At 55.0% G+C, this 51,150-nt stretch carries 42 protein-coding genes and 2 pseudogenes (1 of these 44 cut by a window edge); 2 read left to right on the top strand and 42 right to left on the bottom strand.

The window, feature by feature from the left end; translation table 11 throughout:
• Positions 1–487: 487 nt before the first annotated feature.
• The 3 genes from hfq to Q0757_RS02760 are packed head-to-tail and all read right to left on the bottom strand — an operon-like array spanning position 488 to position 2,274.
• Positions 488–727, bottom strand: a complete 240-nt coding sequence (gene hfq / locus Q0757_RS02770) for an RNA chaperone Hfq (protein ID WP_022792841.1) — start codon at positions 725–727, stop codon at positions 488–490.
• A 45-nt stretch (positions 728–772) separates the two neighbouring features.
• Positions 773–1,711 (bottom strand): tRNA (adenosine(37)-N6)-dimethylallyltransferase MiaA, encoded by a 939-nt coding sequence (miaA, locus tag Q0757_RS02765; protein WP_298784467.1) that lies wholly within the window; start codon positions 1,709–1,711, stop codon positions 773–775.
• Positions 1,708–2,274, bottom strand: a complete 567-nt coding sequence (locus tag Q0757_RS02760) for a class I SAM-dependent methyltransferase (RefSeq protein WP_298784519.1) — start codon at positions 2,272–2,274, stop codon at positions 1,708–1,710. Before Q0757_RS02760 ends, miaA begins: the two co-directional genes overlap by 4 nt.
• Before the next feature lie 6 nt (positions 2,275–2,280).
• Between Q0757_RS02760 and Q0757_RS02755 the strand changes: the two genes are divergently transcribed.
• Positions 2,281–2,520 (top strand): hypothetical protein, encoded by a 240-nt coding sequence (locus Q0757_RS02755; protein ID WP_298784521.1) that lies wholly within the window; start codon positions 2,281–2,283, stop codon positions 2,518–2,520.
• Here Q0757_RS02755 and mutL read toward each other — a convergent pair.
• From mutL to rny, 8 genes are all read right to left on the bottom strand, one after another.
• Positions 2,513–4,387, bottom strand: coding sequence for a DNA mismatch repair endonuclease MutL (mutL, locus tag Q0757_RS02750; RefSeq protein WP_298784465.1), 1,875 nt, complete (start codon positions 4,385–4,387; stop codon positions 2,513–2,515). The two genes, Q0757_RS02755 and mutL, sit on opposite strands and share 8 nt — an antisense overlap.
• A gap of 3 nt (positions 4,388–4,390) precedes the next feature.
• A complete protein-coding gene (gene mutS, locus Q0757_RS02745; protein WP_298784463.1) occupies positions 4,391–6,976 on the bottom strand; it encodes a DNA mismatch repair protein MutS in 2,586 nt (861 codons plus the stop codon).
• 195 nt (positions 6,977–7,171) lie between these two features.
• Complete coding sequence (locus tag Q0757_RS02740; RefSeq protein WP_298784461.1) at positions 7,172–7,543, bottom strand: RicAFT regulatory complex protein RicA family protein; 372 nt, start codon at positions 7,541–7,543, stop codon at positions 7,172–7,174.
• A 4-nt stretch (positions 7,544–7,547) separates the two neighbouring features.
• Positions 7,548–9,131, bottom strand: a complete 1,584-nt coding sequence (gene miaB / locus Q0757_RS02735) for a tRNA (N6-isopentenyl adenosine(37)-C2)-methylthiotransferase MiaB (protein ID WP_298784459.1) — start codon at positions 9,129–9,131, stop codon at positions 7,548–7,550.
• A gap of 96 nt (positions 9,132–9,227) precedes the next feature.
• The gene (locus Q0757_RS02730) at positions 9,228–10,907 is read right to left on the bottom strand and encodes an ABC-ATPase domain-containing protein (protein WP_298784457.1); all 1,680 of its coding nucleotides are present in this window, start codon (positions 10,905–10,907) and stop codon (positions 9,228–9,230) included.
• Between the two features lie 131 nt (positions 10,908–11,038).
• Positions 11,039–11,299, bottom strand: coding sequence for a stage V sporulation protein S (locus Q0757_RS02725; protein ID WP_022792833.1), 261 nt, complete (start codon positions 11,297–11,299; stop codon positions 11,039–11,041).
• A 100-nt stretch (positions 11,300–11,399) separates the two neighbouring features.
• Entirely contained in the window at positions 11,400–12,197 is a 798-nt protein-coding gene (locus Q0757_RS02720) for a TIGR00282 family metallophosphoesterase (protein WP_298784453.1), read from the bottom strand.
• Between the two features lie 63 nt (positions 12,198–12,260).
• Positions 12,261–13,823, bottom strand: a complete 1,563-nt coding sequence (gene rny, locus Q0757_RS02715; protein ID WP_298784450.1) for a ribonuclease Y — start codon at positions 13,821–13,823, stop codon at positions 12,261–12,263.
• A 205-nt stretch (positions 13,824–14,028) separates the two neighbouring features.
• Here rny and Q0757_RS02710 point away from each other — a divergent pair, with 205 nt between their 5' ends.
• Entirely contained in the window at positions 14,029–14,172 is a 144-nt protein-coding gene (locus Q0757_RS02710; RefSeq protein WP_298784448.1) for a hypothetical protein, read from the top strand.
• Here Q0757_RS02710 and recA read toward each other — a convergent pair.
• From recA to Q0757_RS02555, 31 genes and pseudogenes are all read right to left on the bottom strand, one after another.
• Positions 14,169–15,254 (bottom strand): recombinase RecA, encoded by a 1,086-nt coding sequence (recA, locus tag Q0757_RS02705; protein ID WP_298784446.1) that lies wholly within the window; start codon positions 15,252–15,254, stop codon positions 14,169–14,171. The two genes, Q0757_RS02710 and recA, sit on opposite strands and share 4 nt — an antisense overlap.
• Positions 15,255–15,514: 260 nt before the next feature.
• Positions 15,515–17,122: a DEAD/DEAH box helicase gene (locus Q0757_RS02700; RefSeq protein ID WP_298784445.1), complete on the bottom strand. Its 1,608-nt coding sequence runs from the start codon at positions 17,120–17,122 to the stop codon at positions 15,515–15,517.
• On the bottom strand, positions 17,106–18,359 hold the full coding sequence (locus tag Q0757_RS02695; RefSeq protein WP_298784443.1) for a competence/damage-inducible protein A: 1,254 nt from the start codon (positions 18,357–18,359) through the stop codon (positions 17,106–17,108). Before Q0757_RS02695 ends, Q0757_RS02700 begins: the two co-directional genes overlap by 17 nt.
• Positions 18,360–18,380: 21 nt before the next feature.
• The gene (pgsA, locus tag Q0757_RS02690) at positions 18,381–18,959 is read right to left on the bottom strand and encodes a CDP-diacylglycerol--glycerol-3-phosphate 3-phosphatidyltransferase (RefSeq protein ID WP_298784441.1); all 579 of its coding nucleotides are present in this window, start codon (positions 18,957–18,959) and stop codon (positions 18,381–18,383) included.
• A 155-nt stretch (positions 18,960–19,114) separates the two neighbouring features.
• Complete coding sequence (locus Q0757_RS02685; protein WP_298784439.1) at positions 19,115–20,026, bottom strand: RodZ domain-containing protein; 912 nt, start codon at positions 20,024–20,026, stop codon at positions 19,115–19,117.
• Positions 20,027–20,050: 24 nt separating this feature from the next.
• The gene (locus Q0757_RS02680; protein WP_298784437.1) at positions 20,051–20,824 is read right to left on the bottom strand and encodes a DUF3388 domain-containing protein; all 774 of its coding nucleotides are present in this window, start codon (positions 20,822–20,824) and stop codon (positions 20,051–20,053) included.
• A 77-nt stretch (positions 20,825–20,901) separates the two neighbouring features.
• Complete coding sequence (locus Q0757_RS02675) at positions 20,902–21,627, bottom strand: elongation factor P 5-aminopentanone reductase (RefSeq protein ID WP_298784435.1); 726 nt, start codon at positions 21,625–21,627, stop codon at positions 20,902–20,904.
• Positions 21,620–22,915, bottom strand: a complete 1,296-nt coding sequence (locus tag Q0757_RS02670) for an EF-P 5-aminopentanol modification-associated protein YfmH (protein WP_298784433.1) — start codon at positions 22,913–22,915, stop codon at positions 21,620–21,622. Before Q0757_RS02670 ends, Q0757_RS02675 begins: the two co-directional genes overlap by 8 nt.
• A complete protein-coding gene (locus Q0757_RS02665; RefSeq protein WP_298784431.1) occupies positions 22,896–24,170 on the bottom strand; it encodes an EF-P 5-aminopentanol modification-associated protein YfmF in 1,275 nt (424 codons plus the stop codon). Before Q0757_RS02665 ends, Q0757_RS02670 begins: the two co-directional genes overlap by 20 nt.
• An 11-nt stretch (positions 24,171–24,181) precedes the next feature.
• Positions 24,182–26,563 carry a DNA translocase FtsK gene (locus Q0757_RS02660; RefSeq protein ID WP_298784430.1) on the bottom strand — a complete coding sequence of 794 codons (2,382 nt, stop codon included), beginning with the start codon at positions 26,561–26,563 and terminating at the stop codon, positions 24,182–24,184.
• 104 nt (positions 26,564–26,667) lie between these two features.
• Complete coding sequence (locus Q0757_RS02655; RefSeq protein ID WP_298784427.1) at positions 26,668–28,332, bottom strand: ribonuclease J; 1,665 nt, start codon at positions 28,330–28,332, stop codon at positions 26,668–26,670.
• An 18-nt stretch (positions 28,333–28,350) separates the two neighbouring features.
• Positions 28,351–28,626, bottom strand: coding sequence for a hypothetical protein (locus Q0757_RS02650; RefSeq protein WP_298784425.1), 276 nt, complete (start codon positions 28,624–28,626; stop codon positions 28,351–28,353).
• Positions 28,598–29,470, bottom strand: a complete 873-nt coding sequence (gene dapA / locus Q0757_RS02645) for a 4-hydroxy-tetrahydrodipicolinate synthase (RefSeq protein ID WP_298784423.1) — start codon at positions 29,468–29,470, stop codon at positions 28,598–28,600. Before dapA ends, Q0757_RS02650 begins: the two co-directional genes overlap by 29 nt.
• A 64-nt stretch (positions 29,471–29,534) precedes the next feature.
• Positions 29,535–30,779 (bottom strand): aspartate kinase, encoded by a 1,245-nt coding sequence (gene dapG / locus Q0757_RS02640; RefSeq protein ID WP_298784421.1) that lies wholly within the window; start codon positions 30,777–30,779, stop codon positions 29,535–29,537.
• A 20-nt stretch (positions 30,780–30,799) separates the two neighbouring features.
• A complete protein-coding gene (gene asd, locus Q0757_RS02635) occupies positions 30,800–31,846 on the bottom strand; it encodes an aspartate-semialdehyde dehydrogenase (protein ID WP_298784419.1) in 1,047 nt (348 codons plus the stop codon).
• A 98-nt stretch (positions 31,847–31,944) separates the two neighbouring features.
• Positions 31,945–33,222 (bottom strand): pitrilysin family protein, encoded by a 1,278-nt coding sequence (locus Q0757_RS02630; protein ID WP_298784417.1) that lies wholly within the window; start codon positions 33,220–33,222, stop codon positions 31,945–31,947.
• A gap of 85 nt (positions 33,223–33,307) precedes the next feature.
• Entirely contained in the window at positions 33,308–35,410 is a 2,103-nt protein-coding gene (locus tag Q0757_RS02625; RefSeq protein ID WP_298784415.1) for a polyribonucleotide nucleotidyltransferase, read from the bottom strand.
• Between the two features lie 258 nt (positions 35,411–35,668).
• A complete protein-coding gene (gene rpsO / locus Q0757_RS02620; protein ID WP_298784413.1) occupies positions 35,669–35,938 on the bottom strand; it encodes a 30S ribosomal protein S15 in 270 nt (89 codons plus the stop codon).
• 136 nt (positions 35,939–36,074) lie between these two features.
• Positions 36,075–37,031: a bifunctional riboflavin kinase/FAD synthetase gene (locus Q0757_RS02615; RefSeq protein ID WP_298784411.1), complete on the bottom strand. Its 957-nt coding sequence runs from the start codon at positions 37,029–37,031 to the stop codon at positions 36,075–36,077.
• Between the two features lie 35 nt (positions 37,032–37,066).
• On the bottom strand, positions 37,067–37,969 hold the full coding sequence (gene truB / locus Q0757_RS02610) for a tRNA pseudouridine(55) synthase TruB (RefSeq protein ID WP_366139508.1): 903 nt from the start codon (positions 37,967–37,969) through the stop codon (positions 37,067–37,069).
• A 101-nt stretch (positions 37,970–38,070) separates the two neighbouring features.
• Complete coding sequence (gene rbfA, locus Q0757_RS02605; RefSeq protein WP_022792811.1) at positions 38,071–38,421, bottom strand: 30S ribosome-binding factor RbfA; 351 nt, start codon at positions 38,419–38,421, stop codon at positions 38,071–38,073.
• 11 nt (positions 38,422–38,432) lie between these two features.
• A complete protein-coding gene (locus Q0757_RS02600) occupies positions 38,433–38,708 on the bottom strand; it encodes a DUF503 domain-containing protein (RefSeq protein ID WP_298784408.1) in 276 nt (91 codons plus the stop codon).
• A pseudogene (gene infB / locus Q0757_RS02595) lies at positions 38,705–40,666 on the bottom strand (translation initiation factor IF-2); the annotation flags it as partial. The pseudogene infB and the gene Q0757_RS02600, both read right to left, overlap by 4 nt.
• A gap of 18 nt (positions 40,667–40,684) precedes the next feature.
• A pseudogene (locus Q0757_RS02590) lies at positions 40,685–40,954 on the bottom strand (ribosomal L7Ae/L30e/S12e/Gadd45 family protein); the annotation flags it as partial.
• Positions 40,944–41,219, bottom strand: coding sequence for an RNase P modulator RnpM (locus Q0757_RS02585; RefSeq protein WP_298784402.1), 276 nt, complete (start codon positions 41,217–41,219; stop codon positions 40,944–40,946). The gene Q0757_RS02585 and the pseudogene Q0757_RS02590, both read right to left, overlap by 11 nt.
• An 18-nt stretch (positions 41,220–41,237) precedes the next feature.
• A complete protein-coding gene (gene nusA, locus Q0757_RS02580; protein WP_298784400.1) occupies positions 41,238–42,353 on the bottom strand; it encodes a transcription termination factor NusA in 1,116 nt (371 codons plus the stop codon).
• Positions 42,354–42,393: 40 nt separating this feature from the next.
• Entirely contained in the window at positions 42,394–42,864 is a 471-nt protein-coding gene (gene rimP, locus Q0757_RS02575; RefSeq protein ID WP_022792805.1) for a ribosome maturation factor RimP, read from the bottom strand.
• 189 nt (positions 42,865–43,053) lie between these two features.
• Complete coding sequence (locus tag Q0757_RS02570; protein WP_298784397.1) at positions 43,054–47,382, bottom strand: PolC-type DNA polymerase III; 4,329 nt, start codon at positions 47,380–47,382, stop codon at positions 43,054–43,056.
• A 74-nt stretch (positions 47,383–47,456) separates the two neighbouring features.
• Positions 47,457–49,169: a proline--tRNA ligase gene (locus Q0757_RS02565; RefSeq protein ID WP_298784395.1), complete on the bottom strand. Its 1,713-nt coding sequence runs from the start codon at positions 49,167–49,169 to the stop codon at positions 47,457–47,459.
• A 102-nt stretch (positions 49,170–49,271) separates the two neighbouring features.
• Positions 49,272–50,540 (bottom strand): RIP metalloprotease RseP, encoded by a 1,269-nt coding sequence (gene rseP, locus Q0757_RS02560; protein WP_298784393.1) that lies wholly within the window; start codon positions 50,538–50,540, stop codon positions 49,272–49,274.
• A gap of 60 nt (positions 50,541–50,600) precedes the next feature.
• Positions 50,601–51,150: the end of a 1-deoxy-D-xylulose-5-phosphate reductoisomerase gene (locus Q0757_RS02555; RefSeq protein WP_298784391.1), read on the bottom strand. 596 nt of this gene lie beyond the right edge of the window; 550 of the gene's 1,146 nt are visible here — the last part of the coding sequence; the start codon falls outside the window, past its right edge; its stop codon occupies positions 50,601–50,603.

The raw sequence follows: 51,150 nt of genomic DNA, 5'->3' as shown, positions 1-51,150 counted from the left end.
CCTGGGCTTCGCCCAGGCCCAACATCAATTGGAAGATATGTTTCAACGGCAGGGTTAACTTCAAGGCTGGAAGAGGAGAGCCGTTTACACAAAATTATTGACGGTCCCCGCAAATTATATGAACTTGTGTGTAGGTTTAATTAAAACTTATTTAGAAATCCTATTTCTTTATATGCAATGCTGATCCAAGATTTATTCAGCAGCGGAATATACTTATGAAGATATAAATCCGGTTCATGTTCATTGGTTCCAATACTTTCTTTTAAACATTGTTCTATAATAAATATTTTTTATACTTAGAAGCCATTTTCTCTGCGCAAATTATGTGTACATTTTTCTCCACGACCAGTCCTCTTTTCTTTATTTTTCAAAAGTACGATTACACTTATTCATTGATTTAACATACTATAAACTAATAAAAAAAGCCCGCCCCTGTCTCCACAGGAACGGGCGGTCTCGGGAGCTTTCTTTTGAGGGAAGCTCTTTTTTATTCCTCGCTCTCGCTTTCGGTCTGCAGGGAGACGGTCCGCTGCGGGACGAAGGTGCTGATGGCGTGCTTGTAGACGAGCTGCTGCTTGCCGTCGCTGTCAAGGACGACGGTGAAGTTGTCAAAGGCTTTGATCAGGCCGCGCAGCTGAAAGCCGTTCGTCAGAAAGACGGTCACCTGAATTTTTTCCTTGCGTACGACGTTCAAAAACTGATCCTGGATATTGACTGATTGTTTCATGATTGAATCTCCTTCCACTGCGGGGCTTAGTAAGTGATTTATGTATTAGCGATGCTCGCGCTCGAACTGCCGCAGAATCGAAGCAAACGCTTCGTCGGCGAACGGCCGGGAGCGATCGGTAATATCATACCAGTGTGCGTCCTCTTTGTTGCGGAACCAGGTGAGCTGCCGCTTGGCGTATCTCCTCGAGTTGCGCTTCATCCGCTCGGCGACCCAGTCGGCGCTTTCATCCCCGCGGAAATACGGGAACCATTCCTTGTAGCCGATCGCCTGGGCGGCCTGTACTTCCTCGCCGAAGCGTTCGTACAGCCAGCGCGCTTCGTGTTCGAGGCCGCCTTCCATCATGCGGTCGACCCGGCGCTCGATCCGCTCATACAAATACGGACGGTTCATTGTTAATCCTATCATGAATGAGGCGTAGGGCGAATGCTTTTTTTGCATTTTTTTGGATAAAGTTGGTCCTTCTTCCGAGGTTTCAAGAATTTCTAGCGCCCGCACGACCTTGCGTACGTTGTTCGGGTGAATCGCGGCCGCTCGCTCCGGGTCCCGGCGCTCCAGGTTCGCATGCAGCGCCTCGCTTCCGTACTGGTGCGCGTACAGCTCCCACTTCTCGCGCACGTCCTCCTGCTTCTTCGCATCATAAAACGAATAGTCGTGCAGCAGTGCCCGGATGTACATGCCAGTGCCGCCGACAATAATCGGAAGCTTGCCTTCCCCGTGCAGCCGCTCGATGATCGGCTCGGCCTTTGCCTTAAAGTCCGCCGCTGAATACGGCATGTCCGGCGACAGCATGTCCACAAGGTGGTGCGGGGCCTCGCGACGTTCCCCCGGCGTCGGCTTGGCCGTGCCAATGGTGAGCCCTTCATACACCTGCATTGAGTCGCCGCTGATGATTTCGCCGTTGTATTTATGGGCCAGCTCAATTCCGAGCCTTGTTTTGCCGACCGCTGTCGGGCCGACGACGGCGAGTACCGGTTGCTTCACGTGTGTGCCTCCTTCCATCCGTACCGGACCACGGCACTCCGCCGCCCGGCCGGGATTAACTGATACTGCTTAAAATGCGGGCTGTGCGCATGGTCCTTGACGACTATCCGGCGCCGGGCCACCCGCAGCGCCTCCCCGATCCACATGTCCGAAAGCGGGTCGGTCGCCGCCACCGGACGGAGCCGGTCAATCGCCGGGCTTGTGTCCACCGCTTCGGCAAACATCGGATCCAGGTACACGACATCCACGGAGCTGTCCGGCAGCATGCGCATCAACTGGAAGCTGTCGCCCCGGACAACGGTGATCCGCTGCATTGCGTCCGTAAACCAGCCGGGATAGTCCCCCGGAAGCCGGAGCCCTTTGCGGACGAGCGACGCCACCACCAGCTGTTTTTCGATGCCGAGCACTGTGCCGGTTTTCCCCGTGCCGAGGGCAAGCATGATGCTGTCGGCGCCGAAGCCGAGCGTCGCATCGAGCACGGTATCGCCCTCCCGAACGTCGGCCGCCTCCAGCAGCGGGTCGCTCCCGCCGCGGTGAACCTGCAGGCCGCGCAGCCACGCCATCGACGGATGGAACGCAAGCGGCTCGGCGGCTTCCGTCTCTGGATGGTATGTATCGCCGCCTGCGGCCACAATGTAGATGTCCTCCTGCGTCTCCCGCTGCCAGCGCTGGATCGACCGCTTCTCCCGCGGCACGTACGGCGCGTTCCACGCCCGCGCCTTTGCTTCGGCTTCCGCAAGGACAGCCGGGTCCGGCTTTTTGGCGGTGGTAATAATCACGGCGCTCTCCCCTTCTATACAGCTACATGATACGCTTGAACATTTTTTCCATGTCATAGTCGGAAAAGTGAATGATGATCGGGCGGCCGTGCGGGCACGTGTACGGGCTCTCGCACGTGCGCAGCCGGTCGACGAGCGCCTGGATTTCATCCTTCGTCAGGTAGCGGTTCGCCTTGATGGCCGCCTTGCACGACATCAGAATCGCCGCCTCCTCGCGGAGCTCATGCACGCTGATGCGTTTGTTGTTTTTCACTTCTTCGATGCATTCGCGGATGACGCTTTCTTCGTCGCCGGCCGGAAACCAGGTCGGATGCGCGTGCACCCGGAACGTCTGGCCGCCGAACGGCTCGAGGAAAATCCCGATGTTCTCAAAATCGCTCTGACGGTCGTTGATGAGGATTTCTTCTTCTTTGGTCACCTCGAGCAGAATCGGCACGAGCAGCTGCTGCACGTTCTTGTCCACGTCGCCAATTTTGACGCGGAAGTATTCGTAAAAAATACGCTCCTGCGCGGCGTGCTGGTCGATCATGTAGAGCGCGTCCTCGTTTTCCGCGAGAATATACGTGCCGTGAAACTGGCCGATCGGGCGCAGCTCCGGCAGCTCCGGGCCGGTGCTTTCCGTCGCCGGCGTTTCAGGCTCGTGCTGCGGCGTCTCCTGCTCTTCGGGCCACGTTTCCGTATGCTCAAACACCGTTTCAGCTTCCGGCTCCCTGGCCGGGGCGTCGTCGCTGAACGACGCCTCGTGGGCAGAGGCGTGCGACGCTGGGGACGGTTCCGGCTCACTCGGAGTAGGCGGTTCCTCCCGCCGGGGCTCGGCCGCCGGCTTTGGCGCCGGTTCGGTAAAGGCCAGGTTCATCTGTTCGGACGCGGGCGCCGATTTGGCCCGTTTCTGGTCGCCGGCCGGAATGAGCCGCTCCTGCTGGAGCCGCTCCCGCACCGCCTGTTCGACGAGATGCAGCAGCTCCTCCTCCTTGCTTACGCGCACGTCGAGCTTGGACGGGTGCACGTTCACGTCAATCAGCCCGACATTCATTTCAACATGAAGCGCCGCGATCGGGTGCTTGCCGATCGGAAGCAGCGTATGGTAGCCCGCTTCGATTGCTTTTGTGAGCGGGTAGTGCCGGATGTAGCGGTGGTTTACAAACGTCGACATGTACTGGCGCGAGGCGCGGTACGTCTCGGGCTTCGCGATCCAGCCGCTCACCCGGTAGTCGTCGGTCTCCGCCTCGATGTACAGCATGTCGCGCGCCGTCTGCCGGCCGTAAATGGCCGCGAGCACCGGCTGCAGGCTGCCGTTCCCGTTCGTGAGCAGCAGTTGCTTGCCGTGATGGTAAAGCCGGAAGCTGACGTCCGGGTGCGCGAGCGCCTGCCGGTTCATCACGTCTGCGACGTTTGCCACCTCGGTGTTCATCGTGCGCACGTATTTAAGCCGGGCGGGCGTGTTAAAAAACAGGTCGCGCACCTCCACCTGGGTGCCCTGCCGGCTTTTGGAAGGCGTACAGGCGATGCGTTTGCCGCCCTGATAGCGGATCAGCACTCCGGCCTCACGTCCGTCCCCGGTTTCCATCGTGACGTTCGAGACGGCCGCGATGCTCGGGAGCGCTTCGCCCCGGAAGCCGAGCGTTTCAATCTGGAACAGGTCCTTTTCCCGGGACAGCTTGCTGGTGGCGTGGCGTTCAAAGGCAAGCTCCGCGTCCTCCTGGTCCATGCCGCGGCCGTTGTCGGTCACCCGGATGAGCGACAGCCCGCCCTCCTCGACGTCCACCTGGATGGTCGTGGCGCTGGCGTCAATCGCATTTTCCACCAGCTCCTTCACGACCGACGCGGGGCGTTCCACGACTTCCCCGGCCGCAATTTTATTGGCGAGGCCGTCCGGGAGTTTTTTTACATACGTCACCGCTTATTCCTCCTCCTGGTTCGCGTACTGCTGAAGCTGGTACAGCTTTTCAATCGCATCCATCGGGCTCATGCGGAGCACGTCGGTCCGCTTCAGCTCGCTCATGATTTCCTTGGCCCGGGCGCTGCCGTCATCGATCGAAAAGAGCGCGAGCTGCTCGGGCTCTTCCGCCTCCCGGACCGTCGTTTCCGGTGCGGGTTCTTCGGGTGCTGCGTAGGCAGCGGTTTTCTGCTGCTCAAAGCTTTTTAGAATCGTTTCGGAGCGCTCAATCACCTGCGGCGGCAGCCCGGCGAGCTTGGCCACGTATATGCCGTAGCTGCGGTCGGCTTTGCCCGGCTCCACCTTGTGCAGGAAGATGATTTCCCCGTCCTCCTCCACCGCCCGCACATGCACGTTCCGAAGCGCCGGCAGGTGGTCCTCCATCACGGTCAGCTCGTGGTAGTGCGTGGAGAAAAGCGTTTTGGCCCCGATATTGGCATGAATGTATTCCATGATCGCCTGCGCGAGCGCCATGCCATCGTACGTGGACGTGCCGCGCCCGATTTCGTCAAGCAGGATCAGGCTGTCGGCGCTCGCATTCAGGAGCGCCTGCTGGGTTTCCTTCATTTCGACCATGAACGTGCTCTGGCCGCTCGTTAAGTCGTCGGCCGCCCCGATGCGGGTGAAAATCCGGTCAAACAGCGGCAGCTCCGCCTCCTCGGCGGGCACGAAGCAGCCAATCTGCGCCATAATCGCAATCAGCGCCACCTGGCGCATCACCGTGCTTTTTCCGGCCATGTTCGGTCCCGTAATCAACAGCATCCCGTGCTCATCCATATGGGTGTCGTTGGCCACAAATTCGCCGGCAGTGAGCATCGTCTCCACCACCGGATGACGGCCGCCGCGGACGGCAAGCGTTTTATCCGTGCTGAAGGCCGGGCGCACGTAGCCGAGCCGTTCGCTCACATGGGCAAAGTTCTGAAGCACGTCCATCTCACTCAAAAGATCCGCAAGCTCCTGGAGCGGACGCACGTAGCCCGCGACGCGTTCGCGCAGGTCGAGAAACAGCTCGTACTCGAGCTGGACGGCGCGGTCCGCCGAGCCGAGAATCAGATCCTCCTTTTCCTTCAGCTCCGGCGTGATGTAGCGCTCGGCGTTTGTGAGCGTCTGCTTGCGCTCGTAGCGGCCGTCCGGAATCAGGTGGGTGTTGGCGCGTGTAATTTCAATATAGTAGCCGAACACCCGGTTGTAGCCGACCTTGAGCGACTTGATGCCGGTCTCGGCCCGTTCCTTCTGTTCAAGCTCCGCGATCCACTGCTTGCCGTTCTGGCCCGCTTCGCGGTACTGGTCAAGCTCCTCGTGAAAGCCGGAGCGGAACATGCCGCCCTCCTGAATGCCAAACGGCGGGTCCTCCACCAGGCTCCGATCGAGCAGCTCCTCAAGCTCCTGAAAGGCGGATACGTCCACGAGGCGCTCGTTGATGGCCGGATTGTTCATCCCTTCGAGCAGGTCGGCAATTGCCGGCACCGCCTGCAGCGTCCGCCGCAGCTGCACAAGCTCACGGGCGTTAATGTTGCCGTAGACGGCTTTGCCGGCGAGCCGTTCAATGTCGTACACGTCGCGCAGATGCTCGCGCAGGTCCTCGCGGGCAAAGAAGTTTTCCGCAAACGAAGCCACCATGCCGTAGCGCTCTTCGATCGCCGGTCGGGAAAGCAGCGGCTCCTCGATCCAGCGACGCAGCTTGCGACCCCCCATCGCGGTCACCGTCTGGTCGAGCACGCCGAGAAGCGAGCCGTCCTTCGTTTTGCCCATCATCGTCTCCGTCAGCTCCAGGTTGCGCCGTGAATGAATGTCGAGCTGCATCGTCCGGTTCGGCTCGTACACCGTAAACGGCTGCAGGTGGCCGAGCGAGCGCTGCTGGGTACGTTCCACGTAGCTCAAAAGAAGCGCCGCCCCGTCCCGGAGCGTGCCGCTTTCAAGGGCGCCGGTGAGCTCCTCCCATTCCGGCTTCAGCTCCGGCACCGGTCCGGTCGAAATCATGCCGCGGTAAATGTCGGCCATCACGCCCTCCTGCTCCTCGGGCACGACGATTTCCTTCGGGTGCGCGGTTGTCATTTCACGCTGCCATTCGCCGACGTCATCGGACAGAAGCGCCGCAGCCGTCTCCCCGGTGGTGAGATCCGCTTTGACAAACGCCGTTTCCGTTCCGTTTGGCATCATTGCCACAAGGAAGTTGTTTTCCGTCTCATCCAGGGCACGCCCTTCCATGATCGTCCCCGGGGTGATCATGCGCACCACCTCGCGCTTTACGACCCCCTTCGCCTTGGCCGGGTCCTCCACCTGCTCGCAGATGGCAATCTTGTACCCTTTTTCGATCAGCGTTGCAATATACCCTTCGGCGGAGTGATACGGCACCCCGCACATCGGGATATCGTTTTCGTTTTTCTGGCCGCGTTTGGTGAGCGTAATTTCGAGCTCGCGGGCGGCAAGCTCCGCATCGTCAAAGAACATTTCGTAAAAGTCGCCGAGCCGGTAAAACAAAAAGGCGTCCGTGTAGGCCGCTTTAATGTCCTTATACTGCTTCATCATCGGTGTATCTGTCTCTGGCATCAAAAAGCCTCCGTTATGTTTGTTTCACTGCGTTATTATTGTACATCGTTCCGTCTGCTTCTCCAACGGGAAGCGTTCTGCGGTAGTCCCTCATATTATATCACTGTTTAAAGAGAAACTAAATTACAGTATGTGAAATTTATAATAGCCCAAAAAGCAGAAAACCGCCTCCCGTTATACGGAAAGCGGTTCTTTTTATGAGCTGCTGTTGTCCTTGTCTTCCGTCTCCCAGATCGAGGCAGTGATCTGGTCGCTGATCAGCTGCAGAATGTAGTTGACCTCGGTCTGGCTCTGGCGGAACTGCCCGACGATCGGAATGTTTTCAATCTCTTCGTGCAGGTCGTTGATCTGTGCTTCCACCTGGCGTTTGGCTTCCGTTTTTTCGTAGTGCTGGAAGTTGACCGCCTGCTTCTGCTTGTCCTTGATTTCCTGGATGAGGTTCTGGATCCGCACGTTGTCGTTAATCTGCGTCTCCGCGCGGATGAAAAAGTCCACTTCCTCGGTTTCCTTCAGCCGTTCGGCGAGGCGCCCGGCTTCCTGCATTACTTCTTCCTTCGTGTAGGCCATCTGCTTACACCTCCGCGAATTCCACAACATGGCCGTCGAGTGACCACGTTTTGGCTTCGTCAATTTGGACGTAGATGACTTCGCCGATAACGTCCTTCGGCGCCCGGAAGTTCACGAGCTTGTTTGTGCGCGTCCGTCCGGAGAGCACGTCGGCGTTTTTGCGGCTCTCGCCCTCGACGAGCACCTCAAGCACCTGGCCTTCGAGCTCTTTGTTGCGGCGGTTCGAAATGTCGCCCATGAGCGCATTCAGGCGGGCAAGCCGCTCTTTTTTCACGTCCATCGGCACGTTGTCCTCCATCTTTGCCGCCGGCGTATGCTCGCGCGGGGAGTAGATGTAGGTGAACGCGCTGTCGTAGTCCATCTCACGCATCAGGGACATCGTGTCTTCAAACTGCTCCTCCGTTTCGTTCGGGAAGCCGACGATAATGTCAGTCGTAAACGACGCGTGCGGAATCGCTGTCTTGATTTTACCGGCAAGCTCGACGTATTCCTCGCGCGTGTATTTCCGCCCCATCAGCTTGAGCATGTCGCTGTTGCCGGACTGCACCGGCAGGTGGATATGCTCGACGAGGTTGCCGCCCTGCGCGAGCACCTCAATCAGGTAGTCGTCAAAGTCGCGCGGGTGGCTTGTGGTAAAGCGGATGCGCGGAATGTCGATTTTATGCAGCTCGTTCATGAGCTCGCCGAGCCCGTAGTCGAGCCCGAGGTCCTTGCCGTAGGCGTTCACGTTCTGCCCGAGCAGCGTGATTTCCTTATAGCCCTGGCGCGCAATGTCTCGTACCTCGGCGATAATGTCCTCTGGCAGGCGGCTCCGCTCCTTGCCGCGCGTGTACGGCACGATGCAGTACGTGCAGAACTTGTCACAGCCGTACATGATGTTGACCCACGCCTGCGTGCCGCCGGCGCGTTTTTTCGGCATGTTTTCGATCACATCGCCTTCCTTCGACCAGACCTCAATCACCATTTCCTTGCCCTGGATGGCGTCGCGGAGAAGCTCCGGCAGGCGGTGGATGTTGTGCGTGCCGAAAATCATGTCGATGTGATGGTGCTTTTGCATGATGCGGTTCACAACGTTTTCCTCCTGCGACATACAGCCGCATACGCCGAGCATCAGCTCCGGCTTTTCGCGCTTGAGCGCCTTCAGGTGACCGATCTCACCGAACACTTTGTTTTCCGCGTTTTCGCGGATGGCACACGTGTTCAAAAAGATGAGGTCCGCCTCTTCGGTGTCCTTCGTTTCGGCAAAGCCCATCTCCTCGAGGATGCCGGCCATATTTTCGGTATCGTGGTAGTTCATCTGGCAGCCGTACGTGCGGATCAGGTACTTTTTGCCGTAGCCGATGCCGCGCATGTCCTCGGGTATGTCAAAGTCATAGTGCACCGACGCGTCCTGCTTCGTCCGCTTGCGCCCTGCTTTATGGTCGGGCTGGTCGTTGATGACGATCGACCGGCCGCCGATTTTCATGTATTGTTTGCCGTCCTCGTTGCTTTCTACTTCGGCTTTGGAAAAATCAAAGTATTTTTCGTATGCCGGATCGACCGCCGGAGTCGTTTGTTCAGACGTATCCGTTTGCTTTTTATCAGTCACGGTGGTCTCTCCCTTCTCTATAGGTACGGGCGGACGTGCCGCCCGCGATTTTTATCGTCGCTTCATATTATAAGCCGAAAGCCGGCAAAACTCAAATCACCGTTCGACGCGGAGCGGACGGTAGCGGTTGATGGCCGCTGCGATTTCAAACCGGCGCGGACGCGCAAAATCCCCCGGGTGCTGGTTTTTAAACGGCGACAGGCCGTCGAGCGACTGCTTCTCGATCGTCTGCTCGATATAATCAAGCACCTCCGGAAGCGGCGCCGGCTGCTGAAACTGCCTGCTCGCGTGCCGGATCGCTTCGGCAATCGCGTTCGTCTGGCTGCCGGTAATCAGCTGCTCGACCGCGCTCAGGTCGATGGTTTCCGTTCCGTACATCACCGTATCGCGGCCCTTGCCGCTCACCTTTTCCTTTTTGCCTTTACGGGCGTCAAAGCGGTGGACCGCAATGCTCCGGCCCGTTAAGGCCCCGAACGCTTCCCCGGCTTCCTTTGCCCGGTTCGTTGGATGCTCGCCGGCAATACGGCGCGCTTCTCCGGTCACATCATACGGAACGTACTCTTCAAGCATGATAACATAATCCGCCACGTCAAAATAATCTCCTGCTCCGCCGACGACGAGAATCGTGGAAATGCCTTCGTCATCATAGAGGGCGCGCACTTTATCAATAAACGGCGTGATCGGCTCCTTGCGCTTGGCCACAAGCGCCTGCATGCGGGCGTCACGGATCATAAAATTGGTCGCACTCGTGTCTTCATCGATCAACAGCGTCCCGGCGCCCGCCTCGAGACCCTCCATAATGTTCGCCGCCTGCGACGTGCTGCCGCTCGCGTTTTCGGTCGTAAAAAAGGAGGTGTCCTTGTCGGCCGGCAGGTTCGCGATAAACGGGCTGATGTTGACCCCGGTGACCGAGCGGCCGTCCTCGGCACGGACCTTCACAGCACTCGGATCGGCAATCACGAATTCACGGCCGTCGCCGGCGCGGTGGTTGTATACGCCGCGCTCAATGGCTTCAAGCAGCGTGCTTTTGCCGTGGTAGCCGCCGCCGACAATGATCGTCACGCCCTTTGGCACCGCCATGCCGGTAACCGGTCCGCCGTGCGGAAGCTCAATCGTCACTTCGCGCTCCTTCGGCGACTGAAACGAAATGACCTCCTTGCCGCTCATCGGGCGGTTGCTGACGCCGCTTGCGCGCGGGAGCACCGAGCCATTGGCCACAAACGCGATGCAGCCGTTGTCCTGCAGGTAGCGGCGCACCGCCTGCTGCTGGTCGGCAAGCTCGAGCTGGTCGGTCAGCTTCTGCCTGGAGTACTGCTGCACGGCGTGCTGAATCGCCTCCGGCAGCTGTTTGGTGAGCCGCTCAATCGCCTCCTGGCCCTGGATCGTACGGCCTCTCGCCGGCAGGTGAATCGACAGCCGGACCTCAAGGTGATTCTTCGAAAGCTTCACCGCCGTCCGGTCAATCATTTCCTGGCCGGGTCCGTCGATAATAATACCGGGCTTTCCCTTCTGCTTATTCAGCTCCTGCTGCACGGCAAGCGCGAAAAAGTCGATGGCCGCCACCCGGCGCGCGTCGCTTTCCTCGACCTCCGGGCCAAGCTCAAGCGCCTTTCTCGAAAGCGTCACCCGCGCACGGGACGGACTTGCGAACGGGTCGGCCTGCACGTGGTCCATGTGCAGCTGAAAATCCGAAAACTCGTGCGTGCCCTTAATATCGTTGTAGGCTTTGTAGCCTTTTCGGTCGATGCGTTTTAGCGTTTGAATCAGTTGTTTCATTGGTATGCTCCTTTCAATTGTCTGCCGGCATACAAAAAGACGCCGCATGGACGCCTTGCTGTACCACCGGCCGGTGATATGTATAGAATTGCCGGCAGCGCCTGGGCGCCGCCGGATGCGGCGGAAGACGTTTACCTCGGCTCAATAATCAATTTTATCGCCGTTCGTTCTTCGCCGTCAATTTCAATATCGGTAAAAGCGGGAATGCAGACCAGGTCGATGCCGCTCGGCGCCACAAATCCCCTGGCAATGGCTATTGCCTTGATGGACTGATTGATCGCGCCGGCCCCGATCGCCTGGATTTCTGCGGCTCCTTTTTCACGAATAACTCCGGCTAAGGCACCTGCGACAGAATTTGGAGTAGATTTAGCGGATACTTTTAATACTTCCATTTCTAGTACCTCCCTGCGTAGGATCAATGGTAACGCCATTGTATTAGGCATAATTCATGAAAGAAGGGACATATTCCTGCTTTTTGCTCAATATTCTTTTTTATTCGAAGAATGGGTGGGCTTCGTCAATGCGGATACGTTCAATCGTTGTCGCTTTTCCGGTTTTCGGATCCGCTTTCACAACAACTCCATTTAACTGTTCCCGCCCCTCGGCCACTTCAAACTTGGTGGGCAGATTCGTCTGAAACTTTCGTATGATCGCTTCGCGCTCCATGCCGAGAATACCGTCGCTCGGGCCGGTCATGCCCGCGTCGCATAAAAAGGCGGTCCCGCCGTCGAGGATCCGGTCGTCGGCAGTCTGCACATGGGTGTGGGTACCGACAACGGCGCTCACCCGGCCGCTTAAAAACCAGCCCATCGCCTGTTTTTCGCTTGTCGTTTCCGCGTGAAAGTCCACGAAAATAAAGTTTGTGCGTGCCGAAGCCTCCGTGACAAGCTCATCGGCCTTCTGGAACGGATCGTCGTTCGGATTGCCCATAAACGTCCGCCCGATCAGGTTAATGACTGCCACCTCCTGGTCATTGATGCGCAGGTATTTGATCCCTTCCCCGGGCACGCCCGCCGGATAGTTGGCCGGCCGGATCATCATTTTGGCCTCGTCAATGAATTCGAAAATATTTTTGTTATCCCACGTATGGTTGCCCATCGTAATCACCTGCGCTCCTGCCTGGAGCAGCTGCTTGTAAATCTTTTCGGTGATGCCTTTACCGTGGGCGGCGTTTTCGCCGTTCATGATCGTGACCGTCGGCTGGTACCTGCGCTTCAGGCGCGGCAGGTACTCCTCCACCATGTTCCGTCCCGGGGATCCGACGATGTCGCCGATAAATAAAAATTTCATGTCTGTGACTTCCTTTCTTCGCGTGTGGGCGCATAAAAAAATAAAGCGGTGGCGTTCACCGCTTTATTTCGCATAATCTACTGCCCGGGTCTCCCGTATCACCGTTACGCGGATATGGCCCGGATAATCCAATTCACTTTCAATCCGTTTTGTGATGTCCCTTGCCAGCTGCGGTGCCAGCTGATCGTCCACCACATCCGGCTTCACCATAATCCGCACCTCGCGTCCGGCCTGAATGGCGAAGGTTTTTTCGACCCCTTTGAAGGATTCCGAAATTTCTTCGAGCCGTTCCAGGCGGCGGATGTACGTTTCAAGCGTTTCCCTGCGTGCTCCCGGCCGTGCCGCGGACAGCGCGTCTGCGGCAGCGACGAGGGAAGCAATCACGGAGGTTGCTTCGGTATCCCCGTGGTGGGAAGCAATACTGTTGACGACGACCTCGTGCTCTTTGTATTTCCTGCCAAGCTCGACGCCGATTTCCACGTGGCTTCCTTCGACTTCATGGTCGATGGCCTTCCCGAGGTCATGAAGCAGTCCGGCGCGGCGGGCCAGCTGTTCGTCTTCCCCGAGTTCGGCAGCCATCAGCGCGGTCAAATGCGCTACTTCCATCGAGTGCTTCAGCACGTTCTGGCCGTAGCTTGTCCGGAAGTGAAGGCGTCCGAGAATCTTCATGAGATCCGGATGCAGCCCGTGGATGCCCATTTCAAACGTGGCTTCTTCGCCGTATTCGCGGATGAACTCATCCACTTCCCGGCGTGCTTTTTCGACCATTTCCTCGATACGTGCCGGATGAATGCGGCCGTCCTGCACGAGGCGTTCAAGCGCAATGCGCGCCACCTCGCGGCGGATCGGATCGAAGCCGGAGAGAATGACGGCTTCCGGGGTATCATCGATGATAAGATCAATACCGGTTAACGTTTCAAGCGCCCGGATGTTGCGTCCTTCACGGCCGATGATCCGCCCCTTCATTTCATCGTTTGGCAGGTTCACCACAGACACCGTCGTTTCGGCGACATGGTCGGCAGCGCAGCGCTGCAGGGCCAGGGATAAAATATTCTTCGCTTTTTTGTTGGCTTCTTGTTTGGCCTCTTCTGTGCGTTCCTTGATCAGAAGCGCCGTTTCGTGTTCCATTTCCTGTTCGGTTTCGCGGCGGATCAGCTCTCTTGCATCCTCCCGCGACATGCCGGAAACACGTTCAAGTTCCTCCTGTTGTCTGGCGAGAATCTCCTCCACTTTGCTGTTATTTTCCTCAACCTGTTGTTGTTTTTCGTAGAGAGACTCCTCTCTGCGCTCCAAGGATTCTTCCTTTTTGTCCAACGTCTCACTTTTACGGTCAAGGGTCTCTTCCTTCTGCATCAAGCGGTTTTCTTGTTTTTGAACTTCATTTCTTCGTTCATTCAGAGTATTCTCTGCTTCTGCCCGAATTTGATGTGCTTCGTCTTTAGCTTCCAACCGCGATTCTTTTAAGATTGTCTCTGCCTGCCGCTCAGCTTCTTTCACAATCTGGCCGGCTTCGTGCTCGGCGCTTTTGAATTTCGCTTCGGCAATCGCTTTTCGGACAAAATATCCAATCAAACCAACTATCAATGCACCGATAACAAGCAAAATGGAGATGATTGCAGTGTTCATACATGTCACCTCCTCTTGCTATCTGATTGTTCACTTTCGGTTGTTGCGAAAGTTGCATTGATGATTCTTTTTCGTGTCCGCATTGTTCTGCTTGCGAATTAATACGCTCATCGAAGTGCGGAACAAAACAAACGTTCCACTTCTTTATTGTATCTTTACCGCCGGGCGCTGTCAAGAAAGCTCACCGGCAGGAATCCCTGTTTTTATGGGGATTGACACCGTTTTCTTTTCTCCCGGGTCCCGGCGTTCTCTGCCCGCCCGGCAGGAGTTCCGTGCCCTGCTGCTTTCCCCGGACCTATTTCTGCACGAAAAAAGGCGCCGGAATTCCGGCGCCTCGGCAGTGCTTTAACGATTCGTATCTGCTGTTTCTTCCTCTTCGGCAAGCAGCCCGGATTCCGCCGGAGCTTCCGGCTCCTCCTCCGGCTCTTCCGGTTCGGACTGGATGTCGTCGAGCTTGTAGTGGTCGCGGATTTTCCGTTCAATGGCCGCGGCCGTTGCTTCATTTTCCTTCAGGAACTGCTTCGAGTTTTCCCGTCCCTGTCCAAGACGTTCGCCTTCGTAGGAGTACCATGCGCCGCTTTTAAGCACGATATCGAGTTCTGCGCCGATATCAAGAATGGAGCCCTCGCGCGAAATGCCTTCCCCGTACATGATATCCACTTCCGCCTGACGGAACGGCGGTGCTACTTTGTTTTTCACTACTTTGATTCTCGTTTTGTTACCGACCATTTCGTTGCCCTGTTTGAGTGTTTCCGCCCGGCGCACTTCAAGACGCACCGAGGAGTAGAATTTCAGCGCACGGCCGCCGGGAGTCGTTTCCGGGCTGCCAAACATGACGCCGACCTTCTCACGGATCTGGTTGATGAACATGGCGATCGAGTTCGATTTGCTGATCGCCCCGGACAGCTTCCGCAGGGCCTGGGACATCAGGCGAGCCTGCAGGCCGACGTGGCTGTCGCCCATTTCGCCTTCAATCTCCGCCTTCGGCACGAGAGCTGCCACGGAGTCAATGACAAGAATATCGATCGCACCGCTTCGTACAAGCGCTTCGGCGATTTCAAGCGCCTGTTCGCCCGTGTCCGGCTGGGAAAGAATCAGGTCATCAATGTTGACGCCAAGCGCCCGGGCATAGCTTGGATCCAGCGCGTGCTCCGCGTCGATAAAGGCTGCCGTGCCCCCGTCGCGCTGGGCCGCGGCAATGGCGTGCAGGGCCACGGTCGTTTTACCGGAGGATTCCGGACCGTAAATTTCCACAACACGTCCGCGCGGATAGCCGCCGACCCCGAGGGCAATATCTACGGCCAGGGCGCCGGTGGAAATGGTGGAAATGCGGCGGTCAGTCTGATCGCCTAGCTTCATGATCGATCCTTTGCCAAACTGTTTTTCGATGCGGCTCAGTGCTTGATCCAATGCGGCTTTTCTTTCGTTCATCTTATCTCTCCTTCAAGGATATATACTATTAAACAGATACTCTCTTCCCCACGAAGAGCGTATCCATACATGCCTGCTGTTATTCAGGAAGCGTTCCCGCTGTTTTCCTGCTTTCTACATTATATCTTTTTTTGTTCGATTTGCCAACAGATATGCGAACATTTATTCGTGTTTTTTCCATACCCCCGAAACCTCCTGCCGCTGACAGGCTGACGGTAAAAAAACTCTTCAGCGGCGGCTGCCGCTGAAGAGCGAACGGATTACTGGGACTGGCGCTGCGTGTTCCGGTTCGGACGGGCCGGACGGGGCTTCGCCGGCTCGAGGTTCACGCGCGTGCCGTTAATGCGTGCGTGCCGGAGGGCTTCGTACACAAACGGCGCGCTGTCCTGCGGTACTTCCACAAAGGTAAATTTATCAAAAATATCAATCTTGCCGATCGACTTGCCGGGAATGCCGACAGCGTTTGAAATTTCCTCGATCAGTATTTTCGGCGTCATGTTCACATTGCGGCCGACATTGATAAAGAATCTAGTCATACCGCGGGCGCCGCCGGTTTCGCCGAAGCTGTAGCTTTCGTCCGATTCGCCGACCGTAGAGGCGAAGTTCAGCTTCATCAGCGCACGGACCACATCCTTCGGATCGTACTCAGTGAGAAGCTCATCGGTGATGTCATTAAACAGCCCGAGCTCGGACTCCTCTTCCATCTGCGAGGCGATCTGGCGCTTCCACGCCTCCTGCTGCTTTTCCACTACTTCTTCAATGGTTGGCACCCGGTGCGACGGGATGTACATTTTGATTTCCGACTCGATCGAACGAAGGTGCTTCATTTCGCGAGGCGTGACAAGCGTCAATGCTTCGCCCTTGCGTCCGGCCCTGCCTGTCCGGCCGATACGGTGCACGTAGCTTTCCGGATCCTGAGGAATGTCGTAGTTAATCACGTGGGTGACGTTCTGGACGTCAATGCCGCGGGCGGCAACGTCTGTCGCCACGAGAAATTCAATCGATGCGTCCCGGAATTTTTTCATGACGGCGTCGCGGTGCTGCTGGGTCAGATCCCCGTGCAGCCCGTCTGCGAGGTAGCCCCGCGCCTGCAGAATTTCCGTCAGATCTGCCACGCCTTTTTTCGTCCGGCAGAAAATAATACCGAGGTCCGGGTCACGCGCGTCCAGAATCCGGCAGAGCGAATCCTGCTTGTTGCGCTCGAGCACCTTAAAGTAGGACTGCTCAATGTTTGGTGCCGTCACTTCACTTTTGTTGATGGATACTGTGACTGGATCCACCATGTATTTTTTCGACAGCTTGCGGATGGCCGGCGGCATTGTCGCCGAGAACAGCAGCGTCTGCCGGTCGACGTTCACCTGTTTTAAAATCGCTTCAATATCTTCCACAAAGCCCATGTCGAGCATTTCGTCCGCTTCGTCGAGCACGACGGTATTTACCTTGTCGAGCTGCAGCGTTTTACGGCGCAGGTGATCCTGCACCCGTCCTGGCGTACCGATGACAATCTGCACGCCCTGCTTGAGCGCTTTAATCTGATGGCCGATCGACTGGCCGCCGTAAATTGGCAGCGAACGGATGTTTAAATGCTTGGAGAGCTTCTGGATTTCCGCTGATACCTGAATCGCAAGCTCACGGGTCGGAGTAATGATAATCGACTGCACGTGCGGCTCCTCGGTTACTTTATTTAAAATCGGAATGCCAAACGCCGCCGTTTTACCGGTACCGGTCTGTGCCTGTCCGATCAGATCCTTCTGTTCAAGGGCGTCGGGAATTGCCTTTTCCTGTACCGGGGACGGCTCTTCAAAGCCCATCTCCCGTACAGCCTGCTTAATTTCGTCCTTCATTTGAAAATCATTGAATGTTGTCATTTTCTACCACCTTTTCTTTCCATAACAATCGGCACCCTTCATATAAAGCCATAAAGCGGACACGATCCCTGGTGCCGGCGATGTGAATTTGTTTTGAGATCGTTCCGTGCGGTCCGGAAACTCCGATCCAGACGAGTCCGGGTTCTTTGCCCTCATCGCGGTCCGGCCCGGCGACACCGGTAAAGGAAATACCGACGTCGGTGCTGAATTTCTCTTTTACCTTTTCGGCCATCGCTTCTGCGCAGGCTGCGCTCACAGCGCCCTCCTCGTCAAGCAGCGGCCGGTCAATGCCGAGAATGTGCTCTTTGGCTGCTTTGGAATACGTCGTGACCGACCCCTGGAATACGCTTGATGCACCCGGGATGTCCACGATGGATTTTGCGAACCAGCCGCCGGTCAGGCTTTCTGCCGAAGCGATCGTCTGTGAGCGCTCTTTTAACACATCCACCGTATGGTTAAAGACCGAATCGTCATCATAGCCGTAAAAATGCTCCCCGACTCGGCCGAGCACCTGCTCCTCGACGCCGGCAATCATCTGCACCGCTTCATCCTCAGTTGCGGCAGCTGCCGTCAGCCGGAGCGTGACTTCGCCGTCGCCTGCCAGAGGAGCGATGGTCGGATTCGTCTGGGCTTCAATCAAATCCTGCAGCTCCTCTTCAAGCGAGGATTCCCCGATGCCGTAAAAACGGAGCACCCGGGACGAAACGAGCCTGCTGCTTCCGGCAAGCGCCGCCACGTAAGGCTCGACGTCATACTTGTACATGGATTTCATTTCCCGGGGCGGCCCCGGGATTAAAATGTAATGTGTGCCGTTTTCTTCAACAGCCATCCCGCAGGCCATGCCGTTCTGGTTAATAAACACCGTGCTGTTTTCAGCGTAGTGCGCCTGGCGCATATTGGACGCCGGCATCGAACGGCCCGTCCGGTCGTAGTAGTCCCTGATTTTTTGCGCTGACGCTTCGTGCACGAGCAGCCTGCGGCCGGTAAAATCAGCCACCACATCCTTGGTAATATCATCCTGCGTCGGGCCGAGACCGCCGGTCAGGATAACGATATCCGCCCGTTCGGAGGCTTCCCCGACAGCTTCGTGCATCCGGGCTTCATTATCCCCCACCACGGTGTGGCGGAAGACATTCACCCCGAGGGAAGCTAATTCCTTCGATAAATACTGGCCGTTCGTGTTGGCAATCTGTCCCAACAGAAGCTCTGTTCCTACTGCAATAATTTCTGCGTTCATTACACGTTCCTCCGATACTGCTTACATCGTCTTCATAATCACGGCGCGGTTTTTCCAGAAATAATCGACGCCGGATACGATCGTTAAAATAACAGCGATCCACATGAGCACGTCACCTGCCGGAAAGCCGGCATAGGAAAATGGAAAGTGATGAAGCAAGAGCACCACGATAGCAACCATTTGGAATGTGGTTTTCCATTTCCCGAGTCCGCTTGCCGCGATAACGTTTCCTTCCCCGGCCGCGACCAGCCGGATGCCGGTAACCGCAAACTCGCGGCTTAAAATAATAATTGCCATCCAGGACGCAAGCATGGAAATGTCAATCAGCACAAGCAGTGCCGCCGTGACGAGCAGCTTGTCTGCGAGCGGGTCCAGAAACTTGCCGAACGTGGTCACCAGGCTGTACTTTCTTGCAATGTAGCCATCGAGCCAGTCGGAGCCGGCCGCGATCGCAAAGATGACCGCACCGATGAAATGATGCACCGGCAGCTCGGCGTCTCCAACCGGCCAGGAGCCAAACGGAAAAGGCACCAATACGGCGATCACGAATAACGGAATCATCAACACACGGGCAATTGTAATTTTATTGGGTAAGTTCATCTGCGTCCTCCTACTTGCAAATCGTGCCATTCCGTCCACATTCCAGTCTTTCATATTGTATCACATATCTTTTTTTCTCATGGAACAAAACGCACAATTTGTTTATGGCAAAGCAAAGCCTCCGTTCTGAAAAAATTCAGAAGCGAAGGCCGGATTTATTCTTCTGGCACTGCCGTAAATGTAATAATCTGGTGGGTGCCATCTGACGGATAGGTGAATTCCCGCCCGTTGACGGTAAGCTCCATGTTGTTCGTGTTGCCGACATTGACGGTGATTTCTTCCTCCTCGTATGTTTCTTCGAGCTCGTCGCCCTCCGACTGACTCGGAAACATATCGAGCATCTCGCCGTCGACATCCGTTACATCCACGTAGGAGCTGCCGCTGAAGCTCATCACAAGCTCAAACGCTTCCGCCCCGATGACATCATAGGACGCGTTGTCCCCTTCCGAGGAGGTTTCCTCCAGCTGGACATCGGCGTCGGCGGGGTCCTCTTCTTCAGTGCTTTCCTCTTCTCCCCCGCCGGATCCCGTGTTATTATCCGGGGAGTTGTCGGCGCTCTCCTCCGAAGCTCCGCCGCCTTCTTCCTCCGGCGACCCGGATTCAAACTGGACACCGGTGCCTTCATCGCTCTGCTGCTCGGTCTGTGTATCGCTGCTTACATTTTGAAACAACAGCCAGATGCCTGCCCCAATGATAAGAAGAAAAATAAGCGCAAAAATAAAGGGCAGGAAGGATGTTTTTTTCTTTTTCTGCTGCGGCCGCCCCTGCTGGCTTCTGCTTCGTGTCTGCTTTCTGGACGCCCGCGACGGCATCTCTGCCGGCTGCTGCCTGGGTTCCGGCAGTTCATGGCCATACTGCCGGAACACGTCCTCAGCGTCAAGGCCGAGCGCTTCAGCGTAGCTGCGGATGAACGCCCGGGCATAAAACGCCCCCGGCAGCGCCCCGTAATCACCGCTTTCAATTGCCTGCAAATACCTTCGTTGAATTTTTGTGCGCTGCTGCATCAGCTCGAGGCTTGCTCCCTGGCGCTCACGTTCACCGCGAAGGTACGGTCCTAACTCTGCCATAACGGCTCACCTGCCTCTTTCACGTTAACTAATATCAAAGGATGAAAACCCGGAATCCACCGTATCGTACGAAATCACCTGGCTTTCATCATTTCTGAGCTCAATCATGCAGTCAAAATCTTCCGCCGTATATGACGTTTCACGGATGAAAATATCCGGATGCTCCACAACCTTGACCGCAGGCAGCCGCATGATCTCCTCCACCAGGTCGCGATGCTTCCGTGCCGCGCGCATTGTCGTGACAATGCCGTCGATAATGAACACATGGCTGTTCGTCCGCTCATCGTCACCAAGCTGGGTGCGCATCGTCTGACGCAGAAGCGTCGATGATACAAACGTCCAGCGCTTATTGGCGCATACGCTTGCGGCCACCAGGGATTCAGTCTTCCCGACCCGCGGCATTCCCCGGATACCGACAAGGTAGTGACGGTCCTTTTTAAACAGCTCGGCCATAAAATCAACCAGAAGCCCGAGGTCCGGACGAACAAAGCGGAACGTTTTCCGGTCATCGGCATCGCGCTCAATGTAGCGGCCGTGGCGGACAGCGAGCCTCTCGCGCAGGCCCGGCTGTTTGACCTTCCGCACGGAAATGATCTGTATCGTATCAAGGATGGCACGCAGCCGCTGGATGCGGTCATAGCTGTCACAGCGCAGAAGCAGCCCCCGGCGGTTGCCCTCCACCCCGTTGATGGTCACAATATTGATTGCAAGCATGCCGAGCAGCGAAGAAATGTCCCCGAGCAGGCCGGGGCGGTTTTGATGAATTTCGTACTCCACGTACCATTCGTTGCCAGCCATCAGACGTCCCCCTCTTTGTCTCTACTGCTTTTATTGTACGTCATTTTTTCCCATTTGAACAGAAGACACACCGGGTTTCACGACGGAAATAAACCGTCAACGCGGAGCACTTCCCCGTGCACATAAGCGGCATCCGGCGAGCATAAAAACGCAACTGCGCCGGCTACTTCCTCGGGCGTACCGATCCGTCCGAGCGATACCTGCCCGGCAACGTCCTGCCGTTCCTCCTCCGACAGATGGCCGAGCATTGGAGAGGCAACCGCCCCCGGGGCCACGGCGTTTACGCGCACGCCGGACGGGCCGGTTTCTTTGGCGAGCGACCGGGTAAAGGCTTCAATCATGCCTTTGGCCGCTGCATAGGTCGATTCCATCGCCGCCCCCTCCCGGGCCCAGACGGAGCTTACAAAAATGATTGTCCCGCGCCGGGCGGCGAGCATGTCCACAAGGAGCGCGCGGCTGATGGCAAGGGCACTCATCGCATTTGTCTGAATAATGGCATTTCGGTGCGCGTAGGTGGTTTCCTGAAACAGTATGTATTCCTCCATGCCCGCAGCATGAATATATGTATCAATATTTTTTGGCAGCCGGGACACAAACGCCTCCTGGCCTGCCTCGGTGGCAAGATCGCCGTAGACTGTTTCTGCCTGCTGCCCGTGCTGGCGGCAGCGCTCTGCAGTCTGTTCCGCTTTTTCATGTCCCCTGCAGTAATGAAGCAGAAGCGGGCGGCCGGAGGCAGCGAGCCGTTCGGCTGCTGCTCCTCCAATCGCTCCGCTTGCTCCGGTCACCAGCGTCCACTCAGGCATCTGCTTCAGCCTTCTGGTCGATAATGGATGTCGTCCGGTTGTCGATGCGGAATTCACTCTGCAGCAGGTTGGAAATATCGTCAAACGTCACCTGCTGCATAATCTCCACCGCGTCCATCACCGAAGCGCCGTGAAACGCGTAGCGGGTGCCTTCGGTGGCGAGAAATTCGGTGGAATTCAGCTGTTTGACGAGCTGGCCGAGCAGCTTTTTGCGCATCCGCTCAAAGCGCCGTTCGTCCATGCCTTCGGTCTGGGCGTGTTCGATAATGTCCAGAATCCGGGCCTCAGTTTCTTCCGGCTTCGGCGTGTTGCCGCCAAACGCCGCGAGTGAAAACGAACGCTCAATCATTGCCTCGCTCGAAAAGCTGTCATCGATCAGTCCTTCGGAGTACAGCGTTTCATACGCCTCCGAGCCTTCCCCGAACAGCGTTTCAAGCAGCAGCTCGAGCCGTGCTTCCTGATACAGCAGGTTGTCCGTTTCGCTGTGCAGCGACAGCTTGTAGCCGAGAAGCACCTTCGGCAGGCGGATGCTCATCCTTTCGACCGCTTTGGAATGAAGCGCCGTCGCCGGCTCATCCACTTCTATACGCTCCACGTGGTCCATCGGCGCAAATTCTTTTTCCGCCTGGTTACTGCGCACGAGCTCGAAAATCTCCTGCGGTTCCACCGCGCCGGCCACGTACAAAATCATGTTGGACGGGTGGTAAAACGTATGATAGCACGTATACAGATCATCCTTCGTGATCCGGTTAATGGACTCGGCGGTGCCGGCAATGTCGATCCGGGCGGGATGACGGTGATACAGGTTGCCGAGCAGCTGGAAAAACAGCCGCCAGTCCGCATCATCGTCGTACATGCTGATTTCCTGGCCAATAATGCCCTTTTCTTTTTCCACGCTTTCCTCGGTGAAATACGGGTGCTGCACAAAGTCGAGCAGCGTATGCAGATTCACCGTGGTGTCATCGGTGCTTGAAAACAGATACGCCGTGCGCGTGAAGGACGTGAACGCGTTCGCTGAAGCTCCCTGTTTGCCGAACGTATCGAATACGTCGCCCTCTTCGTCTTCAAACATTTTGTGCTCCAGAAAGTGAGCGATGCCGTCCGGCACCTCCACACTCTGATGCTGGCCGATCGGCACGAAGGCATTGTCGATGGAGCCGTAGTCGGTCGTAAAGGTGGCAAACGTTTTACTGAATCCCTGCTTTGGAAGCACGTACACGCGGAGGCCGTTTGGCATCACTTCGGAGTAGACGGTTTCCTGCAGCTGATCATACTGTTGCTTCTGCATCTTTATCCTCCTTTCCGTGTAGGAAAAATACGGTATCAAGTACGATCGAATTTGCGCATGCAAGCACGTCGTCCGCGCTCACCTGCTCAATTTCTTCGATCCATGTTTCAATCGGACGTACGCGGCCGGCCATTTTTCCCTGAAAATGCAGGGCTGCCAGCCCGCCCGGGGCGTCGGTGGTCTCACGGATCTGGTTGATGAGCATACCCTTCGTCTGGGCCAGCAGTTCGTCTGAAACGGGCTCCTGCTGCAGCGCCTGCAGCTGATCGCCGATCACTTCTTTTACCTGCTCGTACTGCTCCTTTTCAATGCCGGTCATCACCATGACCAGCCCCTTCTGGCTTTCGTAGCGGGAGGCGGCGTAATACGCGAGGCTCCGTTTTTCACGCACCTCCTGAAACAGCTTCGAATGCGGAAAGCCGCCGAACAGGCCGTTTGTTACCTGCATCGCGGCAAACTGCGGATCGTCCTGCGTAATCGTCGTCCGGTAGCCGAGCTGCAGCTTGCCCTGGTGGATGTCATCGGACTCTTCCACGTAGCGGACACGCGGCGGACGTTCTGCCCCGTCTTTGACCGGCGGCAGGGAGCTGCGTTCCGGAAATGGGCCTGTGACCGGCTCCAGGTCGTACGACTGCACATCGCCGACCACGTAGACGTCAATCGCGTCTTCAGCCAGAAACTGCTCGTACACGTCGTAGAGCTTCTGCTCGTCAAGCGCCTCCATCTGGTGGGCGTCACCGAGCGGATGCACCGAGTACGCTTCGGCGCTGCACATTTCCTGCACGAGACGCATGTTGGCGTAGCGGTCCTTCTCGTCGTAAATCGTATTGATTTTCTGCAGCAGCGTCCGCTTTTCCTCTTCGACGATTTTCGGGTTAAACGCGCGGTTCTCTGCAAGCGGCGCGTGCACCATTTCTGCTAGAAAGGCGGTCGCTTCGGCAAACAGGTCCTCCTGCGCCGGCAGAAACTGCTCGTTTACAAACTCCATGCGAAAGCTCATCACATGGTAATTGCCGCGCTTGCCGACATCCACGCTGAACGACGCGCCGTACAGGTCGTCGAGCTTTTCTTTTATATGGGACTGCGACGGATAGCGCAGGCTCCCCTTTTTCAGCACTCTGGCCAACAGTGCCCGGCCTGCTGCGGTATGTTCGGACAGCGGGGCGCGGCACTGCATAATGACGGCCGTTGTTTTAAACTGCTTCGTTTGAAATAAATGCACCGGAATATTGGTGTTCGTCGTCACTGGCTGCATCAAAATCCTCCTCAACTATGGTGCGTATCTTCCTTTTCTCCGGCCGGTTCGCTGTTTGCTCCCCGGGTGTCACCGAGCACTTCGCGCGGCTTACTGCCGCCGTAAGGACCGACAATGCCGCGGTCCTCCATTTCATCGATCAGGCGTGCTGCCCGCGTATAGCCGATGCGGAACCGGCGCTGCAGCATCGATACCGATGCGCTCTGCATCTGCAGAATCATATCCACCGCTTCGTCAAACAGCTCGTCGCTCGGCCGTTCGGCCTGCGCCGGCTGCTCGTCGGGAATCATTTCCTCCTGGTACTTGGCTTTCTGCTGGGCTACAACAGCCTCCACCACCTGTTCCACTTCATGGTCGGACACAAACGCCCCCTGCACACGGGTGGACTTGTTGGAGCCGATCGGGGAAAACAGCATATCGCCTTTTCCGACCAGCTTTTCCGCTCCGCCGCTGTCAAGAATCGTCCGGGAGTCCGTCTGGCTCGATACCCCGAACGCAATCCGCGACGGAATGTTCGCTTTGATGACCCCGGTAATGACGTCCACGGACGGACGCTGGGTCGCAATGATCATATGAATGCCGGCCGCACGTGCCATCTGGGCTAGACGCGTAATCGCATCCTCCACCTCACTCGAGGCCACCATCATCAGGTCGGCGAGCTCGTCGACAATGACGACAATGTACGGAAGCTCGGGCTGCTTGGCCCCGCCTTTATCGTTCTGCTTCCGGATCCATTCGTTGTAGCCTTCCAGGTTTCTCGTGCCGGTGTGCGAAAACAGATCGTAGCGGCGTTCCATTTCGGCCACCACCTTTTTCAGGGCCTGGGCCGCCTTCTTCGGTTCAGTAACGACCGGAGCCATCAGATGGGGGATACCGTTATATACGTTCAGCTCCACCATTTTCGGGTCAATCATCAGCAGCTTCACTTCATGCGGACGCGCTCGCATCAAAATACTCGTAATGATGCCGTTGATGCAGACACTTTTTCCGCTTCCCGTCGCCCCGGCGACAAGCAGGTGGGGCATTTTATGCAGGGAGGCAAGAATCGGTTCGCCGGAAATGTCCCGGCCGAGCGCGACATCAAGCACATGGTCGTCTTTTTTCTCAAGCGACTCGAGCACCTCCCGGAGCGTTACCATCGCCACCTCCTGGTTCGGCACTTCAATGCCGACGGCGGATTTGCCCGGAATTGGCGCCTCAATCCGGATATCCCGGGCGGCGAGCGCGAGCGCAATATCATCGGAGAGGTTCACGATTTTGCTGACCTTCACCCCGACAGCCGGCTGGATTTCGTATTTAGTTACCGCAGGCCCTAAATGCACCTCCGAAACGTTTGCTTTCACCCCGAAGCTCTGCAGCGTTTCCTCAAGCTTTTTGGCGTTAGCTGAAATCTGCGAACGCTCCTGCTGCTGGTTCTGATTTTTTGGTGCTGAGAGCATCGTAAGTGCGGGCAGCTGATAATTTTTGTTTTCCGTTTCCCCCTCGGTGACGCTCAGCATATCCGGGCGCTCCACGTCGGGCCCGGATTCAGCCGGAGTCTCCACTGCTTCTGGTGCAGATGCTTCTTTTTTGCGTGCAGGCTCCTCCGGCTTCGGCGTTTCTTTGGCCGCCGGCGGCTCCTGGTACGCCTGCTCGGTAAACGAGAAGATTTTCGGCTTTTCTGCGCCTTCCTTCGTTTTTTCCGCAGGCGTCTCCGGCGCTTCCTTCTGCTTTGGCGCGGCCTTGGCGGGCGCTTCTTTTTCCCGGGCTTCCTTTTGCTTCATCCGCTCCGCGCGGCGCTGCCTGCCTTTTTCGACCGCCTGCGCTGCTCCCTGTTTGGAGGTCTTGGCCACCCAGGCTCCGCCTGTCTGCATTGTATGTTGAAAAGACCACTGCATAAGTAAAAACAGTCCCGCGATCATAAGAAGCACGGACACAATGTACGCCCCGGCTGTCCCGATCAGAAAATGAACAGCATCGTAGACGAGTGCGCCGATCGATCCGCCTCCAGTAGAGGCTGCTCCGGAGCGGTCAAGCCAGCCGTCACGCCCGAACGTTTCCATAAAAACAGAAATCGCCGGATCATTGATGCCTGAAGCCCAGCGCACCTCTGTAAAGAGAAGCACTCCAAGGAAAAGAAGGGCGCCCCCTGTCCACCGCAGCGGAAACTGCTTCACAATGCTGCGGTTGATCATCCAGACGATGGAAAAAGCAAGTATAAGTAAGTTTAACATCCACCAGAGGTCCCCGGTGAGCCACTGGGACCCGGAGCGAAGCAGCTGCCCGGCCCACCCCCAGCCGCCGAGCGATATGAGGGCAAGCAGCGCAGCCGCAAGCGCCGGCCATGAAAACGCCGGCTGCCTGTTTCTGTTCGACGAGGTTCGTTTTTTCTTCCGCTTCGCCGTTTTTGCCATGGTTTGGCTCCTTTCTCCCGAAAAAAACTCTATTCAATAAAACACCCCCTGCCCGCCAAACTGGCTAATGCAGGGGTGTGTCATGGCAAGCTTTTCGCGTGCTTTTAAATTTCCATAATAATCGGCAGAATCATCGGGCGCCGTTTGGTTTTTTCAAACAGAAAGCGGCTCATGGAGTCCCGGATGCTGCTTTTTAGCGTCGACCATTCGCTCACATTTTCACTGATCGATTTCTCCAGCGTTTCGGATACTTTTTTATGCGCTTTTTCCATCAGCTCTTCGGATTCGCGCACGTAAACGAAGCCGCGGGAAATAATATCCGGACCGCTGACGATGGTGCCGGACTTTTTGCTGAGCGTCACCACGACCACGAGGATTCCGTCTTCGGAAAGCAGGCGGCGGTCGCGAAGGACAATATTACCCACATCGCCGATGCCAAGGCCGTCAATTAAGACGTTGCCGGCCGGTACCTTGCCGGTTTTTACGGCTTTGCCCTTGCTGAATTCCACAACCTCTCCTTTATCAAGCAGAAAGACGTTGTTTGGATCCATGCCGGTTTCTTCCGCAAGCTCCCCGTGTACAAACTGCATCCGGTACTCGCCGTGCACTGGAATAAAGTACTGCGGCTTCACCAGGTTCAGCATCATTTTGAGCTCTTCCTGACGGGCGTGGCCGGAGGAGTGCACGTTTTCCCCCATAACGACCTCTGCTCCGATCTGGTAGAGAAAGTCGATCGTCTGCGATACTGTTTTTTCATTTCCGGCTACCGGGTTGGCAGCAATAATAACCATATCGCCTTCTTCAATGGTTAAATTGTCGTCTTCGCCCTTTGCCATATTCATCAGCGCAGAGACTGGCTCGCCCTGGCTGCCCGTGCATAAAATAGCCACTTTCTTCGGATCCATATCCTCGACCTGATCGGTCGTAATGAAGATATCGTCTTCGGCATCCAGGTACCCGAGCCGGCGCGAAATTTCAATCGTTTTTTCCATTGCCTGGCCATTCACGGCAATCCTGCGGCCGCTCTCTTCTGCTGCATGGATCACCTGCTGAATGCGGTGGATATTTGTCGCAAAGGTGGTAATCACAATGCGCCCTTCAGTTTCAAGAAAGATATCCATGATGCCGTTGCCGGCAATCGCTTCTGACGGACTTACGCCCGGCACTTCCGCATTAATGCTGTCGGAAAGCAGGCAGAGCACACCCTTTTTACCGATTTCGGTCAATTTATCAAGACTCGTATACTGCCCGTCGACCGGCGTCTGGTCAAATTTAAAGTCGCCGGTGTGTACAATAATGCCCTCCGGCGTCTGGACGACCATGCCGACCGAATCCGGAATGCTGTGGTTGGTCCGGAAAAAGCTTGTCTTCAGCTGACCGGTCTGGATCACACTGTTGTCGTGCACCACCCGGAAATCCGGTTTCTTGCGGAGTCCTTTTTCTTTTACGTACGACTCCACGATGCCAAGCGTGAGCTTGGTGCCGTAGATCGGCACGTGCACCTGGCGGAGAATATAGGTTAATGCTCCGATATGGTCTTCGTGTCCGTGGGTCAAAAAGATCCCGCGGAGCTTTTCCTTGTTCTGGGTTAAGTATGAAATATCCGGAATAACGATATCAATTCCGAGCATGTCATCTTCTGGAAACATTAGTCCTGCGTCTATAACAATCATGTCCTGTTCCGATTCTATAACGTACATATTTTTTCCGATTTCCCCGATACCGCCAAGGGAAAAAACACGAACGTTACCATTCGCTTGTGTGGCCAAAGTATATTTCCTCCTAATTTAAAAATGAATTATTGCTGACGTCGATTTACGGCCCCAAAAAGAAACATTTTTCCCTTTGAGTGAATGGTTTCCGCACAAATCACTTATACTCAGTATAACCCAGGCGGTTTTTGAAATACAAGAGAAACTATTGAGACCAGGCATTTTGCGCGGCCTCGCACCGGCAATTTCTTTTTTCTGGATTGTATGTATATAAAACGGGACACCGTCAGCGGGGCTGGCGGTGTCCTGATGAAAATAATCCTTAGGAAGCAGCGGTAAACCACTGCTCAAGCTGGCGGATTTCGGCATCCGTCAGCGGCACGAGCGGGAGCCGGGTATAGCGGCCGGTAATGCCCATCTGTTCAAGCATCGCCTTTACCGGAGACGGGTTCGGAGCCATAAAGCAGGCCCGCATCTTCGGCAGAAGCGCCCGGTGCGCTTCTGCCGCCCGCTGCACGCGTCCGGAAAAGAAATCCGTCATCATCTGCTGCAGATCCTCCCCGGCAATGTGCGCCGCCACAGAGACCACGCCGTCGCCGCCAACCGAAAGCGTCGGGAGCGTCAGCGAATCATCGCCGCTGAACAGCTGGAAATCCTTCGGCGCAGAAGACAGAAAGTGCGAGATCTGATCAAGGTTTCCGCACGCCTCTTTCACCGAGGTAATATTGGAAACCTCCGCAAGCCTAAGCAGCGTTTCCGGCAGCAGGTTAACGATGCAGCGCCCCGGAATATTATAAATCATCAGGGGCAGCGTCGTGGCTGCGGCAATCCGCTGAAAATGCTGATACATGCCTTCCTGGTTCGGCTTGTTGTAGTACGGTGTTACTGCCATTAAGCCGTCAATCCCGATCTTTGTCGCTTCGTTCGCCAGGTCGGCGGAGTACGCCGTGTTGTTCGTACCGACGCCGCCGATCACATCCATCCGGCTGCCGGCAATGTCTTTTACCCGGCGGAACAGCTGAAGCTTCTCTTCACTGCTGAGTGTCGGGGATTCTCCGGTGGTGCCGGCTACAACGACACCGTCGCTTTTTGTCGCAATCAAATGCTCCGTCAGCTGCTCGACTTGCTCCCAGTGAATGTCGCCATTTTCATGAAAAGGTGTAACCATTGCTGTAAGTAACTGTCCAAAAGCCATAGGTCGGCTCCTTTCTCTCATCTGCAGGGAATCGGTGCGAATCGTGATGAGCCTCTGCAGCTTACTAGGAAACAGATGGGGGACGTACACCGGCACGTCCGAGATCAAATACGCGGTGAAGGGCGGAGACAGCTTTGTCTGTATCCTGTTCACGCACAAGTGCCCAGATGGTCGTATGCGAATCCGCCGATTGTAAAATCGGCACCCCGGCTTCTGACAGCGCGGTAACAATTTTAGAAGCAACACCCGGCACACCGGTCATACCGGCGCCAACAACGCTGACTTTGGCGCAGTGAGGCACCGCCGAAATGCTCCAGCCGTCTTCTTCAAGGGCATCGACCGCTATTTTTGCATGCGGGTCCGGGACGGTGAACACGGCGCTTTCAAGCCCGATGTTAATAAAGTCCACACTCAATCCGAGATTTTCCATCCGCTGAAACACGCGGGCATGCATATCCCCGGCCTGCTTTGCATCCGCCAAGACGCTGATCTGAGTAAGCGACGGAATGTGGGCAATGCCGGTAATCAGGCGTTCAGCCACCTCCCGGCCCGGAGCCCCTCCGAGCATGGACGTAATCAGCGTGCCTGGCTCTTTGGTCGACGTCGACCGGATACGGATCGGCACTTTGCCCTGCATCGCAATTTCAACCGCCCGGGGGTGGATAACCTTCGCCCCCTGGTACGCCATATTGCAGATTTCCTGATAGGTGACGGTGGAAAGCAGCCTCGCGTCTTCCACCACGCGGGGATCTGCCGTCATCATGCCTTCGACGTCGGTGAAAATATCCACCCACTCCGCCTTCAGGGCCGTGCCGAGCGCAGTTGCCGACGTGTCGCTGCCGCCGCGCCCGAGCGTTGTAATCATCCCGTCCTCGCTGACGCCCTGAAAACCTGTAACGACAACAGCGTCGTGGGTGGCAAGCAGTTCTTCCACTTTTTCCGTGCGCATATCAATGATTTTGGCGTTGCCGTGATTGCTGTCGGTAATAAACCCGGCCTGTGCTCCGTTTAAGGCAGCCGCCTTCAGCTGCTTCGAGCGCAGAAGCTCCGTAAACACCACAGCGGATATGGTTTCGCCGCACGATACCAACAGGTCGCGTTCGGCTCCGCCCTCTCCCGGAGCGCTTTCATCAATGAGGCTGAGAAGGGTGTCGGTGGCGTAGGGGTCCCCGCTCCGGCCCATGGCGGAAACGACGACCACCACCTTATAGCCCTCACGCACCGCGTCTTCGATATGGCCGGCGGCCTGCTCACGCAGTTCCTTCGTTTTTACAGACGTGCCGCCAAATTTTTGAACGATTATATTCATCGGTTTGGCTCCCTCACAGGTTATTTGATCAGATTAAGGCGGATCAGGCTTTCGGCAATCTGTACCGAGTTATATGCAGCACCTTTTAGAAGATTATCCGATACGACCCAGAAATGATACGCATTTTCGCGGTCAAGATCGCGGCGGATACGGCCGACAAATACATCCGGCAGGCCGACGCTGTTAACAGCCATCGGATACACCTGGTCGGACGGGTCGTCCTGAAGAGTGATGCCGTCGCCATCGGACAGCGTCTGCTGCAGCTCTTTGACATCGGGATTGCCGGTCTCTGTTTCAATATACACTGACTCCGAATGGCCGGTGGCAACCGGGAGACGCACGCACGTTGCCGCTACCGGGAGATCGTCCATATGGAGAATTTTTTTCGTTTCATTGATCATTTTCATTTCTTCGAACGTATAGCCGTTATCCTGGAATTTATCGATCTGCGGGATTGCATTGAAGGCGATCTGGTAGTGCTTTTTGTCGCCGCTGACCGGCATAAGATTAGCTTCTGCTTCTTCACCGTTCAGTACTGCCGTCGACTGGGTGTTCATTTCATCCACCGCTTCAAGTCCGGCACCAGATACTGCCTGATACGTGGAAACAATTACTTTTTTCAGTCCGTATTTCTGCCGGATCGGCTCGAGGGCCACCGCCATCTGAATTGTCGAGCAGTTCGGATTGGCGATAATGCCGTTGTGTTTGTGCAGATCCTCTTCATTTACTTCCGGCACAACAAGCGGGGTGTCGGGATCCATGCGGTAGGCGCTTGTATTGTCCACGACAATCGCCCCCCGTTTAACCGCTTCCGGAGCCAGCGCTTTGGATATGGAGCCCCCGGCGGAAAACAAGGCAATCTGAACACCTTCAAACGATTCCGGCTTTGCTTCCTCCAGCGTGTATTCCTGGCCCTTGAACGTCATTTTTTTACCGGCGGAGCGGCTTGAAGATAATAATTTCAGCTCTCCGACGGGAAAGTTTTTATCTTCCAGGGTTTTCAGCATCTGCTGGCCGACGGCGCCGGTTGCGCCGACGACCGCTACTTTATATGTTTCGTTGGACATGTTTATTCTCCCTTTCTGGTTCATCCATTTCACATTTATTAAAACAAACTTTGCTTTATTTTACCACACTTGTCAGCGCTGAAAAGGACAATTCTGGCTTATTCTTCAATGCTCACGCTGAAATTGGAGCTGTTTTTCTTTAATAGCTCCGGCACATGGCCGTTTGGCTGGATGAGCGATGCACTCGGCGGCGTCTGCATCATCACAAGCCCCCGTTCCACGACTTGGTCGAGCTGTACACTGCCAAGCCTGTCCAGGGTTTCATCAATGCCGGGGTGCCGGCCGAACAGCATTTCGTTTCTTGCGTTCCGGGCCATGCGGGCCGCTGACGATTCCAGCCCGAGCACAAAAGCTGATTTCAGCTGCGACCGGTGGTTGTCAATCTCCACTTCTTTGATATTTCCAGCGGATAAACGTTCAAACAGCCCATCGATGGTCTCAAGCAGCTCCCCGACCCGCTCCGGGGCTGCCGCACTGTAAATCGTATGAAAGCCAGTACATTCAAAGGCTTCAAACGAAGAAAAGATGGAATACGCCAGGCCCCGGTCCTCCCGGACTTCCTGAAACAGGCGGCTGCTCATGGAACCGCCGAGCAGGTTGTTCCAGAGCACTTCCGCAAAGTAATGGTCATGAAAACGCGAAACGCCCGGGAAACCAAGACACAGATGAGCCTGTTCGGTTTCCCTGTGCTTCACTTCTCTTCCCGGAACGAACACGGCCCGCTCCTCCCGGTTTTCCGCCCGGCGCCCGTGCCCCCAGCCGGCAAATAAACGTTCAAGGCAGGCAAGCAGCTCTTCGCTCACATGACCGGCAGCCGAAATAACAATTCGCTCCGGCGTATAATGGTCATGAAAAAAATCGAGCAGACGCTCCCGGGTTATTTCACGCAGCACCTCCCTCGTGCCGAGAATCGGCCGGGCCAGCGGATGGGTGCCGTAGGACGCCTGCCAGAGCATATCGTGAATGATGTCATCCGGGGTGTCCTCCACCATGCTAATTTCCTCCAGAATCACATTCCGTTCTTTTTCCACATCCTCGGGATCAAAGCGGGAATGAAAGAACATATCGGCAAACACTTCGGCTGTCTGCTCCGCATGTTCATCAAGCACGGTTGCCTGAAGGCAGGTGGTATCCTTCGCCGTAAAAGCTTCCATTTCCCCGCCGATACGGTCAAAATAGCCGGCAATGTCTGCCGCGCTCCGTTGGGAGGTGCCTTTAAACAGCATATGTTCAATAAAATGAGCCATTCCATTTTCCTCTGCCCGCTCCTGCCTCGACCCTGCGTCTATCCACAGGCCGAGCGAGACCGAGCGCACGTGCGGAATCTGCTCTGAGACCAGCCTTACCCCGTTTGAAAGATACTTTGTTTCCGCCATCTGCCTGGACCTCCTTCTTTTATTCTCTCTAAATTTATAAAAAAAAGGACCTGGAAATCCAAGTCCCTGCTGATCTATAGCTGGATTACTGAGAAGAGGTGTCGGAGCTTTCTTTTGCAAGCAACGCTTTTCTCGATAGGTTAATCCGTCCCTGATTGTCTATTTCTGTTACTTTAACCATGACTTCGTCCCCGATGGAGACCACATCTTCCACTTTGTTTACGCGCTCGTGGTTCAGCTGGGAAATATGGACGAGGCCTTCTTTTCCTTTAAACAGCTCCACGAAGGCGCCAAATTTCTCGACACGTTTGACCTTTCCTAAATACGTCTCGCCCGGCTCTACTTCACGAATTAAATCTTCAATGATTTTTTTCGCTTCCTCGTTCTTCTCCTGCTCGGTCGAGGAAATAAAGACAGTGCCGTCCTGCTCGATATCAATTTTCACGCCGGTATCCTCGATGATCTGATTGATCGTTTTCCCGCTCGGGCCGATTACATCACGGATTTTATCCGGCTTGATATGCATGGACATGATTTTCGGAGCGTACGGGGAAAGCTCGCCGCGTGTCTCGCTGATCGTAGCGAGCATGTTTTCGAGTACCTTCATGCGTGCCACCTTTGCCCGTTTGAGAGCAAATTCGAGCACTTCGCGGTCAATACCCGCCAGCTTAATGTCCATTTGCAGTGCCGTTACGCCGTCTGCCGTTCCGGCTACTTTAAAGTCCATGTCGCCAAGGGCGTCTTCCATGCCCTGAATGTCGGTTAACACAGCCAGGTCATCGCCTTCTTTTACAAGCCCCATCGCAATACCGGCCACCGGTGACTTGATCGGCACACCGGCGTCCATCATGGCAAGCGTGCTCGCGCAGATGCTTGCCTGGGAGGTGGAGCCGTTGGATTCAAGCACTTCAGATACCAGGCGGATCGTATACGGGAACTCCTCTTCGGATGGAACGACCTTTTCCAGGGCGCGTTCGCCGAGAGCGCCGTGCCCGATTTCGCGCCGGCCCGGTCCGCGGATCGGACCGGTTTCCCCGACACTGAAGTTCGGGAAGTTATAGTGATGCAAAAACCGCTTCGACGTTTCGGTGCCGAGGCCGTCGATGATCTGAACTTCTCCGAGAGCGCCGAGCGTGCAGATGCTTAGCGCCTGCGTCTGGCCGCGGGTAAACAAACCGGAGCCGTGCGTGCGCGGCAGAATGTCCACCTCGGATGTCAGCTGGCGGATGTCGTCCGGACCGCGTCCGTCCGGACGGATATGCTCCTCGGTGATCAGGCGGCGGAACTCTGCTTTGACAAGTTTTTCAAAGATGTCCTTTACCTCGCTATGCTGCTCTTCTTCTTCATATGGCTCGGAGATCTGCGTTTTCAGCTCCTGAATAGCCACGTCGCGCTCTTTTTTATCGTTGACCATTACCGCTTCTTTTACGGAGTCCTGGAACTCGCTTCTGATCGTTTCCTCGAGGTCTTTGTCCGTCTGGGACAGCTGTACTTCCATTTTCTCCCGGCCAAGCTCACTGATAATACCTTCTTGGAATTCCACCAGGCGCTTGATTTCTTCGTGGCCGAACATAATGCCTTCAAGCATTGTTTCCTCCGGCACTTCGTCCGCTCCGGCCTCCACCATGTTTATGGCGTTTTTCGTGCCGGCAACCGTCAGTTCAATGTCGCTTCTCGCCGCTTCGGATTCCGACGGATTGACGACAAACTCGCCGTCGACCCGTCCAATAACGGCACCTGAAACCGGGCCGTAAAACGGAATATCCGACAGGGAGAGAGCAAGCGAGGAGCCGACCATGGCCGCAATTTCCGGAGAAGCGGACTGGTCCACGCTCATCACCATGTTGATTACCTGCACATCGTTACGGAAGCCGTCCGGGAAAAGCGGGCGGATCGGCCGGTCAATCAGACGACTCGTTAAAACCGCCGTTTCGCTCGGGCGTCCTTCGCGCTTAATAAAGCCGCCGGGAATTTTCCCTGCCGCATACAGCCGCTCTTCGTAATTTACCGTAAGCGGGAAGAACGGAAGATCCTTTGGTTCCTTTGAAGCCGTCACGGTGGAAAGTACGACGGTGTCTCCGTAGCGGATCATGACCGCTCCGTTGGCCTGTTTTGCTATGTGGCCTGTTTCGACGGTCAGCGTCTGCCCCGCCCATTCAATTGAGTAGGTTTTCTTTTCTTGTTCCAAATTTCAGGACCTCCTATACGTTTTTTCACGTATACGCCTGCCTATCCGGGTATAAATGCTCCATCCCGCCGGTACTTCCTGCTGGCTGGAAACCCTTTCGTGCGCACAAGCTTAGCGCGGAAGTCCCGCTGCTTACGCGCTAAGCTTGTGAGATGTGCGTAAGGGGTCAATTCATACCGCACAGCCGCATACGTTATGCACATAATTGTTTTTAGGTAAGAGAAAAAGCGGGAGATACCTCCCGCTTCCCAGTACTTCTTAACGGCGCAAGCCGAGTTTATTAATGATGTCGCGGTAACGCGTGATATCCTGATTACGAACGTACGTTAACAGGTTACGGCGCTTACCAACCATTTTCAAAAGCCCGCGGCGGGAATGGTGGTCCTTTTTATGCTCACGCAGGTGTCCGTTCAACGAAACGATCTGCTCCGTTAAAATAGCGATCTGTACTTCCGGGGAACCGGTGTCGCCTTCATGTGTTTTGTACTCTTCGATCAACTCTGATTTACGCTCTGGTGTTAAAGCCATTCAGTCGACCTCCTTTTGTTATTTTGTTTCAACTATTTCCTCGCAAGCCGCAGGAGGCGCGTGCAAGCCAAGAAGTAGTTTCCATACATCAACCATCTTACCTTTTGAACAGGAAAAACGCAAGGAAAAACAGGTTTTAATCCCTGATTTCCTGCTGGAGCACCTGCTCGGCGGAGCGTTTGTCCTCATGCAGCTGGGAAACAAGTGCATCGAGAGAAGGAAATTTCACTTCCCCGCGCAGTCGGTCCCGCCACTCAATCCGGACCGTTTTACCGTAAATATCTCCATTGAACTCAAACAGATGAACTTCAATTTCCGGCGGGCCGTCCCGTTCGTCGTGAAATGTCGGCTTGTAGCCAATATTGCACATCCCGCGGTACCATCGGCCATCGATCAGTGCGCGCACGGCGTACACGCCGTCGTTTGGAAGCAGGTACGGCTCTTCGGACTGGATGTTGGCCGTTGGAAAACCGATCGTCCGTCCGCGTTTCTCCCCTTCGACGACAGTACCTTCGAATGTATACCAGCGTCCGAGCAGACGGGCGGCTTTGACCATTTCCCCCTCCTCCACCATCCGGCGGATCCAGGTGGAGCTCACCTTCTCTCCGTCTTCGGTATACGGGGATACCGTGGAAAATGTAAAGGCGTCCCTTGAATGATACGGGAGCGTCTCCATCGTACCGCGCCCGAATTTCCCGTACGAAAAATCAAATCCGGCCACCGCGTGCTTTACGCCGAGATCAATGATATAAGCATCCACAAAAGCCTGAGGGTCGAGGGACGCAAAATCCTGGTCAAACCGCACAATGTACAGCTTTTCCACTCCGAGCGATTCGAGAATACGCTGTTTTTCCTCCAGCGGGGTCAAATAGAACATATCCTCTTCCGTCTGCTTTGAGAGTACCACCTTCGGGTGCGGATGGAAGGTCATAACAGCGAGCGGCAGCCCCCTGTCTTCTGCTGTCTGCCGGGCCTTTTCAATCACTTCGGCGTGGCCGCGATGCACCCCGTCGAAGTACCCCAGCGCCATCACTTTCGGTTCTGAGAGCGAGGCCGTTAACGTATGTGGATGTACAAGATGATGAACTTCCATTATTTTCACCTGCCGATATTCTTTCATTCACGCTATCAAAGAAGCATTGTTTTTGGTTTGAAAATGCCGGGCTTATCCGGATGCGCCGTATATACGGCCAGCGGCTTTCCGCTCTCTGCCTTTACTGCCATCGTCTGCTCCCGGAACCATTCTGCCGGCAGCACGCGCCCGTGACTGATCTGCTCTGCTGTTTTCTCCGACACTGTGATGGCCGGAAGGTGAGCCACGGCCCAGTCTACCGGGTACGCGGCGTCTGCGAGACTGTCTTTGGCAAACAGGGCTTCGAGCTCCTTCCACGTGGAGCTGTGCTCCGGCCCAAACCCGCCGGACGCCGTCCGGACGAGCTGCTGCAGGTGCGCCGGATAACCGAGCTTTTCCCCGGCGTCGACAGCCAGGGTGCGCACGTAGGTTCCTTTGCTGCAGCTCACATGCACCTTAAAGGAAAATTCTCCGTCCTGCGGAGCCACGTCCATCTCAAGCAGCCGGAAATCATAAATACGGGCTTCCCGCACAGGACGCTCGACCTCTATGCCTTCCCGGGCATATTCGTACAGCTTGCGCCCCCGTACTTTGACGGCTGAATACATGGGCGGCACCTGGGTTACCGTTCCGGTCAGCGCTTCAAGCGCTGCTTCGATGCTGTGCCTTGCCGGAGCCTTTTTTACCTGAAGGGTCGCCACCGTTTCCCCGTCAGCGTCTTCAGTCGTGGTCGTTTTCCCAAGAGTGATGATTCCTTCATACGCTTTTGGGGCTTCGTGCAGGTAATCCACCGCCTTGGTGGCTTTTCCGACACAAAGCGGGAGCACACCGGTCACTGACGGATCAAGCGTACCGGAATGACCGATTTTTTTTGTTTTGAGCAGCCGGCGTGCACGCACTACACAATCATGGGACGTAACCCCTGCTTCTTTCCACAAAGGAATGATTCCATCAATCATAGGGCTGTTTCGCTCACTTCCGTTTCAGAATTCAATGTACATAGGAAAAGCTGTTTCAAAGTCAGCAACAGCTTTTCCAACTTTAAAACAGCTTCCTTCTTCTACTTCTCCCGCTCATTTAAATCGCGCAGAAGCGATTCAATGCGGTTGCCGTATTCGATCGATTCATCGAAGGAAAAGAAGATTTCCGGTGTTTTGCGAAGCTGGATTCGTTTTCCGATTTCACTGCGGATGAATCCCCGGGCTTTTTCGAGGCCCTGAAACGCTTCCTCTTTGTCTTTTTCTTCTCCGAGAACCGTTATGAAAATCGTTGCCTGCTGCAGATCTCCGGTCACCTCTACGTCGGTTACCGTTACAAACTGCACCCGCGGATCTTTGATTCCGCGCGCAAAAATATCCGATACTTCTTTTTTAATCTGCTCTCCTACACGCTGAGCACGTATATTAGCCATCACTGTTCCTCCTATAACCATTCATAGTGTACGGAGGTTATTTCCCATTCCGTATAACTTTCAATCATATGAATGGCACGCTGCAGCTCTTTTTCTGCCCCGGCCTTTTCATTATGCACAGTGACAATCGACAGAGCTGCCCGCTGCCAAAGCTCCTGATAATCCGTTTCCGCCACGGAGAGGTTGCGGTGCTTCAGCTTTGTTTTTACGCTCTGAAGCACCGCCCGTTTCTGCTTTAAGTGACTCGCTTCATAAAGCATGCACTCTACATGGACGACGCCGATCATGTGCGTTTAACTTCCTCCATGATATACGGCTCCATAATGTCGCCTTCTTTAAGGTCGTTAAAGTTCTCAAGGGTTACACCGCACTCGTAGCCGGAGGCAACTTCCTTGGCATCGTCTTTATAACGCTTCAGATCCTTGATGCCGCCGTCGAAAATTACCACGCCGTCACGTACGACACGGACTTTGGAGTCCCGGGTGATTTTGCCTTCGAGCACATAGCTTCCGGCAATCGTACCAACGCGGGAGACTTTAAACAGCTGACGCACTTCAACCTGTCCGAGCACGCGCTCTTCATAGATTGGGTCGAGCATGCCTTTCATGGCTGTTTCAATTTCTTCAATCGCATTGTAGATAACCTGGTGAAGACGAAGATCCACATTCTCTGCATCTGCCGTACGCTTGGCGTTTACGTCCGGACGGACGTTAAAGCCGATAATGATCGCGTTGGAGGCCGAAGCGAGGATCACGTCTGATTCTGCTATCGCGCCGGCACCGGCATGGACAATATTGATTTTGCAGCCTTCTACTTCTATTTTTTCAAGTGATCCGCGCAGCGCTTCAACCGAGCCCTGGACGTCCGCTTTCACAATCACGTTGATTTCTTTCATATCGTTTTCCTGGATCTGGCTGAACAGATCGTCGAGGTTGATTTTCGATGTTTGTGCCCGCTCGGCATCCTTTGCCCGGCTCTTACGCGCATCGGCAATCTGGCGGGCTTTTTTCTCTTCCTCAAAGACGACAAATGGGTCGCCTGCCTGAGGCACATCGTTCAGGCCGATGATTTCCACCGGCTTGGATGGCCCTGCGCTTTTCACCTGACGGCCAAGGTCATCCACCATTGCCCGGATCCGTCCAAAGGCGTTGCCGACTACAATCGGTTCGCCGACATTCAGCGTACCGTTTTGCACGAGCAGAGTCGCAACCGGGCCGCGCCCTTTATCAAGCTCTGCTTCTACGACGCTTCCGCGCGCCCGTTTGTCCGGGTTCGCTTTGAAGTCTTCCACTTCAGCAACAAGCAGAATCATTTCAAGCAGCTCATCAATGCCTTCTCCGTTAATTGCAGAAAGATTTACAAAGATCGTCTCCCCGCCGTATGCTTCCGGCACTAACTGAAATTCCATCAGCTCCTGCATCACCCGGTCCGGGTTCGCGCCTTCCTTATCCATCTTGTTTACCGCAACAATAATTGGCACCTCGGCCGCCTTGGCGTGGTTGATGGCTTCTCTTGTCTGCGGCATGACACCGTCGTCAGCCGCGACCACCAGAACCGTAATATCGGTCACTTCCGCACCGCGTGCACGCATGGTCGTAAACGCTGCGTGTCCGGGTGTATCAAGGAAGGTGATCAGCTTGTTATTTTCTTCCACCTGATAGGCACCGATATGCTGGGTAATGCCGCCGGCTTCCCCGGAGGTTACCTTCGTATGGCGGATGGAGTCGAGAAGCGTCGTTTTACCGTGGTCGACGTGCCCCATAATCGTTACTACCGGCGGGCGTTCCTGCAGCTTTGCAGGATCGTCCTGCTCGACATAGTTATCAATATCGAGTTCATCCACCACTACCTCCTGCTCCACCGCTACGCCGTAATCCGTAGCGATCAGTTCAATGGTTTCTGCCTCAAGCGTTTCGTTGATGGTCGCCATCACGCCGAGATTCATTAATTTTTTAATGATTTCAGAGCTTTCCTTATTCAGCTTTTCTGCCAGTTCCCCGACGGAAAGACTGCCGGCAAATGTGATCTTTTCCGGTGTGGCCTGCTGTTCTTTGCGGCCGCCTCCCGGGCGTTTCTGGGTGGTCTTTTTCTTGCTTGGGCCTCTGTTTCCCTGGGTGTTTCTTGTTTTATTGCTTCTCACTTTACTCATAGTGACATCACATTCCTTCCAAAGATATCGTTCCTGAATATTGTTCGTTTTTCGTCCATCTACACGTCCTTCTTAATTTATTTCTTCATCTATCAATTTTATCAGCTTTTTGGCAAAGCCGCGTTCTGTGACGGATAAAATGGTTCTTGATTCTTTTCCGATCGCCGCGCCGAGATCGGCTTTCGTGCCGGCAACCCGAAAAGGACATGAATAAAAACTTGTTTTATCCGTGAACTTTTTAATCGTATTGACAGAGGCATCCCCAGCGACGATGACCAGCTGTGCTTTTTTGGTCTGCACGGTTTTAAGAACGGTATCATCTCCGCTTTTCAGCTCTCCTGCCCGCGCGGCAAGGCCGAGAAAGGATAATGCTTTATCGTTCATGACTCGCGCCTCTGCGCTCTTCGAGGAGACGGTCATAGTCTTCGGCCGCTACTTTTACTTTTAAATGGCGGCTCAGCGAATCCTTGGCCTTCGCCTGTAAAAACACATCATCACTGTCTGTTAAATACGCGCCCCGGCCGTTCTTCTTGCCGGAGCGGTCGACAAACACGGTGTTATCCGGGTCCCGAACGACTCGCACCAACTCTTTCTTGGGCTTTTCTTCTCCAGTAATAATGCATTTTCTCATGGGAATTTTTTTAACCATAGCCGTTCACCCTCATTTTTACAAATCTTCTGTATCTAAATCAATGCTTGTGCTTGTCACCGGAATTTCTTCTGCATCCTCCGGCGAAAAGATTCCGAGCTCTTCAGCTTCAGTTTCACTTTTAATGTCGATCTTCCAGCCGGTGAGCTTGGCGGCCAGGCGGGCGTTCTGTCCGCGCTTGCCGATAGCAAGGGAAAGCTGGTAGTCCGGTACCACGACAAGCGTGCTTTTTTCCTCTTCATTCACCTGAACATCGAGGGCTTTTGCCGGGCTCAATGAGTTGGCGACGTACTCCACCGGATTATCCGACCACTGCACGATGTCGATTTTTTCGCCCTTCAGCTCTTTCACGATCGTCTGCACGCGCTGGCCGTTCGGACCGACGCAGGAGCCGACCGGGTCCACTTCCGGATCGTCCGCAAACACTGAGATTTTCGAGCGGTCGCCCGCTTCCCGTGCCACTGAAATAATTTCCACCGTGCCGTCATAAATCTCCGGCACCTCAAGCTCAAACAGCCGTTTCAAAAGACCCGGGTGCGTACGGGAAATAACAATCTGCGGTCCCTTGGTCGTTTTTTCCACTTTGGTGATGTACGCTTTCAGGCGGTCATTATGGTTGTACGTTTCATTTTGCATCTGCTCGCTCTGCGGCAGCAGCGCCTCTACTTTCCCGAGGTCCACGTAGATAAAGCGGTGGTCCTGACGCTGCACGATGCCGGTCATAATATCCTCTTCACGGTCGATAAAATCGGAATAGATGATGCCGCGCTCGGCTTCGCGCACGCGCTGGGTCACAACCTGCTTCGCTGTCTGGGCAGCGATGCGCCCGAAGTTTTTCGGGGTCACTTCCATTTCCACGACGTCGTCCAGCTCGTACGACGGGCTGATCGCCTGCGCTTCCTCCTGAGAGATTTCAAGCCGCGGATCGAATACCTCTTCGACCACTTCCTTGCGGGCAAATACGTGAATCGATCCGGTATCACGGTTGACGTCCACCCGGACATTCTGCGCCTGGTTGAAGTTTCGCTTATAGGCGGAAATCAACGCGGCTTCGATGGCTTCGAGCACTATTTCCTTATCGATTCCCTTGTCATTTTCCAGTACGTCCAATGCTTCCATAAAGTCTGCATTCATGGAATTCAGATCCTCCTTTTTCTCGATGCCCGCCGCACCGTTAAAAAATGATGGCGAGCCTTGCTTTAGCTACTTTGCTGTACGGTATATGCACCGTGCGTTCTCTCTGCTTCTGTTTGGTGGTAATCAAAAGCTCACCGTCTTTGAAGTCACTCAGCTTTCCTTCGAACGCTTTTTCTCCTTCAACGGGTTCATACGTGGTCACGTACACGTTTTTTCCGACTGAACGGCGGATATCCGCTTCGTTATTCAGCGGCCGTTCCGCGCCCGGCGAAGAAACCTCCAGATAATAAGCCTCCTGGACAGGGTCCATCTCGTCGAGCTGTTCGCTCAGCCGTTCACTCACCCGTCCACAGTCTTCAAGATGCACACCGGAGGGGCTGTCCACAAATACCCGAAGGTACCAGTTTTTTCCTTCTTTTTTATATTCCGTATCCACAAGTTCCAGGTCCAGTTCTTCAGCAATCGGCCGCGCCAGACGTGCTGCGATGTCTTTAATACTTTCTTTCATTACGTACCTCCCTGCTGCTTTGTCATCATCTTCATTTCTTCCAATGATAGTATATAGTTTGTTTTATGCAGAAAGCTTCAACCATAAATGAAAGAGTGGGTATCCACCCACTCTTTCGCCGTCTCGATATACCTCTCACTGCCCATTATCATAGCACGATTTGTGCATTTTCGCAAGTCTGGCTAGTGTTTAGAACAGAGAAAGCTGGTTCGTATCCGGCAGCCCATCAAGGCATCCGTGCAGGTCGAGGTGCTCGATCACTGTTTTGGTTGCCTTGCTGCGCTGCTGCAGGTCTTCCTTGGATAAAAACTCCCCGTCGGCACGGGCCTTTACAATGTTAACCGCTGCGTTCGTTCCTACGCCTTCCAAAGCGTTGAACGGCGGAATCAGCTGGTCGCCGTCGACGACAAATTCGCTCGCCTCCGAACGGTACAGGTCCACCTTCTGGAAACGGTAGCCGCGCTCGGTCATTTCAAGCGCAAGCTCAAGCACGGTCACAAGGCTTTTTTCCTTCGGAGAGGCGTCAAAGCCCTTCGCCTGAATTTCATCCAGCTTCGCGCGGATCGAGGTGCTGCCGTTGATCATGGTCGGCAGGTCAAAGTCATCCGCCCGGACCGTAAAGTACGCAGCATAAAACAGGATCGGATGGTGCACTTTAAAGTAGGCAATCCGGACTGCCATCAGCACGTAGGCGGTGGCGTGCGCTTTCGGGAACATGTATTTAATTTTCAGGCACGACTGAATGTACCACTCCGGCACGCCGTGGTTTTTCATTTCCTCAATCCATTCCGGGTCGAGCCCGCGTCCCTTACGGACGAACTCCATGATTTTAAAGGCGAGCGAATGCTCAATGCCTTTGTAGATCAGATACACCATAATGTCGTCCCGGCATCCGATCACGTCCTTCAGTTCACAGGTCCCGTTCTGGATCAGCTCCTGGGCGTTTCCGACCCAGACGTCCGCGCCGTGGGAGAGCCCGGAAATCTGGACGAGCTCGGAAAACGTCGACGGCTTCGTATCTTCAAGCATCTGGCGCACAAACCGGGTACCAAATTCCGGAATGCCGTACGTGCCCGTTTTGCAGTTAATCTGCTCCGGCGTCACCCCAAGCACTTCCGGTCCGCCAAAGATTTTCATGACTTCTGCGTCATCGGTCGGAATCGTCTGCGGATCAATACCGCTTAAATCCTGCAGCATGCGTATGACCGTCGGATCATCGTGGCCGAGAATATCAAGCTTCAGCAGGTTGTCGTGGATGGAGTGAAAGTCAAAGTGCGTCGTTTTCCATTCCGACGTTTTGTCGTCTGCCGGAAACTGAATCGGAGAGAAGTCGTGAATGTCATACTCATCCGGAACGACGATAATTCCGCCCGGGTGCTGACCGGTTGTCCGTTTGACGCCTGTGCATCCGCTCACGAGCCGGTCAATCTCCGCTCCGCGCAGATGCAGCTCGTGGTCGCTCTGATAGCCCTTCACAAATCCATACGCTGTTTTATCCGCCACGGTACCGATCGTTCCTGCACGGTACACTTTTTCCTCGCCGAACAGTTCTTTCGTATAATTATGGGCCCGCGGCTGGTAGTCGCCGGAGAAGTTCAGGTCAATATCGGGTACTTTATCGCCTTTAAACCCGAGAAACGTTTCAAACGGGATATCGTGGCCGTCTTTAATCATGTCCACGCCGCAGCTGTCGCACAGCTTGTCCGCGAGGTCGAAGCCGGAGCCGACCGAGCCGTCGTCAAAAAACGTCGACTGCTTGCATTCCGGGCAAACGTAATGCGGCGGCAGCGGGTTCACTTCAGTAATTTCTGTCATTGTGGCAACAAACGACGAGCCGACCGAGCCCCTGGAGCCGACAAGATAGCCGTCCTCGAGGGATTTTTTTACGAGCTTCTGCGAAATCAGATAGATGACGTCAAAGCCGTTGCCGATGATACTGTCGAGCTCTTTATCAAGCCTGGTTTTTACGAGTTCCGGTATAGGCGAGCCGTAAATGCTTTCCGCCCGGCGGTAGCACATTTCCCGTATTTCTTTATCCGAGCCTTCGATGTTTGGTGTATACAGGTCGCTCGGCACCGGATGAATCGTTTCCACCTGATCTGCGATCGCCTGGGTGTTTTCCACCACAATCTTTTCTGCGGTGCGGTCGTCCAGAAAATCAAAGCAGGAAAGCATTTCCCCGGTGGTGCGAAAGTGCACCTGCGGAAGCGTCTGGTTGTTCAGCGGGTTCGCCCCGCCCTGCGACGCAATCAGGATCTGCCGGTAGCTGTAGTCGTGCTCATCCATATAGTGGGCGTTACCGGTAGCAACGACCGGCAGGTTCAGTTCGTCCCCGGTACGGATGATTTTCTGAATCACATCCTTGACGTCGTCGTAGCTTTTCAGAAGCTCTTTTTCCACCAGGTGCGCATAGTTTTCCGGCGGCTGCACCTCGAGGTAGTCGTAAAATTCAGCGGCTTTTTTCGCTTCGTCCTCTGATTTCTGCATCATCGTTTCAAACACTTCGCCTTTGTCACACGCCGAGCCGACGAGTATGCCTTCGCGGTATTTCTGCAGCTTCGAACGCGGAATTCTCGGTGTCCGGAAAAAATATTCCAGATGAGAAAGCGTGACGAGGTGATACAGGTTTTTCAGTCCTTCCTGCGTCTGGGCGATCAGCGTGCAGTGCGACGGGCGCAGGCGGTGAAAGCCGGACTGGCCCATGTTGTCGTTGAGCTGTTTATGGTTGGTAATGTCCTGGGCGAGCGCATCCTTCATCATTTTCCACAGCAGGTATCCGGTCGCTTCGGCATCGTAAATCGCCCGGTGATGACTCACGAGTTCAATATCAAACGTTTTACAGAGCGTATTCAGCCGGTGGTTTTTTAGATTGGGATACAAAAAGCGGCCGAATTCGAGTGTATCAATTACCGGCATATCTGCCGTTTTACCGATTTTTTTATAGCCCTCCCGGAGAAAGCCCATGTCAAAGCTTGCGTTGTGTGCGACAAGCACCGAGTCCTTGGAAAAGGCGTAAAAGTCTTCGAGCACCGGCTCAATTTCCGGCGCATCGACGAGCATGTCATCCGTGATGCCTGTCAGGTTAATAATGGTGTCGGTCAGTTTTTCATGCGGGTTTGAAAAGCGTTCAAACCGGTCAATAATTTCGCCGTCTTTTACCTTCACCGCTGCGAGCTCGATGATGGAGTCGTACACGACCGACAGACCGGTTGTCTCCACGTCAAAAACGACGTAGGTTCCTGTTTCAAGATCCACGTCCGCTTCGTTGTAGGCGATCGGGACGCCGTCATCGACGAGGTTCGCCTCCATGCCGTACAGCACTTTAATGTCGTGCTTTTTGCCGGCATTGTAAGCCTCCGGAAACGACTGGACAACGCCGTGGTCCGTGATGGTAACCGCCGGGTGGCCCCATTCGGCTGCCCGGGCCACGTATTCCCCGGCAGAAACGGTCGCGTCCATCTGACTCATATTCGTGTGCGCATGCAGCTCGACGCGCTTCTCTTCGGCATCATCAGTTTTGGACGCTCCCTGCACCTGGATGACGTCGTTTGCGATCATGACCAGATCCCGGACGAACGTATCATCCTGGACACCGCCACGGGCCTTTACCCAGATGCCTTTCTTCACGGCTTCAAGCAGCGGCACCTGTTCTTTATCCTTGGAGAACATTTTGATCATAATCGAATCGGTGTAGTCGGTAATTTTAAACGTTAACAGCGTCCGGCCGCTGCGGAGCTCCTTCGTTTCCGCTTCGAAAATGTAGCCCTCCACAGTAATGCGGCGCTCTTCCTCTCGGATATCCTTCAGCGGCACGGCTTCGTCCTTGATCGGATAGCCGATCTGAATCGACTGGGAGGCGCGTTTGGAATCGGCTTCGGATTCCTTTTTCTTGCGCTCCATCATCGCTTCAATCACTTTCGAGTGCTCTTCCTGCTTTTTCTTTTCTTCAAACTGTTCCTTTTCTTCATCGCTCGTTTTGGCTTCCATCGTAAATGTGGCGGCCGGCAGCCCAAACAGCGGCAGAACCTCGTCCATTGCCTGCTGCAGCTTCGGCCCAAGCGAATTCATCTCAATATCGCTTTTACACGGGAAAATCAGCTCGCCCTCCCGCAAAAACGGCGCTCCCCCGTTCAGCCTCATGCGCAGGTGGGAATCATAGCTTTCAAGCTTCTGCATAATCAGCGGCCAGTAGTCCGGGATGGCATCCACCGGAACGGTCGTGCCTTCTTCGTAATGAAGCGTAAAATCAATGTCAGCAATGCTTTCAAATGCGGACTGCAGTTTTTCCTTCAGCATCGCGTATACCGTAAACGGCAGCGGCGCTGCAAGCGTCAGGTGGAAATGCCACTGCTTTTGTTCTTTATGAATAACAAGCTTTTCGAGGCGGCCTTCGGTAAAATAACGGTTGGTTTCTTCCTCCGGCATGCCAATCTGCTCAAGTAGCAACTCAAAACGTTCCTGCTGGATGTGACGGTCGGTCTGCACGTTTCTCGCCTCACTTCTTCGTTCTTTTATCATTCATTTTATCAAAAAAATTCACTTTCGGCAGGGACCGGGAAGAGGGAAACCCCTCCTGGAGACACCAGAAAGGGTTAATGGATTTCAGCCCACAGCTTCTCTAAATACTGCGGAAGCTCACTGACAGCGACCTCCACGTTTTCCTCGGCTGTACGGGATTTCACTTCCACAATCTGCTCTCCTGCTTTTTTTCCGCAGGCGATACGCACAGGCAGACCGTAGAGGTCCGCGTCCTTAAACTTCACTCCCGGCCGCTCCTTCCGGTCATCGAGCAGCACGGACCATCCGCTCTTCTGCAGGGTCTCGTACAGCTCACCCCCGAGCTGCTGCTGCTCGTCCTGCTTCGGATTGAGCACCAGCAGATGCAGATCAAACGGGGTGGCTGCCTTCGGCCAGCAGATACCACTCTCATCATGGTTCTGCTCTATAACGGCCGCAATCGTCCGGCTCACACCGACGCCGTAGCTGCCCATAATGATCGGGCGGGCTTTACCGTTTTCATCCAAAAACGTTGCCCCGAGCGCTTCGCTGTATTTCGTGCCAAGCTTAAACACGTGCCCGACCTCAATACCCTTGGCGAAACGGACCGTGCCCTTGCCGTCCGGCGATGGTTCGCCTTCCTGGATGAAACGCAGATCTGCGTACTGACCCACCGGGAAGTCCCTTTCCGGCACCGCGTGCTGGTAGTGCCGGCCGTTTTCGTTGGCTCCGCATACAGCGCCCGCCATGCCGCGGACCGTGTAATCGGCAAGCACCTCCACGTCTTCAGACAGACCGAAAGGGCCGATAAAGCCGGGCTCTGCTCCAAACACCTCTTCAATCCGCTCGACGGACGCGGGCTCAAGCACTTCAGCGCCCACTGCGTTTGCTACCTTCACTTCGTTGACATCATGATCGCCGCGCATAAGCACAGCCACGAGGCGGCCGTCTGCGTCAAATGCGACGGTTTTCAGACACTCTTCACGCTTGATCCCGAGCTTTGCAGCCACTTCTTCAATCGTGCGCTCCTCCGGCGTATCGACCAGGGTCATTTCTTCTGCGACCGGCTCCGGTTTTGAGACGTTATCCGGTATAGCGGCTATTTCGATATTGGCCGCAAAATCGCTTTCGTCGGAATACACAATAGTATCCTCCCCGACGTCGGAAAGCACGGTGAATTCATGGGTTTCACCCTGGCCGCCCATCGCTCCGGCATCTGCCTGCACCGCCCGGTAGTCCAGTCCCAGACGGGTGAAAATCCGCTCATAGGCACGATACATCGCCCAGTAGCTTTCATTCTGCGCCTCGTAGGACGTATCAAACGAGTACGCGTCCTTCATAATAAATTCGCGCGCGCGAAGCACCCCAAAGCGCGGACGCGCTTCGTCGCGGTATTTGGTCTGAATCTGGTACAAAATCGCAGGCATGCGTTTGTATGTATTCATCTCATCCTTTACGAGGGCAGCAATATTTTCCTCGTGCGTCGGGCCGAGGACAAAATCCCGCTGGTGGCGGTCTTTGAAGCGCATCAGCGCCGGTCCATAATTGTTATAGCGGCCCGAGGCCTGCCATACCTCTGCCGGCTGCATGGCAGGAAGCAGCACTTCCTGGCCGCTTGCTGCATCCATTTCCTCACGGACAATGCTTTCGATCTTACGGAGCACCCTGTGGCCGAGCGGCAGGTAGGAATAGACCCCGGCTGCACTCTGGCGGATCAGACCGGCCCGGAGCATCAGCTGGTGGCTCGCAATATCCGCTCCCTGCGGCACATCCCGGAGAGTGGGACTGAATAAAAATTGTTGTCGCATACTATATCAACCTCTTTCTCTTATACATCTGCGTCTGTAAGCTCTTTGGTTATTTTAACATAAGAACGGTGACGGGGCTTTGGCTCCGTCACCGTTTTTTTATTACGTGAATAAGCGGTTAATATCGTTCCACGTCACTGCAATCATGAGCAGCAGGAGCAGCGCGAAGCCGAGAAGGTGAATCATGCCTTCCTTCTGCGGTTCGATCGGCTTGCCGCGGATCGCTTCGGCAATGATAAACAAAAGCCGTCCTCCATCAAGCGCCGGGAGGGGCAGGAGGTTGACGATCCCGAGATTGACGCTGATCATAGCAGACCATGCAATCAGAGTCAGCAGCCCGGTCGCAATTACCTGATCCGTCGCGTCATAAATCCCTACCGGACCTGCCAGGTCATCGAGGGAAAATTCCCCGGTCACAATCGTGCCGAGAGTCTGAAAAATCAGGGTAGAAACTTCATACAGCTGAGTACCGCCGTACTGCAGCGATTCCGTGAAGGAACGTTCCAGTTCGGCATAAACGCCGATCTGGCCGACTTCCTCATTTGAACCCTCCTGCACCGGAATGCCGTCGATGGTAACAGTGTCTTCTATTGTTTCTCCGCCGCGTTCAGCGGTGACCGGGACTTCTTCTCCCGGGCGCTCCTGGACAATACCGGTCATTTCATCCCAGGAGTTTACGGACTCGCCGTCCACGGACGTGATAACGTCGCCTTCTTCAAACACAGATTCTTCCAGCGGCGAACCGCCGGCAATACTGCCTATAGCCGGCGTCTCCTGCGGAATGCCGTGCGCCAGAGCGTAAATAACAAACAGCACGAACGCGAGCACAAAGTTCATGAACGGACCGGCAAAAATGGCCACTGCTTTTTTCCACGGCCGCTTGGAGCCGAACTGCCGGTCCCACGGCGCAATCTGCTCGCGCTTCTCATCGACAATCAGGTCGCACGTCCGGGCGATGTCGTACCGCTTCAGCCCGGATTCTTCTTCATCCTCCACCGCTTCGATATAAAGCTCGCGCTCCATATCGATCGATTCCACGGATACAACCTTTGCTTCCGGGTGCTTGGATTTATTGTTTACGATGATTTCTTTTACTTTTCCTGCATCGTTAAACGTCAGGCCGATTTCATAGCCTGGTTTAATATTGACCGGGTCCGGATCGTCCCCGGCCATTCGCACGTAACCGCCAAGCGGCAGCAGCCGGATGGTATAAACCGTTTCATTGCGCTTCGTCGAAAATATTTTCGGTCCGAAGCCAATCGCAAACTCCCGGCACAAAATGCCGACTTTTTTGGCAAAATACAAATGGCCCCACTCGTGTATGGCCACCAATAAGCCGAACATGACAATTACCGCTATCAGCGTATCCAAAGCTTATTCACCTTCTTCTTTTGCTCTTTCTTCCCATTATAGAGTGTTTGTGAAAGAACGTCACGTTAAAAGCGTCTGCACGTGTTCTCTGGTTTCCCGGTCCACTCGTAAAATCGTGTCGAGATCCGGATGCTCAATCCGCTCGTGGCGCACAAGCGCTTCTTCCACAGCGGTTTCAATTTCAAGAAAGGCACACTGGCTGTTTAAAAACATCGCAACTGCCTGTTCATTGGCAGCGTTCAGCACCGTGCCCATGGAGCCACCGGCTCTTCCGGCATCATAGGCCAGCCGGAGGCTTCGGTAGCGTTCAAAATCCGGCGGCTGAAAATGCAGCGTGCCTATTTCCCACAGGTTCAGCGATTCCTTGGCCGGATAGTCAAGCCGTTCCGGATAGGTCATCGCGTACTGGATCGGCACGCGCATGTCCGGCAGTCCGAGCTGGGCAATCACACTGGTGTCCTGATACTCCACGAGCGAATGAATGATGCTTTCTTTATGCAGCAGCACATCAATACGGTCGTAAGGTATACCAAACAGCCAGTGGGCTTCGATCACTTCAAAGCCTTTGTTCATCATCGTAGCCGAGTCGATCGTGATTTTGGCCCCCATG

It is taken from the genome of uncultured Marinococcus sp., from assembly GCF_947493875.1.
Classification (GTDB): domain Bacteria; phylum Bacillota; class Bacilli; order Bacillales; family Marinococcaceae; genus Marinococcus.
Note: the sequence above shows the minus strand (reverse complement) of the source record. Positions and strands in the feature narration are given on the sequence as shown.

What these genes read in the sequence shown, in the direction of transcription:
- rpsO (WP_298784413.1), bottom strand. Translation starts at nt 35,938, where the DNA reads ATGGCTTTAACACCAGAGCGTAAATCAGAGTTGATCGAAGAGTACAAA.
- dapG (WP_298784421.1), bottom strand. Translation starts at nt 30,779, where the DNA reads ATGAATATAATCGTTCAAAAATTTGGCGGCACGTCTGTAAAAACGAAG.
- Q0757_RS02725 (WP_022792833.1), bottom strand. Translation starts at nt 11,299, where the DNA reads ATGGAAGTATTAAAAGTATCCGCTAAATCTACTCCAAATTCTGTCGCA.
- Q0757_RS02740 (WP_298784461.1), bottom strand. Translation starts at nt 7,543, where the DNA reads ATGGCCTACACGAAGGAAGAAGTAATGCAGGAAGCCGGGCGCCTCGCC.
- Q0757_RS02675 (WP_298784435.1), bottom strand. Translation starts at nt 21,627, where the DNA reads ATGCCTGAGTGGACGCTGGTGACCGGAGCAAGCGGAGCGATTGGAGGA.
- Q0757_RS02665 (WP_298784431.1), bottom strand. Translation starts at nt 24,170, where the DNA reads ATGCAGCCAGTGACGACGAACACCAATATTCCGGTGCATTTATTTCAA.
- Q0757_RS02695 (WP_298784443.1), bottom strand. Translation starts at nt 18,359, where the DNA reads ATGAACGCAGAAATTATTGCAGTAGGAACAGAGCTTCTGTTGGGACAG.
- rbfA (WP_022792811.1), bottom strand. Translation starts at nt 38,421, where the DNA reads ATGGCTAATATACGTGCTCAGCGTGTAGGAGAGCAGATTAAAAAAGAA.
- Q0757_RS02685 (WP_298784439.1), bottom strand. Translation starts at nt 20,026, where the DNA reads ATGGCAGAGTTAGGACCGTACCTTCGCGGTGAACGTGAGCGCCAGGGA.
- Q0757_RS02700 (WP_298784445.1), bottom strand. Translation starts at nt 17,122, where the DNA reads ATGACAACATTCAATGATTTTCAAATGAAGGACGAAATTAAGCAGGCT.
- Q0757_RS02760 (WP_298784519.1), bottom strand. Translation starts at nt 2,274, where the DNA reads ATGGCGTGGCTGCGCGGCCTGCAGGTTCACCGCGGCGGGAGCGACCCG.
- pgsA (WP_298784441.1), bottom strand. Translation starts at nt 18,959, where the DNA reads ATGAACTTACCCAATAAAATTACAATTGCCCGTGTGTTGATGATTCCG.
- recA (WP_298784446.1), bottom strand. Translation starts at nt 15,254, where the DNA reads ATGAACGAAAGAAAAGCCGCATTGGATCAAGCACTGAGCCGCATCGAA.
- mutS (WP_298784463.1), bottom strand. Translation starts at nt 6,976, where the DNA reads ATGCCAGAGACAGATACACCGATGATGAAGCAGTATAAGGACATTAAA.
- Q0757_RS02615 (WP_298784411.1), bottom strand. Translation starts at nt 37,031, where the DNA reads ATGGAAGTTCATCATCTTGTACATCCACATACGTTAACGGCCTCGCTC.
- Q0757_RS02720 (WP_298784453.1), bottom strand. Translation starts at nt 12,197, where the DNA reads ATGAAATTTTTATTTATCGGCGACATCGTCGGATCCCCGGGACGGAAC.
- hfq (WP_022792841.1), bottom strand. Translation starts at nt 727, where the DNA reads ATGAAACAATCAGTCAATATCCAGGATCAGTTTTTGAACGTCGTACGC.
- rimP (WP_022792805.1), bottom strand. Translation starts at nt 42,864, where the DNA reads ATGAAAGAAAGTATTAAAGACATCGCAGCACGTCTGGCGCGGCCGATT.
- Q0757_RS02585 (WP_298784402.1), bottom strand. Translation starts at nt 41,219, where the DNA reads ATGGTTAAAAAAATTCCCATGAGAAAATGCATTATTACTGGAGAAGAA.
- Q0757_RS02755 (WP_298784521.1), top strand. Translation starts at nt 2,281, where the DNA reads ATGGAACGCAAGCGGCTCGGCGGCTTCCGTCTCTGGATGGTATGTATC.
- Q0757_RS02660 (WP_298784430.1), bottom strand. Translation starts at nt 26,563, where the DNA reads ATGGCAAAAACGGCGAAGCGGAAGAAAAAACGAACCTCGTCGAACAGA.
- truB (WP_366139508.1), bottom strand. Translation starts at nt 37,969, where the DNA reads ATGATTGATGGAATCATTCCTTTGTGGAAAGAAGCAGGGGTTACGTCC.
- rny (WP_298784450.1), bottom strand. Translation starts at nt 13,823, where the DNA reads ATGAACACTGCAATCATCTCCATTTTGCTTGTTATCGGTGCATTGATA.
- Q0757_RS02730 (WP_298784457.1), bottom strand. Translation starts at nt 10,907, where the DNA reads ATGAAACAACTGATTCAAACGCTAAAACGCATCGACCGAAAAGGCTAC.
- Q0757_RS02630 (WP_298784417.1), bottom strand. Translation starts at nt 33,222, where the DNA reads ATGGCGGAAACAAAGTATCTTTCAAACGGGGTAAGGCTGGTCTCAGAG.
- Q0757_RS02600 (WP_298784408.1), bottom strand. Translation starts at nt 38,708, where the DNA reads ATGATCGGCGTCGTCCATGTAGAGTGCATGCTTTATGAAGCGAGTCAC.
- Q0757_RS02565 (WP_298784395.1), bottom strand. Translation starts at nt 49,169, where the DNA reads ATGCGACAACAATTTTTATTCAGTCCCACTCTCCGGGATGTGCCGCAG.
- Q0757_RS02710 (WP_298784448.1), top strand. Translation starts at nt 14,029, where the DNA reads ATGGGGATTGACACCGTTTTCTTTTCTCCCGGGTCCCGGCGTTCTCTG.
- Q0757_RS02670 (WP_298784433.1), bottom strand. Translation starts at nt 22,915, where the DNA reads ATGCAGAAGCAACAGTATGATCAGCTGCAGGAAACCGTCTACTCCGAA.
- Q0757_RS02680 (WP_298784437.1), bottom strand. Translation starts at nt 20,824, where the DNA reads ATGGCTGGCAACGAATGGTACGTGGAGTACGAAATTCATCAAAACCGC.
- nusA (WP_298784400.1), bottom strand. Translation starts at nt 42,353, where the DNA reads ATGAATGCAGACTTTATGGAAGCATTGGACGTACTGGAAAATGACAAG.
- asd (WP_298784419.1), bottom strand. Translation starts at nt 31,846, where the DNA reads ATGTCCAACGAAACATATAAAGTAGCGGTCGTCGGCGCAACCGGCGCC.
- dapA (WP_298784423.1), bottom strand. Translation starts at nt 29,470, where the DNA reads ATGGCTTTTGGACAGTTACTTACAGCAATGGTTACACCTTTTCATGAA.
- Q0757_RS02570 (WP_298784397.1), bottom strand. Translation starts at nt 47,382, where the DNA reads ATGATAAAAGAACGAAGAAGTGAGGCGAGAAACGTGCAGACCGACCGT.